The 57,671-nt window shown below is 42.7% G+C and carries 51 protein-coding genes, 3 pseudogenes and 1 riboswitch (2 of these 55 running past the window's edge); of the genes and pseudogenes, 13 read left to right on the forward strand and 41 right to left on the reverse strand.

Annotated elements, in window-relative coordinates:
- On the reverse strand, nucleotides 1–256 hold the 5' portion of the coding sequence (nirB, locus tag AC0YN6_RS03230; protein ID WP_475745073.1) for a nitrite reductase large subunit NirB. The gene continues 1,895 nt to the left of window position 1, outside the view; the window shows 256 of its 2,151 coding nt (coding positions 1–256); the start codon lies at nucleotides 254–256; its stop codon lies off the left edge, out of view.
- Between the two features lie 455 nt (nucleotides 257–711).
- Between nirB and AC0YN6_RS03235 the strand changes: the two genes are divergently transcribed.
- Together AC0YN6_RS03235 and AC0YN6_RS03240 are read left to right on the forward strand one after the other, a co-directional pair.
- A complete protein-coding gene (locus AC0YN6_RS03235; RefSeq protein ID WP_475745075.1) occupies nucleotides 712–1,953 on the forward strand; it encodes a nitrate/nitrite transporter in 1,242 nt (413 codons plus the stop codon).
- 216 nt (nucleotides 1,954–2,169) lie between these two features.
- Nucleotides 2,170–2,460 (forward strand): hypothetical protein, encoded by a 291-nt coding sequence (locus AC0YN6_RS03240; RefSeq protein WP_475745076.1) that lies wholly within the window; start codon nucleotides 2,170–2,172, stop codon nucleotides 2,458–2,460.
- 71 nt (nucleotides 2,461–2,531) lie between these two features.
- Here AC0YN6_RS03240 and AC0YN6_RS03245 read toward each other — a convergent pair whose 3' ends face one another.
- The 4 genes from AC0YN6_RS03245 to AC0YN6_RS03260 all read right to left on the reverse strand — a co-directional run bounded on the left by AC0YN6_RS03245 (nucleotide 2,532) and on the right by AC0YN6_RS03260 (nucleotide 7,850).
- Nucleotides 2,532–4,172 (reverse strand): GGDEF domain-containing response regulator, encoded by a 1,641-nt coding sequence (locus AC0YN6_RS03245; RefSeq protein ID WP_475745079.1) that lies wholly within the window; start codon nucleotides 4,170–4,172, stop codon nucleotides 2,532–2,534.
- 19 nt (nucleotides 4,173–4,191) lie between these two features.
- Nucleotides 4,192–7,029 carry an ATP-binding protein gene (locus AC0YN6_RS03250; protein ID WP_475745080.1) on the reverse strand — a complete coding sequence of 946 codons (2,838 nt, stop codon included), beginning with the start codon at nucleotides 7,027–7,029 and terminating at the stop codon, nucleotides 4,192–4,194.
- A complete protein-coding gene (locus AC0YN6_RS03255; protein ID WP_475745081.1) occupies nucleotides 7,022–7,387 on the reverse strand; it encodes a response regulator in 366 nt (121 codons plus the stop codon). The genes AC0YN6_RS03250 and AC0YN6_RS03255 overlap by 8 nt, the downstream gene beginning before the upstream one ends.
- Before the next feature lie 190 nt (nucleotides 7,388–7,577).
- Nucleotides 7,578–7,850, reverse strand: a complete 273-nt coding sequence (locus AC0YN6_RS03260; RefSeq protein ID WP_475745082.1) for a CD3324 family protein — start codon at nucleotides 7,848–7,850, stop codon at nucleotides 7,578–7,580.
- Nucleotides 7,851–8,461: 611 nt separating this feature from the next.
- Between AC0YN6_RS03260 and AC0YN6_RS03265 the strand changes: the two genes are divergently transcribed.
- Entirely contained in the window at nucleotides 8,462–8,968 is a 507-nt protein-coding gene (locus AC0YN6_RS03265) for a C40 family peptidase (RefSeq protein WP_475745084.1), read from the forward strand.
- A gap of 42 nt (nucleotides 8,969–9,010) precedes the next feature.
- Here AC0YN6_RS03265 and AC0YN6_RS03270 read toward each other — a convergent pair whose 3' ends face one another.
- Both AC0YN6_RS03270 and AC0YN6_RS03275 read right to left on the reverse strand, forming a co-directional pair.
- Nucleotides 9,011–9,784, reverse strand: a complete 774-nt coding sequence (locus tag AC0YN6_RS03270) for a Cof-type HAD-IIB family hydrolase (RefSeq protein ID WP_475745085.1) — start codon at nucleotides 9,782–9,784, stop codon at nucleotides 9,011–9,013.
- A 131-nt stretch (nucleotides 9,785–9,915) separates the two neighbouring features.
- Nucleotides 9,916–10,650, reverse strand: a complete 735-nt coding sequence (locus AC0YN6_RS03275; protein ID WP_475745086.1) for an RNA polymerase sigma factor — start codon at nucleotides 10,648–10,650, stop codon at nucleotides 9,916–9,918.
- Between the two features lie 177 nt (nucleotides 10,651–10,827).
- Between AC0YN6_RS03275 and clpP the strand changes: the two genes are divergently transcribed.
- Complete coding sequence (gene clpP / locus AC0YN6_RS03280; protein WP_475745522.1) at nucleotides 10,828–11,412, forward strand: ATP-dependent Clp endopeptidase proteolytic subunit ClpP; 585 nt, start codon at nucleotides 10,828–10,830, stop codon at nucleotides 11,410–11,412.
- On the opposite strand, the gene AC0YN6_RS03285 is transcribed toward clpP, so the two are convergent.
- On the reverse strand, nucleotides 11,405–12,301 hold the full coding sequence (locus AC0YN6_RS03285; RefSeq protein ID WP_475745088.1) for an NAD(P)/FAD-dependent oxidoreductase: 897 nt from the start codon (nucleotides 12,299–12,301) through the stop codon (nucleotides 11,405–11,407). The genes clpP and AC0YN6_RS03285 overlap by 8 nt on opposite strands.
- A 565-nt stretch (nucleotides 12,302–12,866) precedes the next feature.
- Nucleotides 12,867–13,802, reverse strand: coding sequence for an EamA family transporter (locus AC0YN6_RS03290; RefSeq protein ID WP_475745089.1), 936 nt, complete (start codon nucleotides 13,800–13,802; stop codon nucleotides 12,867–12,869).
- Between the two features lie 81 nt (nucleotides 13,803–13,883).
- A riboswitch (purine riboswitch) is annotated at nucleotides 13,884–13,994 on the reverse strand.
- Nucleotides 13,995–14,172: 178 nt separating this feature from the next.
- Between AC0YN6_RS03290 and AC0YN6_RS03295 the strand changes: the two genes are divergently transcribed.
- On the forward strand, nucleotides 14,173–16,218 hold the full coding sequence (locus tag AC0YN6_RS03295) for a molybdopterin-containing oxidoreductase family protein (protein ID WP_475745091.1): 2,046 nt from the start codon (nucleotides 14,173–14,175) through the stop codon (nucleotides 16,216–16,218).
- Nucleotides 16,219–16,296: 78 nt separating this feature from the next.
- Here AC0YN6_RS03295 and AC0YN6_RS03300 read toward each other — a convergent pair whose 3' ends face one another.
- From AC0YN6_RS03300 to aroC, 3 genes are all read right to left on the reverse strand, one after another.
- Nucleotides 16,297–16,911 (reverse strand): NAD(P)-dependent oxidoreductase, encoded by a 615-nt coding sequence (locus AC0YN6_RS03300; RefSeq protein ID WP_475745093.1) that lies wholly within the window; start codon nucleotides 16,909–16,911, stop codon nucleotides 16,297–16,299.
- A gap of 63 nt (nucleotides 16,912–16,974) precedes the next feature.
- Nucleotides 16,975–17,943 (reverse strand): 2-hydroxyacid dehydrogenase, encoded by a 969-nt coding sequence (locus AC0YN6_RS03305; RefSeq protein WP_475745095.1) that lies wholly within the window; start codon nucleotides 17,941–17,943, stop codon nucleotides 16,975–16,977.
- 110 nt (nucleotides 17,944–18,053) lie between these two features.
- Nucleotides 18,054–19,109: a chorismate synthase gene (gene aroC / locus AC0YN6_RS03310; protein ID WP_475745096.1), complete on the reverse strand. Its 1,056-nt coding sequence runs from the start codon at nucleotides 19,107–19,109 to the stop codon at nucleotides 18,054–18,056.
- 116 nt (nucleotides 19,110–19,225) lie between these two features.
- Between aroC and AC0YN6_RS03315 the strand changes: the two genes are divergently transcribed.
- Nucleotides 19,226–20,104, forward strand: a complete 879-nt coding sequence (locus tag AC0YN6_RS03315; RefSeq protein ID WP_475745098.1) for a LysR family transcriptional regulator — start codon at nucleotides 19,226–19,228, stop codon at nucleotides 20,102–20,104.
- A 58-nt stretch (nucleotides 20,105–20,162) separates the two neighbouring features.
- Here the strand turns inward: AC0YN6_RS03315 and AC0YN6_RS03320 are convergent.
- The 7 genes and pseudogenes from AC0YN6_RS03320 to AC0YN6_RS03350 form a co-directional block, all read right to left on the reverse strand.
- Nucleotides 20,163–21,189: pseudogene (locus tag AC0YN6_RS03320) on the reverse strand (NADH:flavin oxidoreductase/NADH oxidase).
- Nucleotides 21,190–21,428: 239 nt separating this feature from the next.
- The gene (locus AC0YN6_RS03325) at nucleotides 21,429–22,301 is read right to left on the reverse strand and encodes a carbohydrate ABC transporter permease (RefSeq protein WP_475745100.1); all 873 of its coding nucleotides are present in this window, start codon (nucleotides 22,299–22,301) and stop codon (nucleotides 21,429–21,431) included.
- Nucleotides 22,302–22,313: 12 nt separating this feature from the next.
- Nucleotides 22,314–23,207, reverse strand: coding sequence for a carbohydrate ABC transporter permease (locus tag AC0YN6_RS03330; RefSeq protein WP_475745101.1), 894 nt, complete (start codon nucleotides 23,205–23,207; stop codon nucleotides 22,314–22,316).
- A 68-nt stretch (nucleotides 23,208–23,275) separates the two neighbouring features.
- On the reverse strand, nucleotides 23,276–24,625 hold the full coding sequence (locus AC0YN6_RS03335; protein WP_475745103.1) for an ABC transporter substrate-binding protein: 1,350 nt from the start codon (nucleotides 24,623–24,625) through the stop codon (nucleotides 23,276–23,278).
- Between the two features lie 16 nt (nucleotides 24,626–24,641).
- The gene (locus tag AC0YN6_RS03340) at nucleotides 24,642–25,670 is read right to left on the reverse strand and encodes a Gfo/Idh/MocA family protein (protein WP_475745105.1); all 1,029 of its coding nucleotides are present in this window, start codon (nucleotides 25,668–25,670) and stop codon (nucleotides 24,642–24,644) included.
- Nucleotides 25,667–26,311 carry a ThuA domain-containing protein gene (locus AC0YN6_RS03345; RefSeq protein WP_475745106.1) on the reverse strand — a complete coding sequence of 215 codons (645 nt, stop codon included), beginning with the start codon at nucleotides 26,309–26,311 and terminating at the stop codon, nucleotides 25,667–25,669. Before AC0YN6_RS03345 ends, AC0YN6_RS03340 begins: the two co-directional genes overlap by 4 nt.
- Nucleotides 26,312–26,342: 31 nt before the next feature.
- The gene (locus AC0YN6_RS03350) at nucleotides 26,343–27,194 is read right to left on the reverse strand and encodes a sugar phosphate isomerase/epimerase family protein (RefSeq protein WP_475745108.1); all 852 of its coding nucleotides are present in this window, start codon (nucleotides 27,192–27,194) and stop codon (nucleotides 26,343–26,345) included.
- Between the two features lie 153 nt (nucleotides 27,195–27,347).
- Here AC0YN6_RS03350 and AC0YN6_RS03355 point away from each other — a divergent pair, with 153 nt between their 5' ends.
- The 3 genes from AC0YN6_RS03355 (at nucleotide 27,348) to AC0YN6_RS03365 (ending at nucleotide 29,578) form a co-directional block, all read left to right on the forward strand.
- Nucleotides 27,348–28,250, forward strand: a complete 903-nt coding sequence (locus AC0YN6_RS03355) for a helix-turn-helix domain-containing protein (protein ID WP_475745110.1) — start codon at nucleotides 27,348–27,350, stop codon at nucleotides 28,248–28,250.
- A 193-nt stretch (nucleotides 28,251–28,443) separates the two neighbouring features.
- Nucleotides 28,444–29,340, forward strand: coding sequence for an oxygen-dependent tRNA uridine(34) hydroxylase TrhO (gene trhO, locus AC0YN6_RS03360; protein ID WP_475745112.1), 897 nt, complete (start codon nucleotides 28,444–28,446; stop codon nucleotides 29,338–29,340).
- Between the two features lie 91 nt (nucleotides 29,341–29,431).
- Nucleotides 29,432–29,578 carry a hypothetical protein gene (locus AC0YN6_RS03365; RefSeq protein ID WP_475745113.1) on the forward strand — a complete coding sequence of 49 codons (147 nt, stop codon included), beginning with the start codon at nucleotides 29,432–29,434 and terminating at the stop codon, nucleotides 29,576–29,578.
- Between the two features lie 88 nt (nucleotides 29,579–29,666).
- Here the strand turns inward: AC0YN6_RS03365 and AC0YN6_RS03370 are convergent, their stop codons facing one another.
- The 3 genes from AC0YN6_RS03370 to AC0YN6_RS03380 form a co-directional block, all read right to left on the reverse strand.
- The gene (locus AC0YN6_RS03370; RefSeq protein WP_475745115.1) at nucleotides 29,667–30,194 is read right to left on the reverse strand and encodes a hypothetical protein; all 528 of its coding nucleotides are present in this window, start codon (nucleotides 30,192–30,194) and stop codon (nucleotides 29,667–29,669) included.
- Between the two features lie 79 nt (nucleotides 30,195–30,273).
- Nucleotides 30,274–31,368 (reverse strand): SH3 domain-containing protein, encoded by a 1,095-nt coding sequence (locus AC0YN6_RS03375; RefSeq protein ID WP_475745116.1) that lies wholly within the window; start codon nucleotides 31,366–31,368, stop codon nucleotides 30,274–30,276.
- A gap of 302 nt (nucleotides 31,369–31,670) precedes the next feature.
- On the reverse strand, nucleotides 31,671–32,684 hold the full coding sequence (locus AC0YN6_RS03380) for an SDR family oxidoreductase (protein WP_475745118.1): 1,014 nt from the start codon (nucleotides 32,682–32,684) through the stop codon (nucleotides 31,671–31,673).
- Nucleotides 32,685–32,847: 163 nt separating this feature from the next.
- Here AC0YN6_RS03380 and AC0YN6_RS03385 point away from each other — a divergent pair, with 163 nt between their 5' ends.
- Nucleotides 32,848–33,369: a PCYCGC motif-containing (lipo)protein gene (locus AC0YN6_RS03385; RefSeq protein ID WP_475745119.1), complete on the forward strand. Its 522-nt coding sequence runs from the start codon at nucleotides 32,848–32,850 to the stop codon at nucleotides 33,367–33,369.
- A 133-nt stretch (nucleotides 33,370–33,502) separates the two neighbouring features.
- Here AC0YN6_RS03385 and AC0YN6_RS03390 read toward each other — a convergent pair.
- Nucleotides 33,503–33,751 (reverse strand): annotated as a pseudogene (locus AC0YN6_RS03390) (SAM-dependent methyltransferase); the annotation flags it as partial.
- A 308-nt stretch (nucleotides 33,752–34,059) separates the two neighbouring features.
- Between AC0YN6_RS03390 and AC0YN6_RS03395 the strand changes: the two are divergent.
- Nucleotides 34,060–35,247 carry an ROK family protein gene (locus AC0YN6_RS03395; protein WP_475745120.1) on the forward strand — a complete coding sequence of 396 codons (1,188 nt, stop codon included), beginning with the start codon at nucleotides 34,060–34,062 and terminating at the stop codon, nucleotides 35,245–35,247.
- A gap of 72 nt (nucleotides 35,248–35,319) precedes the next feature.
- Here the strand turns inward: AC0YN6_RS03395 and AC0YN6_RS03400 are convergent, their stop codons facing one another.
- The 11 genes from AC0YN6_RS03400 to AC0YN6_RS03450 form a co-directional block, all read right to left on the reverse strand.
- On the reverse strand, nucleotides 35,320–35,697 hold the full coding sequence (locus AC0YN6_RS03400) for a zinc ribbon domain-containing protein (RefSeq protein WP_475745122.1): 378 nt from the start codon (nucleotides 35,695–35,697) through the stop codon (nucleotides 35,320–35,322).
- A gap of 505 nt (nucleotides 35,698–36,202) precedes the next feature.
- Nucleotides 36,203–37,228, reverse strand: coding sequence for an acyltransferase family protein (locus AC0YN6_RS03405; protein ID WP_475745123.1), 1,026 nt, complete (start codon nucleotides 37,226–37,228; stop codon nucleotides 36,203–36,205).
- Nucleotides 37,218–38,069 carry a D-alanyl-D-alanine carboxypeptidase family protein gene (locus AC0YN6_RS03410; RefSeq protein WP_475745124.1) on the reverse strand — a complete coding sequence of 284 codons (852 nt, stop codon included), beginning with the start codon at nucleotides 38,067–38,069 and terminating at the stop codon, nucleotides 37,218–37,220. Before AC0YN6_RS03410 ends, AC0YN6_RS03405 begins: the two co-directional genes overlap by 11 nt.
- Complete coding sequence (gene alr / locus AC0YN6_RS03415; RefSeq protein ID WP_475745125.1) at nucleotides 38,021–39,193, reverse strand: alanine racemase; 1,173 nt, start codon at nucleotides 39,191–39,193, stop codon at nucleotides 38,021–38,023. Before alr ends, AC0YN6_RS03410 begins: the two co-directional genes overlap by 49 nt.
- A 5-nt stretch (nucleotides 39,194–39,198) precedes the next feature.
- Nucleotides 39,199–40,275, reverse strand: a complete 1,077-nt coding sequence (locus AC0YN6_RS03420; protein WP_475745127.1) for a D-alanine--D-alanine ligase family protein — start codon at nucleotides 40,273–40,275, stop codon at nucleotides 39,199–39,201.
- Nucleotides 40,276–40,393: 118 nt separating this feature from the next.
- The gene (locus AC0YN6_RS03425) at nucleotides 40,394–41,599 is read right to left on the reverse strand and encodes a VWA domain-containing protein (RefSeq protein WP_475745128.1); all 1,206 of its coding nucleotides are present in this window, start codon (nucleotides 41,597–41,599) and stop codon (nucleotides 40,394–40,396) included.
- A 1-nt stretch (nucleotide 41,600) separates the two neighbouring features.
- Nucleotides 41,601–43,928 carry a DUF5682 family protein gene (locus AC0YN6_RS03430; RefSeq protein ID WP_475745130.1) on the reverse strand — a complete coding sequence of 776 codons (2,328 nt, stop codon included), beginning with the start codon at nucleotides 43,926–43,928 and terminating at the stop codon, nucleotides 41,601–41,603.
- Nucleotides 43,925–45,016 (reverse strand): ATP-binding protein, encoded by a 1,092-nt coding sequence (locus tag AC0YN6_RS03435; RefSeq protein WP_475745132.1) that lies wholly within the window; start codon nucleotides 45,014–45,016, stop codon nucleotides 43,925–43,927. Before AC0YN6_RS03435 ends, AC0YN6_RS03430 begins: the two co-directional genes overlap by 4 nt.
- The gene (locus tag AC0YN6_RS03440; RefSeq protein ID WP_475745133.1) at nucleotides 44,992–46,800 is read right to left on the reverse strand and encodes a HEAT repeat domain-containing protein; all 1,809 of its coding nucleotides are present in this window, start codon (nucleotides 46,798–46,800) and stop codon (nucleotides 44,992–44,994) included. Before AC0YN6_RS03440 ends, AC0YN6_RS03435 begins: the two co-directional genes overlap by 25 nt.
- A gap of 20 nt (nucleotides 46,801–46,820) precedes the next feature.
- Nucleotides 46,821–48,260, reverse strand: coding sequence for an SWIM zinc finger family protein (locus tag AC0YN6_RS03445; protein WP_475745135.1), 1,440 nt, complete (start codon nucleotides 48,258–48,260; stop codon nucleotides 46,821–46,823).
- Between the two features lie 130 nt (nucleotides 48,261–48,390).
- Nucleotides 48,391–49,395, reverse strand: a complete 1,005-nt coding sequence (locus tag AC0YN6_RS03450; protein ID WP_475745137.1) for an aldo/keto reductase — start codon at nucleotides 49,393–49,395, stop codon at nucleotides 48,391–48,393.
- 184 nt (nucleotides 49,396–49,579) lie between these two features.
- Between AC0YN6_RS03450 and AC0YN6_RS03455 the strand changes: the two genes are divergently transcribed.
- Nucleotides 49,580–50,380, forward strand: coding sequence for an AraC family transcriptional regulator (locus AC0YN6_RS03455; protein ID WP_475745139.1), 801 nt, complete (start codon nucleotides 49,580–49,582; stop codon nucleotides 50,378–50,380).
- A gap of 59 nt (nucleotides 50,381–50,439) precedes the next feature.
- On the opposite strand, the gene AC0YN6_RS03460 is transcribed toward AC0YN6_RS03455, so the two are convergent.
- On the reverse strand, nucleotides 50,440–50,868 hold the full coding sequence (locus AC0YN6_RS03460; RefSeq protein WP_475745141.1) for a GNAT family N-acetyltransferase: 429 nt from the start codon (nucleotides 50,866–50,868) through the stop codon (nucleotides 50,440–50,442).
- Nucleotides 50,869–51,164: 296 nt separating this feature from the next.
- Here AC0YN6_RS03460 and AC0YN6_RS03465 point away from each other — a divergent pair, with 296 nt between their 5' ends.
- Entirely contained in the window at nucleotides 51,165–51,965 is an 801-nt protein-coding gene (locus tag AC0YN6_RS03465; protein WP_475745143.1) for a hypothetical protein, read from the forward strand.
- A gap of 76 nt (nucleotides 51,966–52,041) precedes the next feature.
- On the opposite strand, the gene AC0YN6_RS03470 is transcribed toward AC0YN6_RS03465, so the two are convergent.
- From AC0YN6_RS03470 to AC0YN6_RS03495, 6 genes and pseudogenes are all read right to left on the reverse strand, one after another.
- Nucleotides 52,042–52,971 carry a tyrosine-type recombinase/integrase gene (locus AC0YN6_RS03470; RefSeq protein WP_475745145.1) on the reverse strand — a complete coding sequence of 310 codons (930 nt, stop codon included), beginning with the start codon at nucleotides 52,969–52,971 and terminating at the stop codon, nucleotides 52,042–52,044.
- A gap of 165 nt (nucleotides 52,972–53,136) precedes the next feature.
- Nucleotides 53,137–54,354, reverse strand: a complete 1,218-nt coding sequence (locus AC0YN6_RS03475) for a Ger(x)C family spore germination protein (RefSeq protein ID WP_475745146.1) — start codon at nucleotides 54,352–54,354, stop codon at nucleotides 53,137–53,139.
- A complete protein-coding gene (locus tag AC0YN6_RS03480; protein ID WP_475745147.1) occupies nucleotides 54,335–55,444 on the reverse strand; it encodes a spore germination protein in 1,110 nt (369 codons plus the stop codon). The genes AC0YN6_RS03475 and AC0YN6_RS03480 overlap by 20 nt, the downstream gene beginning before the upstream one ends.
- Before the next feature lie 16 nt (nucleotides 55,445–55,460).
- Nucleotides 55,461–56,894 (reverse strand): annotated as a pseudogene (locus AC0YN6_RS03485) (spore germination protein); the annotation flags it as partial.
- A 22-nt stretch (nucleotides 56,895–56,916) separates the two neighbouring features.
- Nucleotides 56,917–57,042: a hypothetical protein gene (locus tag AC0YN6_RS03490; protein WP_475745149.1), complete on the reverse strand. Its 126-nt coding sequence runs from the start codon at nucleotides 57,040–57,042 to the stop codon at nucleotides 56,917–56,919.
- Nucleotides 57,043–57,193: 151 nt separating this feature from the next.
- A protein-coding gene (locus tag AC0YN6_RS03495) for an ATP-dependent DNA helicase (RefSeq protein WP_475745151.1) crosses the window boundary here: on the reverse strand, nucleotides 57,194–57,671 show its 3' end. The gene runs 1,466 nt beyond the window's last position; 478 of the gene's 1,944 nt are visible here — the last part of the coding sequence; its start codon lies beyond the right edge, outside the window — the gene reads right to left on this strand; it ends in the stop codon at nucleotides 57,194–57,196.

The following is a 57,671-nucleotide window of genomic DNA, read 5'->3' on the forward strand; positions in this document are numbered from 1 at the left end:
CGATTTGTGAAACTGTCTCGCCTGTATATAGTTGGATTCCCCTTTCCTTATACCATGACCAATCATTAATTACGATGCTCTCGATGGAAGAATCGCCCTGCAGCACTTTAGATAATAAAATACGATTATAATTGGGATGAGGCTCATTGCCAAAAACCGTCACATTAAATTTATCTGGTGAAAGCATTGTGATTTCATCCACACATTTGATTCCAGCCATACCATTGCCGATGACTACTATGTTTGCTCTTTTCATCTAGGTTCACATCCACTCGCGCAATTTTACGATATCGTTAACGAAACTCATGCGTACCTCCTGATCAGCTTTAAGCCCCTGCCATAGATTTGAGTATAAATGAACAGAAAAAGCCCTTTCCCTCGATCAGGGAAAAGGCATCGTTGCCGTTGGTGCTCGCACGCCACTGTGCGTAAATCATTCTATAAGGCTAGAGTAGTTCAAAACGAATCCTATGTCAATATACATGACGTCAAATTAATGTTTTATTGGTTTTTATCATTTTATGTAATAATTGTTGACATGTGAATGACGTGAATTTATAATTCGAGTTGTGATTACAAATTCGTGATCCAGTAAATAACAAGATCGCACAATGACGTGCATCCATTGGCAATGAAGCCGCATTTCGTTCCTTTTGAAGGACGGTTTGCGGCTTTTTTAGTTTTAACCATATAGATAAGGGAGAGATAAGGATGGAGAAAAAGGGATTTTGGCAAAGCGGGCATAAGCCTACCTTGTTTAGCGCATTTCTTTATTTTGACATGAGCTTCATGATATGGGTTTTGATTGGCCCTCTAAGCGTAATTATTGCGGCCGACTACCCTATGGACCCCGTGCAAAAAGCCAATCTCGTAGCGCTTCCTATATTAGGGGGCTCGATTCTACGATTAGTGTTAGGCTTTATGACAGATTATATGGGCCCTAAACGAACCGCGCAGCTAGGCATGTTATTTACACTTATTCCATTAGTTATGGGTTGGAAATTTGTCAACTCCTTAGATCAGCTATATATTGTAGCATTGCTGCTAGGTGTTGCTGGCGCTTCCTTTGCAGCAGCCTTGCCGCTTGCAAGTCAGTGGTATTCGAAGGAGCATCAAGGCCTTGCTATGGGAATTGCGGGAGCGGGCAACAGCGGAACTGTTATCTCAACTTTATTTGCTAACCGTCTTGCTCAGCATTATGGAAGCTGGGAGGTTGTATTCGGTCTCGCCGTTATTCCTATTGTACTTGTATTAATTATATTTACGATCTTTGCCAAAAACAGTCCGAATCGTCCTGCACCGAAGAAGCTTTCCCAATATGCAAAAGTATTGAAGCAAGGTGATGCATGGATATTCTGCGCTTTCTATTGCGTCACCTTTGGCGGATTCGTTGGTCTCTCCAACTATTTGACTATTTTCTTCAATACACAGTATGGACTCTCACCTGTAAGAGCAGCTGATTTCACTACCTTCTGTGTAATTGCAGGCAGTTTCTTCCGGCCTGTCGGCGGATATTTATCTGATCGAATTGGCGGCGCGCGAATGTTAACGATCCTGTATGCAGGAGCTGGTTTAATGCTTGCTGCGGTTGCTTCTTTGCCTGCATTACCTATTGTCGTTTCAATGCTATTCATAGGAATGATGTGTCTGGGAGCAGGAAATGGCTCTGTATTCCAGCTTGTCCCGCAGCGCTTTGGCAGCGAGCTTGGCTTAATGACCGGTATCATCGGCGCAGCAGGCGGCTTAGGTGGATATGCTCTTCCTCTAATTTTGGGTAAGATCTATCAGTCCACAGGGTCATACTCATCCGGATTTCTTCTTTTAAGCTTTGTGACACTCGCTTCTCTTACTTTGTTAATGGTTATGCAAGCAAAGTGGAAAAATAAATGGATGGCTAAAGGCGGAAAAGCACAGCTTGATAACAATAGGGATTTGTCGCATATTAATGCTTAATCACAGTTTGTTCTAGATACAAAAAAACCATCCCCATGGATAAAGTGAGAACTTTAGTCTGCGGGTATGGTTTTTCATTATTTTAATTCTTCCTCAAACGAACGCTATTTATGTCGTTAATTATATTATTTCTTATGCAATAACCGACAAACATTACAACGTTAATCTGGTAGACTCTATATTAGGTTGTCCCATCACAGAATAGGAGCGCTGATAATGAATAGAATAGCGAATGAACATTTTGAGAATGAAACGATTGCTTTTGATGGATTCAGCTTTATCGGGTGTACCTTTACGAACTGCGTCATCATTATAACGACACTAGATTTCAATTTTGAACGATGCTCTTTTTATGAATCCTCCTTGCATGTTAATCCGAAGCTCCCCATCTTTGCTGTCTCACACAAACTCTCGCAATCTACCTATGATTCGGACACCAACTGTTTTCGGAACGACTATAAGTATCCGCAAACCGTTGTACAATTACCCGTTAGTATTCAACGTTAATATGAATTTAAGTGTCGACTTATAAAAAAATCGCGCTTCTCAACGAAGCGCGATTTTTGTTATTACTTTAGCTAATTAACGATTCTACTTGCTAATCGTTCGATTCGAAGCACAAGCTCCTGCATATGGAATGGCTTAACCACGTAATCATCCGCACCGATTTGAAGCGCATTAATGATGTCTGACGTATTGTTGCGAGCAGTGAGCATCACGATTAATAACTGCTGCTCAGGATAATTTTGTCGCAGCTGTCTCAATACTTCTAACCCATCCAAATCCGGCATCGAGCCATCGAGCAAAATAATAAACTTTTCACTCTCTTTATACCAATTCGATGATAGAAAGGATTTCCCATCTGAATACCCGGCTGCAGTTACCTTCGTATTGTTGGAAGGTTTCCAATTCGAGAAACGATTTATTATAATTTCTCGGATCAATGGATCATCATCGACTACGATGACGTTTAGATTCGTTTCATTTTTCGTAGTATTCAATTCCTTGGAGTAAACAATAGTTTGATTTCTACCCGCACGCTTTCCGGTGTATAGCGCTTGGTCAGCTTCTTCAACAAGCGTCGCTGCATGACAATTGTGTTCTGTTATTTCGGTTATTCCCGATGAGAATGTTACCTGAAACGTAGTATCATTTGCCACAAACTTAACAGCGTTAAATTTCTTGCGAAGACGTTCTATGAAATAAGCTGCTTGTACAGCATCGGTATCTGGTAGAATGAGAGCAAATTCTTCACCACCGTATCGACATAAAATGTCATTCGGTCGAATGGCTGCTTGCGATACAGCTACAAATGCTTGAAGCACTTCATCGCCTTGAAGATGACCATAAGTATCATTTACATGTTTGAAAAAATCCAAATCAAGCATCACAAGTGAGAAGATTTCGTTAGAGCGCTTAAAATCTTCAATCTGCTGTCGCATGGACTGGTTGAAATGCTTCCGATTGTAAGCACCCGTCAGCTCATCGATTACGATAGAGCGTTCCCAGTCCTTTTTCATCGCAAATCGATTGTCGATCAGAGCCGTTAAGAGCTCCACATCAAATGGTTTGGCAAGAAAGTCCATCGCTCCTGAACGATAAGCGTTCACCTGATTTTCCACAGAAACATTACCGCTAATCATAATTATTGGAATATGCTGCTGCTTCGCTTTATCTACGATATGATTCAGCACATACATGCCGCTGTGGTCTGGCAATACGATATCGAGAAGGATGAGGCTTGGCTTCCATTCGTAAAAAAGCTTTAATCCCCGTTCTGCATTTATTGCAATGCTTACTGGATAATCATTCTTTTCTAAAACCTCTTTCACGTAGGTAACAAAATCAGCATCATCATCGATAACGAGTATACGATTATGAATGCGAGAATTCTCGTCGTGGCCGTTCGTTTCTTCATCGCTCGAACTCTCTAACGATTCCAATCGCTCAAATACCTGAGGAAGCATTGCTGTTAAAGGCAACAGATGCTCCGACCACTCCTCAGGCAAAAACGTTTTTTTACTGCTTTCAGCGAAAATTTGCTCTTTGGACTCAGAAAACTTTTCAATCTCATGCAAACCAATGGTACCGCTTGTTCCTTTGAGGTTATGGAAAAAACGGTGAATTTCTTGCTCCTCTACTTCTTCTTGACTGGACCAAGTATCAATGATTTGGATAATGCGCTGCTGGATCAACTGCTTATATTTTTCTGTTTTCATATGTAAGGGGCTCCCCCAATTATCGCAGCATACGTGAGATTGCTGTACTTAGTCTGCCAGGTAAATAAGGCTTTACAAGAAACTCATTAATTCCCCACTGTGCAGCTTTTTCTTTCTCTTCAAAGGCGCTGGATATAATAATCGGCTTATTAAGCAAGACATCTGATTTTTTTATTTTACTAATAATATCCCATCCTGTAATGCCGGATTCCAGCATGAGATCAATGACTACGATATCTGGATTTAACTGTTCGATCTCTTTAATGGCTAATCCACCCTCTGTAAACAAGTGTACATGATAACCATTAGAACGTAATTCATCTCTAAGCAAGGTAGATAAGTTAAGGTCATTTTCAATCAACATGACTTGAATGGCCGCTCCTGGCAGGACCAATTCCTTCGAATCATCATTTTTCAACTGTACTTGCTTCGTTAACGGCAGCGTTACGATAAATGTGCTGCCATGACCAAAGTCGGATTGAACTTCAATCTTGCCTTCATGTTTAGTGATAATCTCTTTGACGATGGCTAAGCCTAGACCTGTTCCGCCAATCTCTCTGCGGTCTGAATTATCGACACGATAAAATTTGTTGAATAGATGAGGCAATGCATCCTTAGGTATACCCAGCCCCTGATCTTCCAACCTAAATATAATTTCATCATCCTTAATGTCGCTAATTAAATTAATTTGACCACCATGCGGTGAATACTTAATCGCATTGCTAAGCAAATTAATAAAAACCTGCAGCATTTTATCACGATCTGCTAAGACAATATCTTCTTTGACGTTGTTCTGCCAAGTTATTTGATGAACGCTCGAATGTATTTGCTGCATATCGATAGCTTCATTAATTAATGGCGTTAATGGTGTAGGCTTCATATCATACGTTTGTTTGCCCGATTCCATTCTTTGCAAATCTAGGAAATCGTTAATTAACGTCGTTAATCGCTGGGCCTCCTGGTAAATAGTCGAGACATACTTGCGCTGCCGTTCCGGCTTGAGCTCACGGTGAAGAAGCAGTTCAGCAAATCCAAGTACACTAGCTAGAGGTGTACGCAGCTCATGGCTGACTGTGCTGACGAATTCCGACTTCATTCGGTCAACCTCATACTCCTTTGTTATATCCCGATGAACAAGCAGCAATCCGAATTTCTGCCCATTCCGATACAACGGCTCGCAATAAATTTGAATGAATTTACGTTCAGGCTCTATAATTTCATAATTCATACTGCGAATGCCGTTAAAATGTCCGTGCTTGATCAGCTCGTCCATGAATTGAATTAACGGTTCGGACTCAACAACTGACGATTGAACATACCCTTTAAATTGATCAAACGGCAAATTTGTGATCTGATCCTCTTGTTGGAAAAATCCGAATATCTCTGACATTTTACGATTGATTTGAAGCGTTTTACCATCCAAATCAAGCAATTGAATGCCTTCTTGAATTGTGTTAAGCATGTCGCCGGTCATTAAGCGCTGTTTCTCTGATAGCTCATACAAATGCAGCTTGTCAAAGGCTAATGACACTTGCGTCATCATTCCAGCAATTTCTTCTTCCTCTTGTTTTGTAATCGTTCGATTCACCTTTGTAATGACTAAACAAGCAACCATTTCTTCCGCTGCATTAAGTATCGGCAATATGAGGTCAGTCGCTCTCATCGATTGTTCGTGATAGCCCTGCTCCCCAAGTGAACACTCTCGAATCAAACTGTACGCTTGTTTGGTTTGTGCTGCCCGTAAAACAATTCCGTCGTCCACTTGCTCGATGAACTGGTTTGCAGCGATTTGAGATATACCGACAGAAGCGTAATCATGCTCTCTGTTCATCATGACAATTAAACCTTTATCAGAATCAGTTATTGCGACAATATTAGTAATGATGCTTTGCAATAGCTCTTGTTTATCAAGCGTATTAGAGAGAGATTGCACGAGTAGATTGCGCTTCACTAAGTATTTCTCATTTTGCTCCATTAATCCAACAGCAACTTGAAGCTCCTCTTGCTGTGCCTGCAGCTCATCCTGCTGAGCAATCAGTTCTTCGTTCTGTGCTAGGAGCTCTTCCTCTTTGCTCTGAATTTGCAACATCATCGTTCTAAATGTCCGGGCGAGCTCTCCGAGCTCATCTTCTCTTGTAATATCATCAAGCTCCGTGTATTCCCCATTAGCGAACTGACGTGCATGACTAGTCAGTCTCATGAGCGGTACACCTATATCTCTGGCAACCTTTCTCGTAACGAAAGAAGAAATAATTAAGACCAGAATGATATAGCCAATTAATAAAATAGCTTGAATCGATAAGCTTCGAATTAATTCATCATTTTTTTGTTCTGCAAGAAGCTGTACTTGTTTCTCGAAATCACGTGAATAGCTGATTAGTTTGTTTACTGGGTTATCTTCGCCTGCAGATACAAGTATCCGAAGGGCTTCATAATCTTGAGCTTTGGAATACTCGATGGCTTTGGGTAATATCGTTTCGAAATAATTAACGAAAAAAGATTCAATATTATTCATTACTTCTTGTTCCGTCGTATTGATCGGATACGTCTTGATTTCAACTAAAGCCTTGTCCAGCAATTGTTTCTCAGAGAAAATTTGATCATATTCGTAATCTGATAAATAAACGTAGTAACCGCGAGCTCGCAAAATAATATCATTTGAATGGTCAGCAATTTGTGCGACAAGCTCCTGCTTCTCTCTCATCTTTGCCGTTTCTGATTCATAATTTCGTAATATGAAAACCGAGCTCGTTAATACGAATATTGCCCCAAATAGAATGAGTGTTAACGCCAGAATCATCATCACAACAAACTGTCGAGTAATTCTTTTCTTGTAATACTGTCGAAGCTTACCCACGCAGCATCTCCTCAACCTTATCGATCAGATTTAATGGACTAAATGGCTTTGACATGAACCCATCAGCTCCAGCGAGCAGCACCTTTTCTTGTTCAGCCTGCTGGCTCTTCGCCGACAACATAAGAATTTTTGATTGCTGGCGATTGGTAAGCTGCCTTGTTTTTTCTATGACTTCAATTCCGGTCATCTTCGGCATCATGTAATCTAGAATAATCAAATCGAAGTCATTGTCTATTATTTTTTGTAGAGCTTCATCCCCATCAGCTGCTTCCTCAAGGTTGTAACCTTCGTCTTCCAGCGTATCCATAATAAGCATTCGTAAAATAGGTTCATCTTCTGCAATTAATAGTGTTTTCATCAAATTATCCTCCACTGCCTTGTGCTCTATTTCTCGTTCGACAAGTTATGCCAAATATCAACCATTAATTATTCGACGTTCGACAAAAAAATCCTTTTTACAGCCCTATTTATGTATTGTCAATCCTACTTAAATCTCATATAACAACAAAAAAAGCAGATGCTCGAAGCAATCTGCTTTTTGTTCTATATTAACATGATCGTGATTTTACAATTATCTTACGGATACTCTCGCATGATAAATGATATTTCCGCTCTAGATCAGCGACAGTCCATCCATTCGAATAATAAAGGTAAATTTCTTTATTACGTTCAGCAAGCAGCTTCCGCGTTCCGCTTACCTCACCCCAATGCGCGCGTTTCTCCGCAACCTTAGGAACATAAATCAAATCACCTTGAATGTATTTTTGAAGCTCTTGCAATAAGCTAGGGGGAAGCACATCTCTCCCATTTTTGTAGTTCACAATAAACGTCCTCCTCGAACAAGCTAATCTTTTTAAGGTTATTTGTTTTAGCAGTCATCAACATTTTTTGCTTCCTCCTTTCGTTTTTTGGTAAAGCGTGTAATTGTCTGAAATTAAAAAAAGCCATGGATTTCTTGTACCTCCATAGGTGCTTCTTTCGTGTGGGCACTTTCTCATTATATTGTAAGCCTTTTCTTCTGACAAGAAATGTTTAACAATATTTCCATAATATTTTTTGAATGAAATTAAGTATTAAAAAAGGAGACCTTGCGGTCTCCTTCATATAGGTGATCTCCGTTTAAACGGAGATCACCTCCAGGTTGTTAATCAAATCGATCATCTCCTTTCAACAAGATTTGTCGGCCCGACTTCATCAGTATATAGCGTTTATCTAGACTAGCGAAAGTGTCAGAACACTTATAAATGAACTTTACCAATATTACTGCTGTCAAGAGATAAAAATGAGTTTTTTATCATCACTTTTTAATAAAAGTGTTTTTGAGCAGCAGCAGCAAGGGGTTCATTCCTCATAGGTAATTAGTGGTTTTTAAATCTATGTTATGGTATTTCTAGCACATCACGCAGGCTTCATAACTCAAGGAGGTAACAACATGAATAACACAAAGAAACAAAAGTTTACTAGATTAATAGCAGGTATTGGAATCAGCTTATCCATTGCAATTGCGAGCGTTCCTGTCATAGCTCCACAACAAGCATATGCAGCGACATCAAGCACAACTAAAGCAAATAGCGTCATTGCTACAGGTAAAAAATATATTGGTGTTCCATACAAATTCGGTGCGAAATCAGGCATCACGAGCGCATTTGATTGCTCTTCATTCACACAATACGTATTTAAGAAAAATGGAATCACACTTCCGCGCTCATCCAAGCAACAAGCGAAGTCGGGTTCATATGTATCTAGAAAAAATCTTAAACCAGGCGACCTTGTATTCACTGACACTAATCGTGATGGCGTTATAAATCACGTAAGTATATATATCGGTAATGACAAGCTTCTTCATACGTACAGAGTAGGTGTTGGCGTTACAATCTCCAAGTTCAAAGGCAGCACATGGGACAAGACTTATGTAACGGCGAGACGCGTAATTAAATAAACAACAAGGCGGATCTCATCCATTGAGATCCGCCTCATTTTTTTATAACAGTCCTAACATTTTCAGTCCATGCATAATACCATCCTCGGTTACATCCTTTGTTACATAACGAGCGGCTTGCTTTACTTCATCTATCGCATTGCCCATAGCTACACTATGATAAACGTGCTTCATCATCTCGAGATCATTCAGACCATCCCCAAATGCATAAATATCTTCACTTTCAAAACCCGCACGTTCGATCAGCGCCTGAATACCGATTGCTTTCGAGCCGCCAGGAGGAAGAATGTCACTGCCAAAGAGATGCCATCGAATAAATCCAAGATCAGAAAAACCTTCCTTATAGCAGCTCTCATCCTCTTTCTTGCAATAGAGCAGGCATTGGTAAATATCCTTTCCGATGTAATAATCGGGCTCCATTGGCGGAAGTTTCATTCTCAGAGCTTCCTCTTCATGTTCCAAATAAGCGGTTTGATGAGTGCTTGATCGCATACCCTCCGGTGTCATATAAACTAAGGGATGCAAATTATTTAATGTAATCTTTGTAAGCTCTGCTAATCGAGCAGGATCGATCGAGTGACTGTAAACCACTTCACCATTGTAGACCACATAGGAACCGTTAAAACTAACATAGGACGCGATGTCTAATTGTTCACTTACAGGTTTGATCATGAAAGGTCCTCTGCCTGTGGCGATTACCAGCTCATGTCCTGCAGCTTTTAATTCCGCAATCGCTTGCTTCGTGGAGGGTGGTATATTTTTGTCATGATCAACCAAAGTGCCGTCTATATCAAAAAAAATAAGTTTTCGTGTCATTTAATTTGCCTCAATCCTTCATATTCTATTCCTTTAGTATAGCTTATTTCGTAAAAGTCTGCGTCCCTCCACATACACAAAAAAACCGCTGCCGCTGGGCATCGGTTTATTTGGCTAAGTTATAGTATGAATTAAGCTGCCAATTGCATCATTAATGAGTGGTCAACACAATTGTATATCTTGCTGCCAGTAGCTATAGACTTACGATTAAATGCGTTAATCGAAATAACAGCAGCTTCCGTAACTTCCCTCTGCGCCAGCTCGATTAGAAGCGTCAAATCCCCAGACTGATAGGCAAATGCCATTGCTCGTAACAGGCTTCTCATATCCTCATCCTCTGGAAAGCCTATTGTCTCATCACTTAATTCCTCTCTAACGACTTGCAAAGCATCTCGAGCTCGGCGGAGAGCGGCTTTGATCGCACCGATTGTCTTATTAAGCTGAGAAGCAGTCTCCTCTATCGAATAACCGAGCACATCTCGCAGAAGAAATACTGTACGTTGAAGTGGAGATAAATGGAGCATTAGTGAGTACAGCGCTTCTTCGTAATCTAAACTGAATAATTGAACTGTGGATTCAATATGACTCTCCTGCTGAATGAGCAGGTGATAATGATTTTGTCTTCGTAATTGATCGATCCATGTATTTTTGGCAATACGAAGCAATAAAGCTTCCGGGTTATTGTGATTGGAGTGTACGGAGGCTCGCAACCCCTTTAACCACGTGTCCTGCGCTAAATCGTCTGCATCCCAGACCGATCTTGTTAGAGACAGACAATAGCGATGCAAAACAGCTTGAAGCCGCTCGACATTAACTTGTTGGTTGAAGGATTCTTTATCGTTCAGCATATTTGTTTCATTCATCATTCTGCCTCCTCAGCATTTAACCGGATATACAAAAATTTGAAAGTTAACCTTACTGAAGTAAACGAATGAAACATGAATAAAGATACTCCTTTTAAAAAAAGAGATATGCCGTATCTTTTGATCACTTTTAATCGTTTACAGATGGAAAACATCAAATTCCATTGGGAGGTCACAATGATGAGTAATTATGTTCCATATGTAGTCGAACAGTCGAGTCGAGGTGAAAGATCGTATGATATTTATTCCAGGCTGCTAAGAGACCGCATTATATTTTTAGGTTCAGCAATTGATGATCAAGTAGCGAATAGTATCGTCGCACAATTATTATTTCTAACTGCCGAGGATTCGGAGAAAGAAATCTCCATGTACATCAATAGCCCTGGAGGTTCTACATCAGCCGGCTTTGCTATTCTCGATACGATGAATTTCGTGAAGGCGCCTGTACACACGATCTGCACAGGTTTGGCCGCATCTTTCGCAGCGGTACTCCTGCTTGCCGGCGAGAAAGGCCACCGTTCCGCCCTGCCTAACAGTGAGATTATGATTCATCAGCCTCACGGAGGCGCGCAAGGTCAAGCGAGTGACATCGCGATAACCGCCAATCGTATTTTGAATATTCGTTCTAAATTAAATCAGATATGTGCAGAAAGAACTGGTCAGCCTATAGAGAAAATTGAAAAAGATATGGATCGTGATTATTATATGTCATCGGAGGAGGCATTGAAATATGGAATCATTGATAAAGTGATTACGTCTATGTAGACAGTAAACTTTTATGAATCCAAATCGCTGCTTGACTGCCGTCTCCCATCGCAATCGTCAGCATTTCAGAATGTGCCGTCACGTCACCAGCAGCCCATACATGCTTCACACTGGTGAGCTTGGTTCGCGGATCAACGATGATGTGATTGTTATCCATCACTTGAGCTCCAAGCTGCTTGGCAATGGAGGAGCGAACCTCATTGCCTCCGAATGCTACAAAACATCGATCACGATAAATGGATGATCCATCTTCTAGTACAACGCCTTTAAATTGTTCATGTTCCGTTACAACAACACGGATTGCCTGTTCTATACAGGGTATTCCTTTCTCTATGAGGCTGGTTCGCAGTTCTTCGTCAATGGGAGTGAGCTCATGATTCACATAAATGAGCTCTTCCGTCCAGTGTGTTAGAGTTAGCGACATTTGTGCACCCGCATTTCCAGCACCTAGCACAAGTGTGGGCTTACCTGAAGTTTCGTAGCCGTCGCAATCTGGACAAACAAAGACGCTAATACCCATACAAGGAATAAGATTACCAAACTTAGGTAGACGATCTTTAACTCCTGTTGCAAGCAATAGTCTTTTTCCAAGGACACGAGTGCCATCTGAATTTTTTACGCGAAATAACTCATTTCCCCTCTCTGCTTCGATAACTTTAGATTGTATGAATGTGATGCCTAATTTCTCTGCTTGGGTTTTTCCCGCATGACGAAGATCGGCTCCACTAATCCCGTTAGGAAAACCGATTATATTATGGTAGCTTCTGCATATTGTTGATCTACCCTCGTCTGAATCAATAACGGCAACATGGTGACGATATCTTCCTAATTGTATGGCAGCTTGTAGACCAGCAATGCCTCCGCCTACAATCACACAATCATAGATCATCGTAATCCTCCTGCGAGTTAGTTTATGTCGTTTCTATAGGAATGGAGTTTTTATTATTTATGAAATGATAACCTACTATTCAAGGTATCTTATTGGAAATTGAAATAATGCTTCATATGGGACTTCAAATAAGTACTAAATGAAAATTGGGGCTGTCCCAAAAGTCATCAAAGATGGCGATGGGATAGCTCCTTTCTATTCAGAACAAATGTAGATTTATCATGCTGCCTATTTCGCCATTGTGCCTCTGTAGCGCCGGATTATCAGTAATAAGTCTAGAAACTAGACTTATATCTCTAAAAACGACCAATTCAACACAAATAGATCTAGAAACTAGATCTATCATGCTGCCTATTTCGCTTGCCCACAATTTGCTCAAGAAGGCGGCAATCGACCAAAATACAGAAATGGCGGTGCAGGGATAACCACCCCAACACCGCCATTTCTTTTTTCACCAATTTCTTCATCGAGCGAGCTGTCTCGTCAAGTGAGCAGACCTACTTTTGAGACAGCCCTAAACCCCATTTTTCGTTTATATTGTGTGTTGTAGGTTGAGAAGAATCCGCTATTGGACGCTTAATCTTCTTCGCTTGATTAGTTCTGGAAGTGCAATCCCGAGTAATACAACGATGACACCAGCCCATTGCAATATACTGACATGCTCATGCAGAACTATGGAGGAGAGCATTACCGCGACAGGCAGCTCGGATGCGCCGAGAATGCCGGCCATTCCTTCACCAACATGTGGAACGCCAATCGCAAACAATACGGGTGGAATAAATGCGCCAAACAAACCAAGTAAAAATCCGAAGAGCATTAAATCGCCCCATATAAGTCCATTAAATAAAAATGCTGGCGGGAATAATATGAATACGAGCAGCATGCCTCCTGTGATCATCCATACGCTGCGATAGGCTGGATGTACGGACGGGACCGCTTTTCCGCTAAACAAAATAAATAGAGAATAGCTTACAGCTGAAAGAAGTCCCAGCACTACGCCCATCATATTGAATTTCCCTGTACCCTGCTCAATGATGCCGGCAGCAAGCATAGTTCCGCCGAATAATACAATAATCGTTAATATCATAATGGCATTTGGCCGCTTGCGCTGACTGACGGCTTGAATTAAAACACCAATCCACGTGAATTGAAACAGCAATATAATCGCAAGGGATGCTGGAATGTACCGTAGAGATTGATAATATAGCAAACCAGTAATCGCTGTGGGTGCTCCTGCTGCCATAAGCAGAAGACGCTGCTTCCAAGTGATCCCTTTCATGCTTGTTAACGTATTCGACTTGCTCCCCTCGTTCACTGCTTTGCCGCGCATCTCACGCCATTTCATAAATAATGCTAGTGCCCATGCGAGTAAAAATCCAGTTAACAATTGACTCCCGACAACTTCACCCAGCTCGTAACCTCTGCCATACGCAATAACTACAATTGTAGACAAAATGCCATAGCTTGCGGCACCTAGAAATACGGATAATAAATATTTCATTTGTATGATTCCCCCTTCTGACGTTCAATAATCTCTGTAAGTTCGCATAAAAAAAATCCTAACTGCGAATATAAGATCAATATCAATTGATCACATATTCGTAGTTAGGAAGTTAAGGCTTCCCGTAGAAACCCCCACCCTATTCAAGCTTGCTGTTCGTGAGGTTATACGAATTATTAAGTTGTAGGGCACTGCTCAAACACATTGAATGTTACATGACAAGTACAGTACTGTCAATAGATAAATAACTGTAATGTAGGTTGAGCAACAAGTCTAATCGCGATCATTTTGCAAAAAAAAACCTCTATAGCCTGCGATTATGATATGATTGGACGACAAAAATTAGGCTGCCGGATGGAGTGAATGAACCATGAGCACTGCTATTCATAACGGGACAGTGAAATCTGTTTGTCCTTTTGATTGCCCCGATACTTGTGGGCTAAGCGTCACGATCGAGGAAGGAAAAATAACAAAAATTACAGGTGACTCGGAGCATCCTGTAACACGCGGAGCGATTTGCAATAAGGTTAGACAATTGAATGACCGCGTATATCATCCAGAACGGATCCTCTATCCAATGCGGCGTACAGGAGCAAAAGGTACACTTTCATTTGAACGGATTACTTGGGAGGATGCATATGAAGAAATTGCAGCACGCATGAGCAAAATTGTAGCTGAATACGGTGCGAGTGCCATTTTGCCCTACAGTTTTTATGGGAACATGGGCGTTCTTAATGCTGAAGGAATGGATCGACGTTTCTTTCACCGACTTGGAGCTAGTCAACTGGATCGCACGATATGCAACGCAGCTGGTTCAGCAGGATATACCTACACGATGGGTGCGTCCAAAGGCATTGATCCGGAGGATACGGTTCATACAAAGTTATTTCTTATTTGGGGCTGTAATTTAGTATCTACGAATATGCATCAGACGATGCTGGCAACGGAAGCTAGAAAAAACGGTGCAACGATTATTCATATAGATGTTCATCGCAATCGTACCTCAGCATGGGCGGACCGATTCATCCACCTGCGGCCGGGCACGGATGCAGCACTGGCTCTCGGCATGATGCACGTCATCATACGTGACGGATTAACGGATCAAACATTTCTTGTTCAACACACGGTAGGATATAAAGAGCTATCTGAACAAGCAGCCGAATATACTCCTGAACGAGTTGAAGAAATTACAGGTGTCCCTGCTGCTGAGATTGAAGAGCTTGCAAGATTGTATGGTTCTGCCTCTCCTGCACTCATCCGAATTGGCAACGGACTTCAGCATCACGATAATGGAGGCATGATTGTCAGAACCATTTCCTGCTTGCCTGCCCTAACCGGACAGTGGAACGTTCGCGGCGGCGGCGCTATTAAGGGAAACAGCTGGTATTCACGGCTAAATTCTAAGAAGGTTGAGCGTCCGGATTTAATGCCTAATCCCGATGTTCGCACGATCAGCATGAATCAGATAGGAGATGCGCTGCTCGATTTGACTCCTCCTGTGCGGATGCTGTTCGTCTATAATAGCAATCCGGCGGTCGTAGCACCTGATCAGAATCGGGTTCGGCAAGGGCTCTCACGAGAAGATTTATTTACGGTTACGCATGACTTGTTTTTAACAGACACCTGCAAATATTCCGATATCGTGCTGCCAGCTACATCACATTTTGAGAATTTAGATTTGTACACGTCTTATTGGCATCTTTATTTGCAGCTTCATGAGCCGATTATGGCACCGATGGGTGAATGCAAATCCAACTTTACTCTTTTTAAAGAATTAGCACTTATACTTGGGTTTGAACGTGATATATTTGATATTTCCGAAGAGCAAATGATACGCGAGGCGATAGACAGTGAACATAACCCATTGCTCACGGGGATTACATTTGATGAGCTGAAAGCACAGTCGTGGATGAAGGCTGGAGGAAATGAGCTTCCATCCTATACATCGAACATCCCAACTCCATCTGGAAAAATCGAGCTATTCTCGCAAAGTATGCAGCAAGCGGGTATGTCCCCTCTCCCTGCTCATACGCCATTGCGAGAGCCGGAGACGTATCCATTTTGGCTCATGACAGGACCGAACCACAGCTTCATCAACTCTACCTTCGCGAACCAAGAACGGCTGCAAAAGCTTGAGAAGGAACCGTTCCTTCATATGCATGCAGATGATGCTCATAATCTTGACCTCGTTGATGGAGAACGCGTGAAAATACGCAATGATCGGGGCGAGGTCGAGATCATTCTGCGTGTCGGTACTGATGTATTACCAGGCGTTCTCGTAACGCAAGGCCTCTGGTGGGATGATGAACGCAAAGGACACCAAGCGGTTAATATCCTTACACCTCAGCGACTCGCAGATATGGGCGGCGGAGCGACCTTTTTCTCAAATCGTGTAGAAGTGTTGAAAATAACCTAAATGTGAAATTGTATTGTCAAAAAAACCTGAACTCCTATGTTACAAAGGATTTCAGGTTTTTTCATTTATCCTATTCGATTAATAGCTAATACCCACTCGTTCTTGAATATAAGCGCACCTTAAGTATTCCATAACAGCAAATTCTGCTGTATCCGCGAATGAGATGGAAGTACCTCCAGAAGGAAGCACATCCTTTAGAATGCGATAAGCTCTTCGCTCATCCTCTTGAACAAGCCTTGTCGGACATACAATTGTCCATGCCAAATCGGTTTTTGAAAGTTCCAAATAAACTTGTTCATGCTCTTTAGCAGCATCGTGATGAACGCGTTTATTTTCGATGGATTGATATCTAAGAAGCTCTGGCTGAAGCTCACTTTGCAAAATACCAGCTGTCCCGATGGTTACGATTCTTTTTACTTTAAAATGCTTCATTGCAGCAATGATATGTGTCATGCCGCCGATAAGCGTCCCATTTCCTTCTGTATTTAAGGCACAAATAACACCGTCGACGCCTGACATGGCCTCAAACACATCCTGTTGATTGCGTACATCTCCGAGAAAGCTGCCTTGCTCCATCTGCTCAGGTGAACGTACGAAGCGCTTAAACGAAATGCTCTGATTTTCCAAATCACGCTTGATGTATTGACCGGTCTTGCCAGTTGCTCCAATTAACAATAGCTGCTGTTTCATCATATTTACGCTCGCTTCCTCTCCTTATTAAACAACTTCCACAATCAGAAGTGGATCAACAAGGTGTTACTGCAGCTCAGCCACGATGTTGGGCGGGGTTTGTCCAGTTAATGCGCTGACTAAGTTCTGTGCTGCAAGCATAGCCATATCAAATCTGGTTGCATATGTAGCAGAACCAATATGCGGCAAGGTCAACACATTCGCCATCTTTAAAAAAGGATGATTAACGTCAATTGGCTCTCTTTCATATACGTCGAGGCCCGCAGCTGAAATCGTACCTGACTGAAGAGCCTCAATCAAAGCCTGCTCATCGATCGTTTGGCCTCGCGACATATTGATGAAAATCGCTGATGATTTCATTAGTCTGAATTCTTTTGCACCGATTAGCTTGATCGTTTCGGGCGTAAGCGGCGCTAATAATACGACAAAGTCAGAAGCAGCAAGCAGTTCCTGAAAAGCGGTATAGCGGACACCAAGCTGCTCTTCAACATCCGGTTTGCGGCTGCGATTATAGTAGAGCACATCCATATCAAAGCCAAAACGAGCTCGTCGAGCAACGGTTTCACCAATCCGCCCCATTCCAATAATTCCGAGCGTTGCATGATGAACGTCTTTACCGAACAGCTTAGCCCCATCACCGGTTTTCCAATTGCCATCCTTCACATATCGATCCAGCACAGCCACTCGTCTTGCTGTTCCCAGCATAAGAGCAAATACAAGATCCGCAACCGTATCGTTCAATACATGCGGCGTATGAGTTCCGATGATTCCTCGTGCCTTCATAGCAGCGACATCGAAGTGGTCATATCCCACACTAATGCTGCTTACAACTTTTAAATGGGGCGACTGTTCGATTAATTCCTCGTTAATTTTTGCGCCAGCTGTTAAAAAACCATTCGAATTTGAAAGTTTCTCTAAGAGAAGCTGACGCGGAATCGGAGTTTGGCCTTCCCATTTATCAATATTACAGTGCTCAGCAATGTAGGCTTCAACTTCAATTGGGATTGGGCGGTCAATGAATACTATTGGTTTCATAATCAAGCTCCTCTCAAAAATTGTTATTTAATAAGAATAACATAACAATTAGCGAGAGCGTGAAGCATGATTATAATCTGTTATACAGTAAATATGATGCTGACCGATTCTTATGCGTGCATAGCAGCTTGACGCTTGATCAGATCTTCAACCACAATACAAGCCATTGCTTCAACGACAGGAATAATACGCGGACAGATACATGGATCATGTCTTCCGATCGTCTCGATCATCTTTTCTTGACCATGGATATCAATCGTATTTTGCGGCAAAGAAATCGATGAGGTAGGCTTAACCGCTATTCGAAATACGATTTCGGCGCCAGTACTTATGCCGCCAACGATGCCTCCTGCGTTGTTGCTTAAGAACCCTTCCTTGCTCATCTCGTCATTATGCTCACTGCCAAGCATCTCAGCAGCAGCAAAGCCTGCGCCGAATTCGATACCTTTAACTGCCCCAATCGATAGCATCGCTTTCGCAAGCTCTGCATCAAGTTTATCAAATACAGGCTCGCCGATTCCGGGCAGAACACCTCTTATTCTGCATTCCACGATGCCGCCGCAGCTGTCACCAATGGCTGCTAGGTGCTCGATCTTCTCAATCATGCGAAGCGCAGCTTCTGGATCACATGCTCTAACCGCATTTTTTTCGATCTCTTCCTCGACATAAGTCTCACATTTGATGCCGCCAATTTCCTTAGAATAGGCTACAACACTTATCCCGCGATTTTCAAGAAGCTTACGTGCAACTGCTCCGCCTGCTACTCGCCCAGCTGTTTCTCTACCCGAAGCTCTCCCGCTTCCGCGATGATCACGTAAACCATATTTTTTCAAATAAGTGAAATCTGCATGCCCAGGGCGAAAAGAATATTGAATATCCGAATATGCATCCGGCTTCATATCTGTATTGTGGAGCATGATAAACAAAGGAGTTCCCGTTGTCTTTCCTTCAAACATGCCTGATAGTATACGAATAACATCATATTCTTTCCGTGGTGTAGTTACAGAGGATTGTCCAGGCTTCCGACGATCCATTTGTTTTTGAATATATTGTTCATCCAGTTCGACGCCAGGCGTTACCCCATCAACAATAACACCGACCGCTTCTCCATGAGATTCACCGAATGTTGTTATTTTAAAGCTGTTTCCATAAGTACTTCCTGCCATGATGTTATCCTCCCGAGTGAATGCTTTGACGCATTCGTTATATGTCTATTATAATTTTGAATATGAAATAAATGAAATTGAAATATCGGAACCTTGTTATAGAGAGGAATTATATCATGTTATTGAATACGGAGTGGTATCGTATTTTTTTGCATACTGCGAAACTAGGTAATTTAACGAAAGCTGCACAAGAGCTTCACGTTACACAGCCATCGGTCAGCTATGCGATTAAGCAATTGGAAGCGCAGCTTGAAGTGAAGCTGTTTGACCGTCTCTCCAAGGGGGTTAAGCTTACTCCCGAAGGGAAAGAAGTACTTGAATATGTGGAGAAATCTTTTGCGATCCTGCATGCAGGCGAAACCCAATTACAAGCGCTCAGAAATTTGACTGCGGGTGAACTGAGAATTGGAGCAAGCGCTCCCGTTATGAAACATTTGTTGCTGCCGCTGCTCGATACGTTTCATGCGGAGCATCCCTCCGTTCGTATTCGACTATCTCAAGGAAAAACTGCGGATATTCGTGCTCGTCTCAAGTCAGGTCAGATCGATATTGGCCTTGTTCACTTGCCGCTGACGGATCATGATCTTGATGTCTCGCACCTTACTGATATACAAGATTGTTTTGTAGTGGGACAAGCCTATCAGCATTTAGCTGATATTCCCTTTACCGCCCAAGCATTAGCAGAATTGCCGCTCTTGTTGCTCTCCGAAGGAAGCAGTACAAGAGTTTTTATCGAGCAGTGGTTTTCTACACAAGGTGTAACTTCCGATGCTGATATGGAGCTCTCCAGTATGGATATGCTGATTGAGATGGCTGTTCGAGGTTATGGAGCAGCCTTTGTCACGCAATCATTCATTGATCAGGAGTTGAGTGATCAGAAATTGTATCAGTTAAAGACGATTGAACCGATTCCGACACGTTCTGTAGGTTTTGCAACGAGGCGTGGAAGCTCTTTACCCCTCATAGCTAAACGTTTTCTTGAATTACTTAAATAAAAGTAAGAAGAGCCACTCAGCATCTGAGAGGCTCTTCATATTGTTTACCATTTCATGCTTAGTATGCTCTACCATATTGTTTTGGCGGTAACGCCTCGCCATTTAAAGCTTGTATAGCATGCAGCGCCCAGTATGGATCACGGAGCATCCCGCGCCCTACACCGACAAGTTCAGCATCTTCATTGGCAATTGTCGCTTCAGCCAGCTTTGGATCATCCAGCAAACCGACCGCGATAACGGGAATCTGTAACGCTTCTTTAATGGCGCGAGCAAAAGGTACCTGATAGCCAGGATAATTTCCTGGACGACGAACTCCGGCGGGACCTTCGCCTCTGCTGGAAACATGAAACACGTCCACCCCAGCTTCTTTATATCGTTTGCTTATTTTTATAATGTGGTCCAAATCATAGCCGTTATCCATGTATTCAATGGCTGAAATACGCATAATGAGCGGCATGTCTGCTGGTATTACGCTTTTGACAGCCTGCACAACTTCGACGCCGAACCTTGCCAAATCTCGTCCATACTCATCCTCACGAATGTTCATACCAGGAGAATGAAATTGGTGAACCAAGTAGCCATGAGCGCCGTGGATTTCAATCGTATCAACCCGCTTCCACGGCTCTTCTTGCAGCGTCCTTGAATTGGTTCACAATTACTTTAATTTCTTCGATTGAGAGTGGCTTAGGTGTTTTGAAGCTAGGGCCAGCTGGAATTGCTGATGGGCCAACCGGTACTTCCGCATCCTCCGCTTTGCGTCCCGCATGTGCAATCTGAATACCTATTTTCGCATCGTATTTATGAACCTCATCAATGATACGTTTGAAAGCTGGTACTTGCTCATCTGTCCATAATCCTAAATCTTGATTTGAAATGCGACCATCTGGATCAACGTCTGTCATTTCAATAATGATGAGTCCAGTTCCGCCTATTGCGCGTGATACATAATGAACATAATGCCAGTCATTTGGTATGCCATCCATCGCTTCTACAGAATATTGACACATAGGTGCCATTACAATTCTGTTTTTTAGTTTTAGATTCTTAAGAGCAAAGGGTGTATTTAAATGTTTAAAAAACGTCATCTTGTATTCTCCTCTTTGTTATTTATTGGGGATCATGCTAGTTAAATTTTTACCACTATAATAAGATGAACGAAAGTGGTGGTCTTTTTTTTATATCGATTCCTTAAAATCTGAGCTACTGCGATTATGGTTTAATTTATAAATCGAATGTTCACAAGAAAAAGGATTGTCTCCGGCTGCCGCATTCGGAAACAATCCATTCACCTTATAATCCAGCTACCAGCGAAAAAGTTTGGGGGCTATCCCTTGACAGCCCCCAAGGTAAGGCCGCCTATAATACGTTTCGAGGCAAAAATAAATACAGTTATAATGGGAATCACGGAGATCGCGACCCCTAAATACATTGTTCCATAATCAGAATTATAGTATCCTCTGATCATTGCCACCAAAACAGGAAGAGGAAATTTTTCCTGTGAAAACAATAAAACCAGCGGATTAAGGAAGTTATTCCATGATCCAATGAAGGTAAATATCGATAAAGCAGCGATTGCTGGTGTAATTATAGGCAGCACAATACGGTTAAAGATGCGAAACTCACCGCAACCGTCGATCCGGGCGGATTCGATAATCTCGTTGGGTACCGTGCTATCGATAAATTGCCGGATGAAAAATACGGCATAAGCATTTGCCATTGCCGGTAGAATCAGTGGCCAGTAAGTATCAAGCATATTCAACGAGTGAACCAATTTAAAGTATCCGATAAGTCCCAATTGACCCGGCACCATTAGTGTGGCAAGCACAATCAAATACAACTGCTTATGCCATTTGAAATGATATTTCGCAAATCCGTACGCGGTTAAAGCACCCACATACCCTGATAGGAACACCGTCGTGACAGATAGATACAAACTGTTTAGAAAACCTCTGAAAATGTTGATTTGCTCTGTCATACGCGTATAGTTATCGGCTAGTGAACGCCCTGGTAAATAGAGAAACTTGGATGATAAATCGGCGTTGTTGTGCGTGGAATAAATAATCATCAGATAAAAAGGAAATAAGCAAATTAGCGTCAATAATATGAGCATCGCATAGACAACTACCCTGCCGTTAAATATCACAGACTTGCGTCGCTCATGAAGCCTTCTGCCTTTAATCATTAACATTTGCGACATGCCACAATCCCCTTATCCGTGTGATTTTTCTCGATTCAATAATTTAAATAAGATAGCGGAAAATACAATGATAATGATGAATAACGAATAAGCGATAGTCGCACCGTATCCGAAATTATTGTTTTTAAATGCCTGATTATATAAATACATGACGATGGTCAGCGTAGAATTCTCAGGAGCTCCTTGTCCGCCGGTTAATGTATAGGGAACGTCAAAAATTTGCATGCCCCCGATCAGGGATGTAATAACCTGGAACATAATAATGGGTTTTAACATGGGAATTGTGATTTTAAAAAAGGTTTGTGCGCGACTCGCACCGTCTACCTCAGCTGCTTCGTTAATATCGTGTGGTATGCCTTGGAGGCCGGCAATAAAAATGACCATCGCATATCCGAAGTACTGCCAGAAAAGAACGATTGCATTCAACAACCGCGCATAGTCTGGGTTGTTTTTCCAATCAATCGGGGATGCTATCCACCCCATATCTATCAAAAGACGGTTCAGGCTGCCTGTCTGCCAATCGAAAATGAGGCTTACCAGCAGTCCTATCGATGCGGCGGTGACGATATTCGGAAAAAAGAATACGGCACGAAAAAAATGTTTGCCCTTTATATACTTCTCATTTAGGATAAAAGCCAAAATGAGTCCAATCGTAAGCTGCGGTAAAACGGCAATGATCCAGATATAGAAAGTGTTATAGATAGACAGATAAAACACGTCGTCTGTCAGAATACGGATGTAGTTGGATGAGCCTACGAGTTGAGGCTCGTTAAAGCCGTCCCAATTCGTAAAACTTAGATAAAACGAGTAGAGAATTGGATATAAACCAAACAACAGGAAGGTGATGAAGAAGGGTATAATAAACAGGATTCCGTAATGCTCTTTATTGATGCGTTTTGCAAACACAACGATTCCCCCCTGAATTGATGTAATTCCTGGCCCTTGTGGCCAGGAACTACATTACGTTTGCGTGATTACTCCGTGCTGATTTCCGGATACGCTGATTTAACGTCCTTCTTGAATTGCTTTATAGCTTGATCCTTATCCATTTTGTCGTCTACATACAGCTTCACGCTTTTGCTGAAGGCCGCACCGATTTGAGAATCGTATTTTGATAATGGAATGCTTTGGATTTTGATCGCTGTGTCTTTTAGAAATCCGTATATGCTCTGGCCGTTCAAGAACGGTTCTTGCTGGACGGAAGCAATCTCCTCTACTACGGGAACGCTGCTGACAAAATCGCCTTGCTCAGTTCCGTAAGTTTCTAGGAATTGTTTATCTACCGTGTAGAACTTAAGAAACTCCCAAGCCAGATCCTTTTTTTTGCTCTTCGAATACATGGAAATCCATGTTCCACCTCCCCAGAAAGGTGCCGGTCCTGCTGTTATTCCCCATTTTCCGCTGGTATCCGGCGCGTTCGCCTTCAATACATAATGCAAACCCCAGGATGGTAAAGCATAGAACATGACATTTCCTTGCTGCATAGATGATGAGTAGCCTGGACTCCCTGAATCCAGCATGGCATCCACGTTACGATTACGCGCCTGTTTGGCCAGATCGTATACTTCCATCCTGGCAGAATCAATGATTAATTTCTGATCTTTAACCCACGGATCTGTCGCATTTCCGAACTGCACAGTCAAAATATCCGACCAAGAAGCAAGTGCATGCGTCTTACCGTTAGATTCGGCAGCTATCTTCTCACCCAAAGCGAAAAATTTCTCCCAATCCGCAATGTAAGTCTTCACTTGCTCCGGGTCATCCGTTCCTAGGTACTGTTTCGCCAAATCGCGGCGATAGTAGAAACCTCCGGGTGTTGCCTGCCATGAGATGCCTTTTACAAGGCCTTCGGTGTCACGGGAAATATCGGCAACATATTTGAACTGATCATTTAGATAAGATTCCGCATCATAAGGGGATGCCGAGAGATTTTCTAAGGCCGGATGGTCGATCATCTGGCCCAGCATACTCACTTCAAGGAAGAACAAATCCGGTGCACCGGCTCCTGTCTGAAGGACGGATCGTAGCTTGTTCATATATTCTTCCGATGGAATTTGCGTGTATTTCACTTTAATTTCAGGATAATGCTCGTTGAATTTCTTAATGGCATAACCCACGTCGTTTGTGAAAGACCAGACGGTGATTTCTCCCTTGAGTTCAACTGCCGACGCCGATTCCTCTTTATTGGCCGAATTTACTGACTTGCCGCTTTCATTCCCCGTCCTAGATTTCCCAGTTTCGCTGCTGCCTGAGCTCTGGCCGCATGCGGCCAGGGCGCTCACGATAAAAGTCAGGATTACAGTGAGTATCCAAATCTTCTTCATTTACATCCCCCTCTTCTTATCGTTTCAGCAAATTGAAAGTACGATCCTTTAAGGGTAAGTGCAATTTCTGCTGCAGCAACCCGGACTGGTACCCTGCCATGATAATCTCGGTCGACTTTGCCCCGTTAGAAGCATCAATTTCGCCATACTGTTTATGTTCATAGGAAGTAAGGATGTCTTGCAGCGCTGCATCCATTCCATTTACCTGAACGGCGTTGCTGACATAACGGGTCCGCAAGATTTCCGGCTGGGAGACATGCTGAATGGTAAAGTCTCTGCCACCGTCACCAAACGTAACCGTCCCGTCCGTTCCAACGATGCGCAGACCTGCGGAATCCAGATGACTCCCAAGATGAATAGTACTGATCACGCCATTCTTAAATTGGAATTGAAGCAGCATATGATCTTCAACTGGATGGCCATATCGGACCTTGCCACTTTGTGGCGCACCTGAAACGACCCATTCGACGGCTTCGTCATGCATAAGAAACCGGTGCATGTCAACCCAATGGGTGCCCCAAGACATCAAATCCCATCCACTCCCGACCCATCCTTCCAGCCTGTCCACTTTCCCGAGCGCCCCGTCATCAATCATCTGTCTCGAAACCTGGTACGGCCACTCGTATCGACGTTGGTGATTGACGAACAGACGGGCGCCAGCTTTCGCACAACGCTCAACCATTTCATCGACCTCATCGATGCCTACCGCCATCGGCTTCTCGCACCAGATGATTTTGACGCCTGCTTCCGCAGCATAAACAGCCATTTCTTTATGCAGTGTCGGCCAAGTGCAAATGCTTACTATATCGGGTTGTTCCCGGTCAATCATTTCTTTATAGTCGTTATAGATTGCAGGTACTCGAAACTCATTCGCAAAAACCTGTGCATTCTCATTTGATATATCAGCAACCGCAACGATTTTGACCCGTTCATTCAATCTGTAAGCGTTTCCATGTGAATACGCAATCGAGAAGCCCTGCATGTTGGAATCTACATCCGCTGTTGGTCTGCCGCATCCAATTATAACTGATCTGTATATGCTCAATGGTTACCCTCCTGTATCGTCCACTTACATGCATTTTTGAATAACTGAATGTATTGCGGATGAGCAACTGCCCTTTCGTCATGTCCAATCATGATCGCCACTACGCGTGAGTTACTGCTATTCCTGTGCCAGACCATCGGGTGTCCTCCATTCTCTTTATCTGTCACGGCGATTATATGATTACCTTCGCTGAATTCCAGATCATAATACATTTCATCCATAACCTTGAATGATTCAGGAACGTGCTCGAGAAGCGGATGCCCTTCGACCTTCGTGACGGTAAATCTATAGTCCGGTGCCGAATGATTGGAATGCCCCCATTTCCATACAGCACCGACATAGTCTATGTAAGATGGCCAATCATCCCAGTTCCCGATGGAGCTATGCATCACGACAACGCCTTTGCCGTGCTCAAAATGGTTGTTAAATTGCTCTTTTGCATGTTCACTGATCGTGTGTCCCGATCCGGTCCACAGACAGCTGTTCAGCACAAGAAGATCGCACTCGGTGAAAGGCCGGCTTGTGAATTCTTCGACATCCTCCGTTACATAAACCTCAAAGCCGTTATCCTTCAGATAACGTTCGAGTATTGTAGTTGTCGCAGTGACCATCGAGCCGCCGCTAAGGATAAATGCTCGCACTATATCTTCCTCCCTAAGCATGGTGTCTTCTTCATATAGCTCCAAGAGCTTTTAAGTATTCGTAGCTTCTGGTAACCGCTTGATCACCTGCGATTTCCAATGTGGTATGACCGTCATATCCGCATTTAACGAGTTCATTAAATACGCCTTTGATATCAATCGCGCCTGTACCAAGAGCAATTGTACTCATCCCGCAGCCAAACCGTTTACCACGTTGTTCGATCATTTCCTTCGGTAGATCCTTCCAGTGAACATGCTTGATTTTTCTCCCGAACACCTTCACAAACTCAACCGGGTCGGCTCCGCCCAACCAACAGTTGCCCGTGTCCAGGTTAATGCCGAGATGGTCAGGATTACCCAAACCGTGCAGAAGTTTCTCTAGCCCGGAGACCGAATCCGTTAATTCACCGTGCGGTTCAAGAAGCAGCGTTATTCCATGATCCTTTGCAACCCTTAGCGGCTCGTACAGCTTCTCAATCACGGAGAACACTTTCTGATCCTCGGTAAGGCCGTGACCAAATTCAGTCATAGGCTCACCTTCCGTGGTAATTACATATTCCACTCCGATGGCTGCAGCGGAGCGGATGGCTTTGATGATTTGTGAAGTACCGTACCGCCAAGGAGCGCTGGGATCGAGCAAGTTGGCATGGGCACAGAACGTTGTAATCGTAAGCCCTGCCTTCTCGAACATTCGCTTAAGATCATGAGGATTCCCATCGAGACTAGCGGTCGCAGCAAACCCAAATTCTACACCGAGCTGTCCGCCGTCACGGTTATCCGTTACGTCTGCATACCGGAAACCTAATGCCCGAATCCGTTCCAACTGATGCTCCAATACGGTAAAAGGATCAACAAGCGCAAAGCAGCCAACTGTCATTGCCATTAATAACACCCCTTAAATTATTCGCTACAAGAATTATCTTCTCATATAATAATGTGCGGTAATATAGTAAGAACACTCTGATTTTTGACCATTTGCACTTAAATTACTTCGGTGATATAATCCTAGAAAATTGTATGATAAGGAGTGTCTGCAATGATATCGATTGTACTTCCGGATGTGGCAAACACACTGCAGATCAGGGGGTTCAGCGCTTCCGTAGTGGGACCAGGTTGGTCGTTCCCCAATCATTTTCATCCCTCTTTCGAACTTCTTTATTGTTTTGATGGAGAGGTAACCGAGTGGTTGGAGGATAATCCGGTCATGTTCAGACAAGGGGATTGGTTGCTAATTCCTCCCGGCTTCAAGCACAAGACACTGAATCAAACGAACAACAACTTCACTTTTATTACGTTAATGTTTGACATTGATGACCCGCACTGCCGCCAGGAGCTGCAATCTTTGTCCAATATTCTGGTAACCAAAGCAGATACGGCTATGACTGAAATTCCCAATCACTTGACATTCTTGGACTCCATCCTTTTACAGCACACCTTAAATGAACCAACCCAATCACATTCACTCATGGTACGGCTAAGTCTACAGGCATGCATCCTATTGATTTTAAAAGACGTCATGTCCCTTCTTAAACAAAACAAAGATTCGATGGATGGGCAGGATAAAACGGCCAATATTTACGAACTTACAATTGCAAATCAAATCCAAGAAATGTTGTACACTTCATTGGAGGAACCCGATACGACGATTCAAGAAATTGCCCGCAGAATCGGCATCAGCCGTAACCGCTGTACACAGCTTTATTCCAAGGTTTACGGCATATCTCCGCGCAAATATGTAACCATGCAAAAGATTCACCGTTCGAAAGCAAAGTTATCCCAAACAGATCAAAGCATTGAATCCATTGCTTTTGAGCTTGGCTTCTCCTCACTCTCCCATTTTAGCCGGCAATTCAAGCGATGGACTGGTATCTCACCTAAAAACTATAGGCCGCGGCATAAGGTCATAGAATGTCAGATATTCAAAGATGTCGATATCTAGAAATCGACTCTATTCTTTGCCTGATTCCCCGAGCTGTATTCCTCCTGCTTGCTCTTTACTCAAATCCGCACTTTCAATATTGTTGTGATTTATTATTGGAAAAAGTTCAAAAAAGGTTTTTTGTTGATATTATTTGCGCCGTAAATTATAATATAGAATGCTTTTATTTGTTTACGGGAAAGGAACGACAACGATGAGTGATATGAATAATTATCAAGTTTTATTGTATTATAAATTTGTAGCTGTACCCGATGCAGAGCAGTTTGCTGCCGAGCATCTTGCATATTGTAAGAGTTTAAATGTCAAAGGCCGTATTTTAATTGCGGATGAAGGCATCAACGGAACACTCTCAGGCACAGTTGAGCAAACAGAACAATATATAGCACATATGCGTGCGAATCCACTCTTCTCAGACATGGTGTTCAAAATCGATGCTGCCGATCAGCATGCATTCAAGAAAATTTTTGTGCGTTACAAAAAAGAGCTTGTCACTTTGCGTTATGACAAGCCGTTGGATCCGAACACCCTTAGTGGTGCTCGTCTCTCGCCAAAAGAGTTCCACGAATATTTGCAACGCGAGGATGTCATCGTGCTTGACGGAAGAAGCGATTACGAATATGACCTAGGTCATTTCCGTAACGCGATTAGACCTGATCTTGAAACGTTTAAGGAATTCCCTAAATGGCTTCGAGAAAATATGGCTGATTTCAAAGACAAGCCTATCCTTACCTATTGCACAGGCGGCATTCGCTGCGAGAAGCTCACAGGCGTGATGTTAAGTGAGGGCTTTAGCGATGTGTATCAGCTTGAGGGCGGTATCGTAACCTACGGCAAGGATGAAGAAGTACAAGGCAAACTGTTTGATGGCAAATGTTATGTTTTTGATGAAAGAACCTCCGTTGTCATCAACCAAACCGACGAAGCTGTTGTTGTTGGCAAATGCCACCATTGTGCTCAGCCGGCTGACACTTACATCAACTGTGCGGATGACTTGTGCCATCGACAACATATCGTGTGCAAAGAATGTGAAGAAACGAAGCACGGCTACTGCTCCACAGCATGCGAAGAGCACGTCGTTAGCGCAAAATAATTAGCTTGTAATTGAAGGTTAATTTGCAGGAACATGGATAACCTAAACTAGCCTCGGTCTTGAAGGCAATTAAGCTAGTGGAGGTTATTTGATGGCTAACAACAAACACAAGTCGATTCCAAGTAAGAATCAGGCGTTTGAAGACAGCTCCAAAGAAGCTGAAAACAATTCGGCGTCGGCTAGAGCAGAGAATAGCAATCAAAAAGGCCATGTTCCTAATAGTCCATCGACGGGCTAGCCTGCTGAATTTTGTTTGAAAAAACGCAAAAGAGCTGTCCATGAGGTTTTACTCTCGGACAGCTCTTTTTGTATGTGTTTAATTAGCACTAGGTTTGAATGATCGCTTCCCAGCGATGCTGATATTGTGTAAGACGCGGATGAAGCCTAGCAGGCTCCTCCGTCAGTAAAAGCCTGACTTTCACGATCCATTCCTCAAACGACGAGAAGGATGCAAATAGATTCGCCATATCTCCTGTCATTAGAATAAAAAGAGGCCTCGGGTAGGTTTCCGCCAAATGCCTTAAGGCAGAATCGATAGGAGTATACTTTTTACGTTTAATCTCAAATCGTTCAACAACAACATTTTCCACTTCACGGTCTCGTTTCCACTCATGCAGCCGATCTTCACGCTTAAAGAATGGGCTTACTTCCTCTTTAGACATACGTTTTAAGCTTTGTTCATGCAATGGATAAAGAACAAGCTTACGAAAAGAACGCTTCTTCATCCAATCTACAGCTAAATCAAGCTCTCGTTCTGTCGTATGCTCGAATGAATCATAATAAACAATTGTACCTTTCAGCTCATCTGCTGGCGGCTCATAGCCGAATGGCATCTTTTGAACGTTATTACTCATGCAGCTGCAGCCCCCTACCCTTCTATGTCGTCAGATGCTTAGGATTTGAAAATAACATATTTGGTAGGAAAATGCCATGTCAGAGCTTCCTATAATCGCTTTTCATAATGTTTTTCACTAAACCTGACCATTTGGAGTTGGCGGGACAATACTTCCTCGCCACTTTCTCTATGGTGGTGAGCCCCTTGCCGACGTAATTTTTGGAGAGGAGCTGTCCAAATTTCCGAACACTGTCTCCTTTCGTCTTAAAGCTGAACGCTTTGTTATACTTATCTCCATCAATGGCATTCAAGCCGAATAAGTTATTTTTACTTTTGGCCAAGCGGCTTTTGCCATTTCCGCTCTCAAGCTTCATAACAGCGATTGTAAAATAAGCATTAATTCCGTACTCATCCTCGACCTCAAGGATAGCTTGTTCCAAATCATGCCCAGAAAGCGCTGTGCCTTCAAATATTTTTTCAATATGCTCTATAGTTAAACCAGAATCTGACTCTACGGTTGATGTCGGCTTGGTTAACTTTTCCTCCTCAGATTCGTCTAACATCTTCAATTGCTCTACTCGTACTGCTCTCATTTCATTACGTCCGATTGTACGCTTGGGTTGACTCTCTTCGGTGTAAGAAAGGATAGATACTTCTTTTTTTGCTTTTTTGGCATAACCGCCATGGATAAAGCCCCGGCCTTGCAGCTCAAGCCAGCCATTATCTGTTTCTCCAGTAACCTCTAACGATGTCCCTTGTTTCACAACTTTTATGATATCCGATTTAGAACTCGGTTTTGTTCGTATATTAAGATAATACGCAGTAACCTCATATGTAATGGATTGCTCTTCGGCAATGGCCGGCGGCTCTATTACTTCGGGATTTGATTCAGAAAGGATACTTGGAGGCGATTCAATTGGGATGACCTCTTCTGCATTTAACGCAGATATGGAGTCAGTGCTTGGCGCAGCTATTTGAGGGGATGTGGGTATAGCGGTGGATAGAGAAATTGGTTCTTGGGCGGGAACAGTAATCGATATAGGGCTGAATATGGAATCATTCTCGCTTTGTGCCTTCTCCAACGATTGAGTCTCTAAATCGTTATTTAAAGGATGGACGTACATGCCTAATGTAATGACTAAAGATAATATAAGCAGGTAAAAAAATAAATGCCGATTCAACTTTTTTCGCATTATTATACCTCTCCCTTAAGTTAATTAAGTATACCTGTTACGATATAGGTTTGATGGCGAGAATAAACAGATACCAAGAAAAAGTGGACGGTCTGTGAAGATTATATGTCGCTGTTTCCATCAAAAGACGAGTTTTTATGCTGTTTGAACATTATGAGAAAAAATTTAATTTTTGCAAGGTGAGGCTATAAACGCAAAAAAAGCCCATATTCCCTGAGGAATACGAACTTTTTCTGAACGCAAATTTGATCAAAAAAAAACTTATTTTGAGATATCTAAACTGCTCATCTGCATTCATTTGTTTACAATTTTTTCTTAAAACCAGCCGTATGAGCAGCAATTATCGAATCCATCTGCTCATTCCACGCCGCATCTTCTGTGCAGCGCTCATGATGAGCTTCAAACCAAGCCACTGTGCGTTTAATTCCTTCTGCAAACGATAGTGTGGCTTCAAATTCCGGAACTATGTTTTTAATTTTTCGGTTATCAAAAACACTAGTAACAGCCTTGTCGCCGAGCAAGCCTCCCTCAAGGTCTGGATCATGCGAGATGAGAAACTCGGATGAAATATGAACAAGTATAGGTTCCACACCTGCAGCTGCGCCAATGGCCTCATAAACCTGATTCCACGTCAGCACCTCGTCTGAAGTAATATGATAAGCCTGCCCAATTGCTTCTGCTTGCCCAAGCAAGCCAACAAAACCTTTAGCAAAGTCAGTGTTATGCGTCATTGTCCACAGAGATGAACCATCACCATGTACAATAATGGGCAGTCCAGCACGCATTCGAGCAACGAGCGACCAAGGATGCTCCCAACTATTTAATGCAGCAGGAATCATTGTATCTCCGTAGGTAAATGAAGGTCTTACTATCGTAACTGGAAAACCAGTTGACGCTTGCTCAGCTAACAATAGCTGTTCACAAGCAATTTTATCGCGAGAATACTGCCAATACTGATTTTCAAGCGGTGTCTGTTCCTCTGTTATGATGTAATGCTTTGGCGGCTTCTGGTAAGCTGAGGCCGAGCTTATGAATATGTACTGGTCTGTACGTCCACGGAACAACGTGATGTCCGTGCTCACATGTTCCGGTGTGAACGCAATCCAATCAACAACAACATCAAACTGATGGCCCTCAAGAGCCGCAGCCGCCTGGATAGGGTCGCGAATGTCACCTTTAATGACCTTTGCGCCATCTGGAACAAATTCGTCCCGCTTCCCTCTGTTAAATAGATAAAGCTCAATCCCTTTTTCTAATGCTAGTTTGGACACAGCTTCACTAATTAGGCCAGTTCCACCAATAAACAATACCTTCATCGTCAATCGCTCCTCTTTTATACTGGCTTTTGATACGATTAAATGGGAAAGCTTACGGTTATAACCATTGATATCGTCAATTAATAGTACCATATTGACTAATCTATTAATATTTGAAAATGCTATAATAAATGCAACCATATGAAATTAGGAGTGTATACACTTGAATCGATTTGCAAGAACGACAATCTATTCTGTCCTTCTATCCTCCATACTGCTTAGTGCGTGCAGCAATCAGCCTATCTCGACAAATTCAGCAGTAAACACGCATAGCAACAATCATGGGGATCATCAAACAGCATCAGGAGATTTGCAAGAAACGACAGCCTCGCTGGAAGTTCTGCCTTCTTTCTTAGATGGCTCCTCGGATATGCTTCGGACGGCTTATCAGACTGCGGCAACGGTAACGGATGTTCTACCCTTTATTCCTTGCTACTGCGGTTGTGGCGAAAGTGCTGGTCATGAGAGTAATCTCAACTGCTTTATCGCTGAAATTAAGGACGACGGTTCTGTTGTCTGGGATGATCACGGCACTCGCTGCGGTGTATGTATTGAAATTGCTGTAACTACAGCAGCCATGAAGTCCTCTGGAATCGAAGTAGAGCGCATTCGCCAAATCATTGACGAGACGTACAAAGAAGGTTATGCCAAGCCAACGCAGACGAAGCTCCCTCCTGCTTCTTAATGAGTAGGATTTTAAATATCCCTGTTAAACAAAATGACAGCCTAGAACCACAATTTGTTTTGTGTTCTAGGCTGTTTTTTATGACCTCTTATTTAATAACGTTAATTGTGCCTCACTTATATTCTGTCTGCGTTTATTTTTTTGCAATAATCATGAATCGTTTGGAATTTGTCACTATTCCTTTACTGCTCCGATTGTCAGCTATAAATTTGTCTAGTATCGCGAAATCGTAGTCATCTTTCCCGAAGTTAGGAATGATTGGCGTATGTTTCAATACGAATACAAAGTCCTCATAGGTTTCGAAATAATCAGTTGAATCATATTCAAAACACTGAATATCGGTAAACCCCGCTTGATTCAGTTCATTTATATATTTGTCACGCTATGTCCCATCCGGATTAACACTGTACGTTTGATCGATTCGACTTAGTTAGATTAGCATTTGCTCTTGAATCATGCCTTCAGATAAATCTATCCCTACGAGAAGTAAAGTTTGATCAGCTATTAAAATTATCCTTCACCGCCGCCGGTGCCGATATCCAGTAAATGCGCTCGATAGTACATTCACCTTTTTATTAACGTTTCTTTTGAAATATTTATAGCGTTTGTCTAGTCTTCTATCCCCCTAGAGCATATAATAGAGGTTGGTTAATATCCGATATAATTACTTGGACAACTGGAGATTTAATAATGAATATAAAGAATCCGACAATAAAAAAACAAGTTTTTGATTTCATTATTCGTGAAGGACTCGTGTCCAAAGCTGCATTAATGGAAAGACTTACGGTTACGAGTACTAGCTTATCTAGGCTGTTAGAGGAATTGCTGACAGACGGTCTTATTCTCGCATCAGAATTCGGAAGATCTACAGGTGGCAGAAAACCCATTCTCTATCGTGTGAATCCTGAGCACCGTGCTTTATTTGGTTTAGAAATATCCCGTTTCTCCTCTTCGATTGGTTTATACGACTTAAATTTACAACCGCTGGCATTCGAGAGATGGAAGATGGATGAACGAATGACACCGGAGGTATTACTCGCCAAGATCGTTCAGATCGCTGAACGAATGATGAGCGACTTTCACATTCAGCGCCAGCAGGTTATCGGGATTGGGATCGGTGCTGTTGGTCCTTTAAGCCGGGAAGAAGGCGTGATGTTGAAGCCTCGGTATTTTCCAGCAGAAGGCTGGATCAATGTTCCCATATGTGATTGGCTGGAACAAAAACTAGGTATGCCAGCCCTCCTCGATAATGGCGCCAACACTGCAATTATTGGTGAGCACTGGGCACTTCGCAACGAAGAAGTAGAACATATGCTATATGTGCATGCGGGTGTCGGGCTTCGTACCTCCATGATCTCAGGAGGACAAATTGTAAGAGGGGCCGTAGATATGGAAGGCTCCTTCGGGCAGATGATCATTCAAACGAATGGCCCTAGACTTGGTGATGAAGGTAATTACGGAGCACTTGAAGCGCTTGTATCCATTCCTGCATTAGAGAAGAACATTCGAACACAATTAAAGCTGGGTCGAGCGAGCTCGCTGACAGGCTTACCGCCAGAGAAGATTCAATTTGATGTTTTGAAGAAAGCTTTTTTACAGAAGGATGCGTTCATAACCGAGCAGTTTCTGCAAACGGCTGAATATCTCGGAATAGGCATAGCCAATCTCATTAATATTTTGCATCCAGAGGCTGTCATATTAGGCGGTCCACTCGTCAATGTGCATAAGTCGATCTATGAAACGGTCATTCAGGTCGCTCGCAGCAATATCTATTACTCCCCGCAATACGAACCAAAATTTACGCAAGGTCAGCTGACCGAGGACGCTGTAACCGCAGGAGCAGCCATAATGCTGCTTCAGGATTGGGAGCTAGGATAAGTAAAAAAAGAACGATGCTTGGCGCGCGCCGACATCGTTCTTTTTCTTCAATTGAGGTGTTGATAATCCTCTTCAGGTCTCATTGAAATGTGATGAGTTGGATATGAAATTCGGATCATATATCTCAACAAATCCGCATTGCATACAGGAGACAAACAAATAATGCTGATATTGAATGTTTAAGAGCTTGCTAATTCCCGCTCCCGTCATTGCTAATTCATTGATATCACATTCATTATGATTACATTTTGAACATATAAAGCGATTAGCGATTTGTGCTTCTCTGTCCAGATCAGTCAGATCCTCAAGTTCAGACTCAGATTCATTCTGACAGTGATCCTGTTCGCTCACCAGTGGAATGAGATGCTCCTCCAAAACCTCATGCCTGCATACAGGACAATTATTATGTTCGAGAATGACTTGATTGTTGCACCATGGACATTCTATCACGGCAATAACCCCCTTAACTTTTTCGAAACGAAAGAGCCAGATTGCAGTTTGTACAATGTAAATCGCATTAGCATTTCAGTTCTTGTGCTACGCTGTAGTTTTTACATTAGAATTCCTGAATCTACTCTACATTGGCTCTTTATTCGCTAATTCTAATGTATTTCTGCAATGTAGCTTCTTTTTTCGGCAGTGATGTCAGGTTTCTACTGCACTTTGTGCATTAGATTTCGCTATAGCTATTAAATTCGTTGCTGGACTCCCCCATCCTTTTATTCCCATTGTTTTTCCATAAAAATAAAGACAAAACACCCTTCGGATGTTTTGTCTTTATGGATTAAGAATCTTTAGATCTGTTAGCCATCTCGATGATCATTACGATAAGCACGAGTAGTTGAATGAGCAATTCATTACTCATTGCAATCCCTCCCAGCTGCATGTAATGCTCCTTCGCTGTGGCTTCTCCTCCCGATTCATTACAACTAACTTACGTCTCCCATTACCATACTTATGGTCGAATTCTGAATTTTATGACGGATATTCTAACAGCGACAGCTGCCATAATTATTGACACGAAACATACCGATACAAAATGAATCATACTGTTTGATATGAATAAGTCTTCCTGCTTCACAACCTCCGCTGCACCTCGAACAAGCACAATTGCTATGGGATGCAATATATATATCCAAACCCGCCACTCTCTGAAGCCTTTGCCTGATCTGCCTTTCCACGAGAAAGCCCATTGGAACAAATAATAAGAAGCTGGCCACGCAAACACGTACATGCTGTCATGTCGCGGATATTCGATAGCATTCAAGATTATTCCTTCAGCAATCATCAGCGCTAAAAATACGAAAAATAAGCTAGCAGTAGTGATCGGCTTTCTAGATGGCTGTGGGCGCTTCGCTGCCCATGCTCCTAAAATAAGATAGATCGGAGCATAAAACAGACCATTTCGCGTGTAATCAAATAACTGAAACAAATGATCATATAGAGAATGAAGTACAGGGATGTTTTGCGTAATCCCATAATAGCTGTCGCCAATTAGTCCAATGATATAGAGTAAACTTCCTATTGCCAGCATAAGCGGTAACGATGTACTTTTATAAAGAAAATAGGCTATAAACAACCCTATAATCAACGCGGGCAAATACCACAAATGATAAAATGTCCCGTCAAAAATAATATCTCTCAAGAAGGAATATACGGTGAAATCCTCGGAAAAATCACCTTTATACACATTTAATGGAATGTATAACAAAATAGCAATAACATATAGAAGTCCGATTTTTCCCATATAACCGAACAATTTTTTGCGATCCTCAGCCTGTTCTCCCGTTAGTTTTCGAAAGAAAAAGAAACCCGATGTTATAAAAAATATAGGGACTGCAAGCCGAGAAATGATCCCGCTGAAAATAAAGTTTGTATACTCGTCGTATGATAGCAACGGGCCCGTATGATTGGCAATAACGAATAGGGCCGCTACAAATTTAAGCCAGTCCAGCCCGCTGTAATTCTGTTTAGTAACCATGAACTTTCGGCTCTTTGCCTATAAACGCAGTTACAAAAAAACCTTCCCTATTATTTCCGGATAAGCGATAAAGGTCGCAATTCACAATAGGTACACTTGTAATAGGTCCCTCTTCCGCTGGCACATAGTACACCTGTGCCCGCATGACTGCTGTTTCAGTGACTAGATGTTCTCCTGTATATGTGAATTTCTGAATAAAATCGATATATTCCTCTAAGCACAAATCATACTTTTCCATCATCTTGGCATGAGGATACCCCACATAACGGAAATGCCAAGGCTCACAAGAGATGTTCGTCAATGGCTCTTTGCCTGCTTTGTACCTTTGGATGAAGCCATGCTCCGCAGCCAGAGACTTGAATGTCATATAGACACCGCTATCCGGAAACGACGGCGCAATGAAGTCTACATGATTGTCGATTTTCCCGACATCTATAGCAAGTCCTGTTTGATGCTCGCTGTGTCCGGGTAAAGCCACGTAACATGTTGTATATTCAACACCGTTCTCGATCAATGAGTTTGCATAAATGTGCTCCTGTTCTTCTTTCGTACGAAATCCGCTCACCGTGACAATATCATTCCATCCTTCGCATTCACTCAGCAGCGCAATTAGATTCTGTAAACATGTTTTTTCCAAAAGCATGCCCTTTACCAGCTCTCTTATGGCAGGATTTGAATCTATTGGCTTGAGCTTATCCAACGGTATAGATTGCCTAATTGGGTTCGCTTGGTTAACCAACACCAAATGTCCCTCGTACATCTCTGACCGATTAACTTGGACAGTAGTATGTTTCACATAATCGCTTTCTTGATTTTGTGCTGCAATGTTCGTTTGTCCCATCGTGTCCAAGCCTCCTCTGCCGTCTTATATTTTCTTATTACCCTTGCAGTTAGCGATGTAGATACTTCTTGTGATACGCTGCCTATATGAGCTGCAAGCTCTGAGAATGTAATTTCTTCATTGTCTTGACTTCCGATTAAAGTGACCAAGGTTCCTTCAGGATACGGTCCTGGCAGCTTTACCATTAGCTGATCCATGCAAATTTTCCCGATCACTTTTGTCCGCTGACCATCGATTAACAACTCGGAGTTTTGCATGCTTTGTGACCAGCCATCCGCATACCCAATAGGAACCGTTCCTATCCACTCTTCTTCCTCCGCCTGATAGGAATTGTCGTAACCGAGGTATTCCCCTTTGCTAAGCTTCTTCACCTGCATGAGCTTGCTGTGTAAGCTTAAAGCAGGTTCAAGCCTTACAGATTGTACAAGCTGTTCCGGGTAAAAGCCGTACATTGCTGCTCCTATGCGTACCATATCCATGGCCAGATTTGGAAAGCGCAGCGCAGCCGCACTCCCCGCACAATGATAGTGGCGAATTTGGAGGCCTGATTTTTTGCTCCAATCGATCATGTCAATAAATCGGCTAGTTTGCAGCTCCAGAAACGTCGTATCTGCTTTGCCCGCTGTTGCGAAATGGGTATAAAATCCATCCACATCAATATCTTCGGCTTTCAGCCAAGGCAAGAGCTCGTCCCATTCCTCTTCAGATTGCAGGCCAATTCTACCAAGACCGGTATCCATTTTCACATGTACTTGAAGTTTTTTGCCCGTTTTATACGATTTAAATTGTCTCATTTCTCTAAACCAAACGGCGCCCGTAACGGTTAACATCAAGTCATTCTCTACAGCTAGAAGCACATCCTCAGGATGAATCGGTGTCAAAATAAGAATAGGAAGCTGTAACCCAAATGCACGAAGTCTCAGCGCTTCTTCCAAATAAGCTACCGCTAATACATCTGCACCGGCTTGCAATGCCATTTGAGCAGACTCGATATCGCCATGCCCATAGCCGTTGGCTTTAATAACAGCCATTAGCTTGACGGTCCGCGGCAATGTACCCCGAATTTTCAGCAGATTGTTGCGTATTTGGTTTAAATCTATTTCAGCCCAAGTATCTCTATGCATAACGGTCACCTCGCATACTGAATCGATTGTTTTTCGGCATGTCGAGTGATTGCATAATCAATTAGCTTCTCGACAAGCTCTGAATATTTTGTTCCATCCGTGCGTTCCCACATTACTGGATACATACTGAAATTTGTAAAACCAGGCAGTGCATTTATCTCATTCAAAAACAGCTGATTTTCTCCATCGAGGAAAAAATCCACGCGAGCAAGGCCCGAGCAGCCATGAACTTTATAAGCTTGAATGGCTAGCTGTCGGATTTGCAAAGTGATTTCTTCAGAAATCTGTGCCGGGATAGACATCGTCAACCGCTTGTCCATATATTTGGATTCAAAGTCGAAGAATACATGGTCGTGTATGAATTCACCAGGCAATGAAGCGAGCGGATTTTCATTTCCCATAACCGCGACTTGAATTTCTCTGCCTTTTACTTCGCTTTCGATTACAATCTTACTGTCATATTTAAAAGCTTCTTTAATCCCCGCAATTAACTGCTGCTTGTCCTGACACCTGCTAATACCAATGCTAGAACCAAGCGAAGCGGGTTTAACATAACAAGGGTATCCCAGCTTCTCCTCTGTCATTAGCACCATCTTCGAGTGATCCTCAAGCCACTGATCGTATCGATAGACAGAGTATTCGGTCTGGTGAATGTCAGCCTCAGCTAGCAGCTGCTTCGATATCGCTTTATCTAGTGTGAGTGATGAAGATAGCACCCCATTCCCAACGTAAGGAACATTAAGTAATTCCAGCAGTCCCTGCACCGTTCCATCCTCGCCGTAGGAGCCATGCAGAAGCGGCATAACGACCTTTTTTCCGGGTAAGGATAATTGATGAATGAGCACCTGTCCGATGGAATTAGCCTCACCTTCATGTATTGGCAAAGTTATCAGATCACTTATATGAAGTGCGTCAAGGTTCAGCTTGTCTGGTGTGGACCATAGCCCATCACGTGTAATGTAAATAGGATAAACTTCGAATTTTGACTCATCTATAGACTGAATAACGGTATATGCTGTTTTTAAAGAAACCTCATGTTCGACTGATTTACCCCCATAAAGAACATAGAGCTTTGTTTTCATACAAAAAAACCTCCTAAAATCGACTGGTTATCTATTACTAAAGATAACCGTCAATCGTTAAGAGGCTTGTAAATAAAGTTTAATAAAAGCTTAAGATTGTATAAAAGGTTATTATGATTTAGTGCTTGGAAGGGTCGAGCGCACCAGCAAGCTCTTGCAAATCTCGTCCTTGCAGCGCGCCTGCAATAAGCTCTGGCAGTCGATCCGGCGTACAGCCGAAGCAAGGAATGCCGAAACTAGACAACCGCTTTGCAAGCGTGACATCGTAAGATGGGACTCCGCTATCCGATAAAGCTAACAGACAAATGACACTAACGCCAGATTGACGCATATTTTCCATACGCCTGATGAGAGAGGCTTGATTACCGCCTTCATATAAATCGGAAATAAGAATAAAGAGCGATTTCTTAGGGTCAGTAATGAACTGCTCACAATATTGAACCGATTTATTAATATCTGTTCCGCCGCCAAGCTGGATGCCGAATAACATATCTACAGGATCATTCGCACATTGCTCGCTTAAATCTACCACCTCAGTATCAAAGGCGACAACATGTGTATCAAGAGCGGGCAAACTGGCGAAGATAGAGCCGATGATCGACGCATAGATGACCGAGTCTGCCATCGATCCGCTTTGATCAATATCCAGAATAACGGTCCATTCTTTACTGCGCCGTGCTCTCTCATAGAAATAAAATCGTTCCGGTATAAGCATTTGACTATCCATGTCATAGTGCTTCAGGTTTCTGCGGATGGTCGTTTTCCAGTCTAAGCCGGTAATGGATGGCAGCGGCGAATGCTTTCTACGATTCAATGCTCCCGTTACTGCACGACGAATTTCATGCGCTAATCGTGCCAAAATCTCGTCCACTACCTCACGAACCAGTATTCTTGCCGTTTCCTTTGCCTTCTCAGGTATACGACCTTTTAATGCAATTAGTGTTGCAACCATGCGGATATCCGGTTTTACCTGACTAAGAGTCTCCGGCTCAAACAATAGCTGTGTTAACCCTTTGCGTTCAATGGCATCTGCTTGAATAACCGACACGATATCGGAAGGAAAGAAGCTGCGCACGTCGCCTAGCCATTTTGTTAGTTTGGGTGAGGAAGCGCCTAGACTTGCCGACCGACTTCCGGGCTTATTCTGATTATCGGAGACGTCCGTCGTATCATCATATATAGCAGCAAGCGCTTGATCCATCAAGCTAAGCTCATCATCAAGAAGACCCTGCCCATTCGCCATATCCGTCAGCTTTTCATTTGCAGCTTGACCTAGTATAAGCCGCCAGCGCTTAAGTTGTTCAAAGTGTTCATTATCGCTCATATTATAAGTCTCCAAAATCGAACTCATTGAGCTCGTCCAATTTTTGTTGCTCTTCAGTGCTAAGCGGACGCTGCAGGACATCAGCTGCCTCCATCATTCCGAATCCCCATACGTCACTTAATAATTCGGCAATTGTACTTTTCTCTCTAGGCTCGAATGAAGAGAATGCTCTGCGAAGAAAGACAAGTGAACGTCTAAACTGCTCTTCATCAAGTGATTGTGTATAAAGATCCAGCTGTTCCCAAAGCTGTCGGCGTGATAATAGCACATACCGATTTCGAAGTGACATCCCTTCAAACCACCCTGCTCCGATATCGGCTGGAATGCCCGGAGACAATCGTCTCGACACTTCCCGTGCTAAACGTTCATTGTCAATGAGGTTACGCTCAAGCAGCAGCGCAAATGCAAGCCCGGAAAGCTTGGCATTACGATCATCGCGATAAGCAAGCTGCTCCAACTGCTGCACCCATCGCTCGTCATCCACCATTTCAAAATGCTGCTGTGATACCGCATGCATATCAATAATTGCAGCAGCCATACTTGCAGCTGCTTCATCACTGCAAATAGCAGAGTCAACAAGGAGCAGTGTTCCCCTAAGAAATAGCTGTTGGAGAAGCGGAACGAGTACTGCTGTATCTATCTTGCGGACATCGCCATAGAGCACCAATACAGAAAGATCACGCAGCGTACCTGCAATTTGAGCAAAATCACCAGCATCGACGGCAAGCTGCTGCAGCGTACGCCGAGCATCCTCCATCGAAGCGGGCAGACCACACTGCCAAGCCGCCTTCACAAGTGCCGCTGCTTCCATAATATTTGTGCTTTGTGCTAGCGATTCCTTGATGGCGAAAGACGCAGCGAGCTCAATCGTCTCTCCTTTCATGATCGATTCAACGACCTCAATTTCTGCTTCAGGCGTCCAGCGCAGCACCCAGTTCTCAGCCCAGGTTGCGCCGTTCTGCTGAACTGCACGTTTCTTCGCAAAGCTGATTTCCAGCAGCTGAAGGCGCTCAAGGAAAAAGGATCTTCTTAAATCAAGAAATGCTGCCTCCTCCGATTTCACCCTCCTGTTTTCTCGAAGATCAAGCTCTAGCTCGGTCGCAACCGTCGTTTTGTATTTTTCCAGCTTTAACGTCTTTAGGTTTCGCACCAAGTCCTCTTGAATTGGCGTTTGGCTAATGCCGTCCGGCAAGGAACCAATTGCGGTTCCAATATCCGTTCTTGCGAGAGCATCAGCTACAATAGAAAGTTCTCCATATCCAAGGCAAGTAATTGCTGCATCGCGAAGATCACGCAGCGTAGGCAATCTTCCTCCTTGCAAAGATGCCAGCGATTCCGCCAGCCTTACTGCTTCGATAACCGATGCCGCAGAACGAAACGTCCCGCTCTCCCGCATATGACCCGCAATTCTCGCTAAATAGAGGGAAGATAATTTACCTAGATCGCCGCCGACTAAACATTGCCATGCAAGATCAAAATATGACGGAGCTAAATTACCTGCTCCATACCCGGAATGACTTGAGAGCTTATAGTATGAGTATGGCATAAGCGTCAGCTTGGTTGGGATTGCCGGCAGTGAAGCTGCCTCCTTCTCCGTCATACTTTCAAGTCCTGCTTCCAGCGCTGATACATGGTATGCTCCGGTGACGACTACGATTTTATTCGCTGGTACGCCTCCAGCAATAGCTTCAGCAATTTTCGCGCGCATATAAGCCTCGCGAATATCATTGTGAGCAGTATCCAGCGGCGAGTGAATTCGTTCCTCGGCTTCTGACAGCTTGCGCATCTCACTAGAAAAAGCATGTATTGCACGTCGGTATGTGCTCGGCTCGCTGCTATGTTCAAATGATCGTTCCCAATAGGTTTCATAATCTGCATCACCGGATTTTTGTGCGACTTGTTCATATCGATCATTGATTTGTTGACGATGCAAGCGAACACCTTCGTAATAATCTTCTTTTTCATTAGCAGCTCTCATGCCCGCATGCAGACTAACCGATACATCGGATGGCAGGTCGATAAACCGTGCTTCTGCTCCATGGTTAGCTGCCCAAAGAAAAGCTTGATACTCTGGAGAATATTCCGCTAACGGAAAAACAACCGTACGAATAGGCAGCTGTTCCGTATACGCCAATATAGCGATTGGCGGCTTCACACCACTTAACGTAATTTGACCGATTAACTCCGTCGCATCCGATGGTCCTTCTACAAGCACAAGCTGCGGTTTTACTTCATTTAGAAAAGCTTGCAAATGATATGCTCCAGTTGGTGAGAGATGGCGAACACCGAATAAATGGACGCCGTAATTGGATACGGCAGCCGTGCTCACGAACTTAGCTCACGGCAAGCACGATATAGCCCTCTCCACTCGGCTCCCCGTTTCTTCATCACATTTTCCAAATATTCCTTCCATACTGTATCGTCTTTCGCTTCATCCTTTACTACAGCTCCGAGCAATCCCGCAGCAAGATCCTCCTCGGCAACTTGACCATCGCCAAAGCTGCTAGCAAGCGCCATGCTGTTAATCAGTAATGATATCGCTTCGGCAGTTGAGATGGCACCGCTTGGCTGCTTCAGCTTCTCCTTGCCGTCAACAGTCATCCCGCTTCGCAGCTCACGGAAAATCGTAACTACCTTACGTACCGCCTCTTCTTCTGGTACTGCTTCTCCTAGACGATAGTTTACTGCGATCTCACTCACACGTTTGCGTACAATAGCCACTTCTGTTTCTAAGTCCGAAGGAGCGGGTAGCACAACGATGTTGAAACGACGCTTCAAAGCAGCGGACATATCATTGACGCCGCGATCACGTGTATTCGCTGTCGCAATAATCGAGAAACCTCTAGTAGCTGGAATGTCTCTGCCTAGCTCTGGGACTGAGATCGTCTTCTCTGACAAAATCGAGATTAACGCATCCTGAACCTCTGATGCACAGCGCGATATTTCTTCAAAACGTGAGATGCCACCTGTTTCCATCGCTCGATAGATCGGGCTTTTGACAAGTGCCTCCTCCGTGGGACCGTTAGCAAGTAGCATCGCATAATTCCAAGAATAGCGGACCTGTTCTTCACTTGTACCCGCCGTCCCTTGGATAACCTTAGAGGAATCACCGTGTATAGCCGCTGTCAAATTTTCCGAAAGCCATGATTTTGCTGTTCCCGGCTCGCCAATGAGCAGCAAAGCACGGTCTGTTAGAAGCGTTGCAATTGCAATTTCTACCAGCCTGGTGTGTCCGATATACTTCGGTGTAATATCAACATCACCTGCTCGGCCGCCTGTAATGAAAGTGAGTACCGCGCGTGGCGATAGCTGCCAGCCGGCAGGTTTCTCTCCTTTATCATGTGCTTTAAGCGCTTCAAGTTCATGTGCATACAACAGCTCCGCTGGCTGCCTTAAGATAGTCTGTTTATGATCCATTCTAATAATCCCGCTCCTTCTGGTTTCAACTCAAGTTCCGCCGGCTTGGCGGCGATGTGTTCAGCTATCTGCTTTAATTGTTCACGTGTACGTTCAAATGACGCTTTTTCAGCAATGTGCCCTAGTCTCTCAGCATAGCTGCTTGGAAGGATAGCGATAATAAGGTGTACATCCCGTTCCTTATAAACAAAGGATTTCTCCGCAGCGAGCTCCAGCGTTGATATAAGCATTTCAGGGGTTTCTGGATGACCAAGACGAAATAAGCTGTATTGAAGATGGATCGTTCGTTCCTTATTGATCTGTCGAGCTATTTTGGATTTTGCGACCAGATAATCAATAACTTCTTTAGTTGGCTCTTTAACCAAACGACATACTAGTTCTTCCTCATCTAAGGCAATAAAACGTTCTATCCATCTCGAATCCCATCCCCATAGATTTTCATTATGTCCGTAAAAAATTTGAGCAATGGAATGAGGCGTTATATCATTAATAATACTAAGCAAAAGACGCGCTGTTTTACTCTTTTTCACAAGTAAATAACCTTCATACTTATCAAAAACCTCACTGGCACTAAGTGCTTCTCTTGCAGCTAGGAATGAAATGGAGAACAAATAGGGGCGCTTTTCGCGCAGCTCATGGAGTAAGACTAATGCCTCTTCATTCTTTGATTCCAATAAAATGTGCGCTGCTTGACCGATAATAGGTTCCATTTCATTAAAATTAAGCTGATCATTGTTTAACATATCCATTAGAAATTGTCTTACGGATATAAGGTTTGATTTCGGGTTAAGACAAGTGTTGACGGTTCTGAGCTTCTCCCTCCAACCCGCTTCTTGCGGATTAGAAACGATCTGTTCAATAAGCTCTAAGCCAAAAGTTAACAATTGCTCGGTTAATGCCGGTATTTCACATGCTTGAATCGGATCGATTGCGATATCTGTATCTTTTTTCTTCAATGCGTCCAGCAAACGGTCAACGACTTGTCCAGATTGGAAGCTGGATAATGCCATTAAAGCTGCGGCTCGAACTTCCTTTTTCCCATCATGCGACAGATCGAGCAATTCTTCCTCGAAGCTTGGCAACCCAGCTGTTAATGAAATAGCTGCTACTCGAACTGGAAGCGAGCCTTCTTTTTGAGCTGTCAGCAAAGTCGGCCATAACTCTTCTTTATTTTGTGTCTGCTTATAAAGTGAAGCTAGTATTCTCGCATCACCGCTGCTGCCCTGCATATTGAATTCCGCTTGTAGAATAGGCAAAGCAGCAGGACCTATCATTGGAATGACGAAGTCCGCGACATAATCTGCGATTTCTGAATAGCTGTCCTTTAAGGCGTACACTGCTGGGCTGAATGTTCTAACATCGCTAAATAGACTATTTTCTACACCTTGCCTGATTACATCCAGCCGACCAGATCCACGTTGCGTTAGTGAATCATGAAGCGGCTTAAGCTTTCGATAAGGAATACTCGTAATAGCCTGCGCCGCATTCGTATTCGTTCCTACTGGCAGCAGTTCACCCGGCACTTCGATTGAGCTTTGCGTATGCAAAACTGCTTGCAGCAAAACCGTTAAATCCAATAACCTATGTGCCACATTTTCTGGTTGAGCTTTTGTAACTCCTTCTACTTCTTCCGCAACACGCTTGAAAATCGGTGCTCTCTCACCGAACTGCTGCAGCTGTGGGAGCAAACGTTTCAAACGTACATCATCAACCGCCATGCCCGCACCCGCTATAACTAAGCGGCGGACGTCTTCATGCAATTCACGCAATAATGGAATACTCATTCTAGGCTCCTTCATTAACCTTAATAGAATAAACGGATCATTTCTTGTTCAGTAATAAGTGCAAGCGGCTGAGCGACTAAGTTTCCATCAGATAGACGATCCTCAAACATGACAAGAACAGAAGTTTGAGTGAATAGCTCTTGATTTAAATTAGGGATAAGCTGCAAAGTAGGATGACCGATTCTTGAAATAGTATCAAGCGGCAGTCTTACGCCATGCTCATCAACCAGAACATATCCCTCTTCCGTGGTTGCCACCTGAGCAGCATGCAGAAGCATCAACGGATTTTTGTCAGCTAATGGATTTTTAAGTTGGTTTTTCACCGTTTTTACTGCAGCTGTAAAGGACTGCTCTGCAAAAGAACGAATAGCGATTCGATCACTAGAATCGAGTTCTCGCATGATCATCTCTTCCCAGCGTACTCTTTTGTTCAAATCACCAGGGTAAGCAAATAACTCCTTTGCTTGGACGACCATGAAACAGGAATCTTCTTCTCTCATAAGTTTGGCAGCTCGGAAAGGTCTGTAGTTCCGCGTAACAACGACTTCACCATTCACAAGCGTCATCCAATGCCCTTCATCTACATATTCGCCTCGAGCTTCGTCCGTATAGGAGCGAAAGGACAACTGCACAAGCTCTGTATCTTGACTAACGAGTCCATGCTCCCTCAGCTCGGACAACTGCCAAGCATGTCCGATCTTCTCTTCTAAGACACTTGTTATGTCCATTGGTGTATTAGGATCTTCTATACGTGCTTTCAGATGTTCTCGGCTGCGTTTAATTAGGGCGTGCAGAGCAGCCAACTGTTCATATATTTCCGAATAGATTGCTTCTGGATTTTCACTAGAACCCGCTAGTACCAATATCTCACGAACAGCAGCCTGAAGGCCGGGAACATAGTGATTGCCAAGCTGCTTTGCTTGATCCTCATACATTCGAATCGACCGATTATCCAAGGCAGCTAGTCCAGTATGAACGATCTGCTGAACGAGCTTATGGGCGAGCTCTACACCTTCTAATTGTGAAGCAAGCTTCTTAGCAAGCGCATTTTTATTCACTTTTCGTTTGCTCTCAGTCCCTGCTGGAATCGCTGCTATTTCCTTCTTCTTCTCTTCACGCTTATCCGCTTTCTCCCGCTTATCTGCAATATCAGCAGGCGTTTCCTCAATCGTAAAAGCCTTTCCACCAGCATATGCGTACATCAGTCCTAATATATGCTTGCAAGGAAACTGTCTGCTGGGACAAGAACAACGAAATACAGGCTGTTCTACTTTTACAAAATCTACAGAACAGCTATAAGGCTCTTTTCCACTTCCTTTGCATTCTCCAAATAGGAGCTTATCATCTTCCGTGCGGCATAACCTCTGAAAGCTATTTTTGCGAACGAGGTCATTTCCATTTTTGATCGCCCCCGCATTCGGGGCCAAAGAATCGATATAAGCTTCAGTAAGATGGGTCATAGTTTCCCTCACTCGTTTGATTGGATTTAATCGATAATTTCCACGAAACAAGCAGTTTTTCCTGCTTTTAATGTCGGAATGTTGCAATGTAGCCATAGAAAAACCCAGGCATATGAGCCTGGGTTAGTAATTACCACGGAATATCTCCGATATTGTGCATGATTGCATCTATTTCTGTTAATTCTTGAGCAGATAATGGAGCGCTCTCCAGCGCCTTTACATTTTCTTCGATCTGACTGACTCGGCTAACACCGATCAGAGCAGAGGTTACTCCGCCTTCGCGTAAAATCCATGTTAGTGCCAATTGTGACAACGTTTGACCTCTTCTCGCGGCAAGAGCCTCAAGACTGCGGAATTTTTGAACCCGCTCTGCAGTAATCGCCTGCGGCTTCATCGAACTGGAAGAAGCTCTCGACTCTGCTTCAATTTTATCGACATATTTATTAGTCAGTTGTCCTCTGCCAAGCGGGCAATAGGCAATCGAGCCAACGCCATTATCATCTAATACCGTTTGCAAGCCATCCTCAATCCAGCGGTTCAGCATCGAATAATTAGGCTGATGAACTAAGCATGGTGTACCCAGCTGCTTCAATATTTTGACCGCTTCGCTCGTCTGCTCGGCATTGTAATTGGATAAGCCAACGTATAGTGCTTTTCCTTGTCTTACTGCATGATCAAGCGCGCCCATTGTTTCTTCCATCGGCGTTTCTGGGTCTGGACGATGCGAATAAAATATATCGACATAATCAAGTCCCATTCGCGTTAAGCTGCGATCCAAGCTGGACAGCAGATTTTTACGGGAGCCCCATTCACCATAAGGTCCTTCCCACATGTAATAGCCTGCTTTTGTTGATATGAGCAGCTCATCCCGGTAAGGAGCCAAGTCTTTCTTGTATACTGCACCAAACGTCTCTTCAGCTGAACCGGCAGGCGGGCCGTAATTGTTCGCTAGGTCAAAATGATTGATCCCTAAATCAAATGCTTTTAGAAGCATAGCACGTGAATTTTCCAGCGGTTGATTGCCGCCAAAGTTTTGCCATAGTCCTAGTGATATCGCAGGCAGTTTAATTCCACTTTTGCCAGCGCGTTTATACAACATATTCGAATAACGTGATTGGTCAGCAGCATAAGGCATGTATCATATTCCCCTTTATTTTTAGAATGATTTCTTCACAAAAAACATGCTATAATGATCACTTACTTCCTTTGATTCCATCAAAGTATATCTTATAACTACTGTAACAAGGAATGTCCGCAAGCAAGTTGTATATGTCATAATGTAATATGTTTCTGCTATAAATTCAGGGATGTGATATCGAATGTGCGAACGCTATGATCTGATCTATTATTATCACGGAAAGCAATTTTGTGAACCTGGCTATAGCTGGGGGCCGGGAGTAAAGGATCATTATAAAATCTTATTTATTCACGAAGGCAAAGGCAGCTACCAGATTGAAGGCCAAACGTATGCGCTCAAAAAAGGACAAGGCTTTATGGTATATCCAAACACCATCTGCCATATGAAGGCTGATATGCAGGACCCTTGGGTCTACTCGTGGATCGCATTTCAGGGCACTAGCGTAGATGATTTGCTTGCACAAGTGCAATTAAGCAAAACAAATCCTCATTTCACCTTCGCTCCCTCCAATTGGTTTGATCCTTGGCTGGATCAGCTATCTGAAGCGGGATTACTTGAGAAAAACAGCGGTCTAGTCGTTCATAGCCACCTTTTCCGTCTAATATCGGATTGGATCAATATGTTGACCGCGCCCAATCAGATTGGATATGTGCCGAAGGCAAAAGATGTTTATGTTCGCAAAGCGCTCGATTATATAGAAATGAACTATTATAACAAAGTAAGTATAACTGAGCTGGCGAAGCGAATTGGCATAGACCGCATTTACTTATCTTCTTTATTTAAAGAGGTTGTACAGCAATCGCCTCAATCCTATTTGCTGCAATATCGAATGGATAAAGCATGTGATTTGATGAACAATCAGCAGCTTTCGATGTCAGATATTTCCCACTCCGTCGGTTATACTGATCCGCTTCTTTTCTCGAAAATGTTCAAAAAAGTCAAAGGGATCTCCCCTTCTCACTACCGAAAAAACATAGTCTAAACAAAAAAAAGGCTGTCTCAGAAGGCATTAAGCCTAAAAGTGACAGCCATTATTAATAATTAATGTGATAAATCTTTAACCATCTTAACATGCGGAATATTTTCTTCCATAAATACGGTAGATGCTATTTCGTAGCCTTGTTTCTCATAAAAAGGAGCCGCTTGTACTTGCCCGTGCAGCTTCGCTTTGGCAATCCCCTTTTCTCGCGCAATCGCCTCAAGCTCATCCATAATCGCCTTGCCTAGTTTATGTTTGCGGTGTGAGGATAATACGCAAATACGCTCCATCTTCGCCATATCATCGACGACCCGCACTCTGCCTGTCCCGACAGGTTCATTATCATAATACACAAGAACATGATCAGCAATCGCATCGAAATCATCAAGCTCTACTTCCTCTGCAACCCCTTGCTCTCTCACGAAGACTGCTTTACGAATTTCATATGCCTCTTCTAATTGTTCAGTTGTCGTTATACGCTTCGTTTCCATATATCTCTTCCTTTCGCTTACCTTATTACTAATTTGCTATGTTTCAATATACCGTATTCTTTATTATAATACGATTTTAATAAATTGCACGAATTTAGAGACAACAAATGGCTAACCAAAGGACCAGGGTGATATGTGGGACGGCCTTGAACGAGTAAAAACCATCGTGGGGCCATTTCTATTGACAGTACGTTAGTGCCCTCCTATACTTATAGAATACTCATAATGATAATCATTATCGATAACATGTACATTCTATATGTATTTTACTGATGACGAACAAGAGGAGCAGTTAAATGACGACTGAAATGGATTTCACACTTGTCGAAACTTATTTTCACATATCACCAAATGGTGCCGCTCATCCTGTGCACGAGCTGCCTGCAGTTTACTTTTATAGTAAAGAAATATCACATGAGACGTTACGAAAAGCCGGTGAAATGGTTCAAGCAACAGGCATGCAATTAGCAGCTTCTTTTGTCGGAATGTCTTTTTTCAATTTGTGCATAACGAATCTTTTTTTTGCTGCTCAATACAATCGTTTTTTGGATTTATCGGTACATAATTTGACCTATCAGCTAGAAAACCATGATGATCATGCTCATTTAGGCTTCAAAATCAATGAGCTCCGCTGGACGGATGTTCCTCAGGACCAAATAGAACGCAAACGGTTTCTTGAGCATTCTTTCAGTATATTTTTCAAGGATGAGATCAATGAAATTATCGAGACTGTAGCTGAAAGCGCAGATGTAAAGTCTGCTATGATATGGAATCAAGTTGGCGGCCATATTCATGCCGTCCGTGACTTTATGTTCCAAAATATGACGGATCAGAATTTGCTTACAAGCTTCCAGCAAGATCTAGATGTCATTCTTGGTCTTTCGGCTGAAGTATTTAACCGTAAACGTAATCCTTTTATCCATAAACCACGATATATCGATAATCCATGGTCACCAGATGGTCATAAGCTGCTTATGCGCTCGTCTTGCTGTATGTATGATTGCCGTGTTGATGGTGAGAAATGCTATACTTGTCCACGCATGCTGCCTGAAGAACGTGAAGAAAGACGAAAACTAGTTGAAGCTGGCTCCAACTAAAAAAGCTGATGACAGATACCATTTGTATCCGTCATCAGCTCTAATAATAATATTAGTTAACATAATTATAATTACGTTACTTCTTTTTGAGATTAACCGGAATTTTACTGGAAATATTGTTCATCGCATTTCGAAGCTGTTTATTGTCAATATGTGTGTAAATCTGAGTAGTCTCGATACTTGCATGTCCGAGCAGCTCCTGCAGCGTCCGGATATCTGTTCCACTGCGAATTTGCATCGTTGCAAATGAATGACGGAGCTTATGGCTGGATAGACGTTTATCCACAAGTGATGGCATCGTTTCCTTAAGCAGCTTGATCGTTTCATCGGCGACAGTCTGGATCATTCGAATCGACAGTCTTCTACCAAATTGGGATACAAAAAACGGCTGCTCCTTCCCCTGTCTGGATTCCTTCCGCTCAGCGAGCGCTTCATTCAAAATATGCTGAAGCGCATCAGGCAATGGAATGACACGCCATTTACGCCCTTTTCCGAGAATATGTATAGAACCATCCTGCTGAAAATCTTGAACGTTCATCCGATGAACCTCACCTACACGCAAACCAGCATAGGCCATTAATAATACGATAGCGACGTTTCGTATATAATATTTCCCTTGAATCGTTTGGAGCAGTGCTTCCAGTTCATTTTCTTCCAAATATACAGGAATTCGATTCTTCTCCTGTTTAGACTTCGCAATGAGTGCTGCAGGATTACTTTCCAAATGCTCCATCTCGATCATCGCTTTAAAAAAAGAACGTAAAGAAGAAAGCTTCCGATTGCGAGCTTCGTCCCCTGCCCCCTTCTCACGACATACAGCCATGTAACGCATAATATCCAACTTCGTTATTTTTTTCGTTTCCGTTGGATAAACTGTCCCTAGAAAAAAACGAACATCATTTATGTAAGCTTGGTGCGTTGACTTTGTCATCCCTTTATTTTTCATCCATATCGAAAATAGTTCCATCTCAATGCCGTAACTATCCGTCAGTTCATGTTGTCCCATTCGCAAGGAAATCCTCCATATAATTCTAGTTTTTCGGCTCTATTTAAGTGACTATTACTCTATTATGATAGCTTAAAAGTTGATATAAAAGCAAACTGCGTGAAATATGTATTTCACGCAGTTTTTTTATCCGATTATTACTTACTTATTCCACGATATTCGTGCTTAATGTCCCTTCATTGCACCTGTATCGGTAATGATCAACTTAATGCTATAAGTAATTGGAATCCGGCTAAATTGTTCGTCCCAATCATCTTTGACCGATTGCCACTGTTTCGGATGCTCAATGCTCAGTCGTGTACCAAAACCGAGCACATCTGTTTTGTAATTCTTTTGGATCTTATGTAATCCGAGCTTTATAAGACGATTCACTTCTTCCTCGGATGTTTGAACTGCCCTGCTAAAAAAATCATCATCCATAGGTTCGTCTGCATTTAACCATTCTTCTATTAAACGTCCTTCCGATTCGATATCTACATGAAAACTAATCTGTCCTTCTTTGATTTGCGATTTCATTTTACTTTTCATTGTTTTGATCTCATAAGCAATAACTTGCTTTGTTTTTTGATCGTAACTTTTTACTAAACCACCTTTTCCTTTGCCTGACAGCCATATTAAGCCTAATAGTTCATCTTCTGATACAAGCCCTCTAAACTTTTGTGTTTTTCCTTTTATGACAGCGGCACCAGAAAATTTAACTTCACCATCAGCAGAAACAATATTTTGCAATAAATAGCTTGATTTTGCATTCATTTCCCCTTCGATTTTCATGAGTGACATCGGAGGCAATATTTTCAATGTTCGATAACGATTCTCGACCATTTCGATCACTCGGAAAGACGGAATGATCGTATTATCTTTCGACTCCAATACTTTTCTAGCTAAACCGCTGCTCATGACGATGAGACAATTAGGACGAATATCATTATCTCTTAACATAAAACTAAGGAGGTTATTCATGCTGTAGCGACGTGATAACTTTTCATTAATAACGATCACCTTCAGATGATGACCGATAACAGGACGTTCCATTCGAGCCGAAAATTCTCTAACCATTTCAAAGAGCGAGTCTCCTGTCTCTGAAACGTTTAAATATGACTTTCCTGAACTGCCGCTGGAGGTGTCCGAAGCTTTTCCCTCCGATTGTTTATTAATAATTTGCAGTGTATACGTAATCAAATCCTTCTTGCGATAGGAAGAAACAAGTTTATCCATCTTCTTCTCTATCTCTGTTTCATTGGCTACGTCAAGCGCCATACCTAGATAAAGACCGAGATCCTCAATCTCATCCGTACTCCAACAGCCTGTTTGGACAAGCAGTAATAGAAAACAAACGCAAACTAATAATAAGCGTCCGCTTTTGTTACTTCTGATAAGCATCATTTTTCACACCTTTTTTCCATTTTGTCAACAGCAGCAGTAGTATTGTAATGGAAAAGAACAAGTAGAGAGCCGTATTACCGAGCAAAGCGCCATACACAAAAAGCAAGTCCGTATTTTTTGGAAGCGTCGAAATGAGGAATACAATGGGTAACAAAGCATATAAACATTTCATTATTTTAACGTTAAACACCTGCGAAAGCCCTAAAGCAGCTGCATAGTACGTAATGGTGAAGGAGGAATAAATTTGCATAATCCATATCACTAGGAAAAATGATTCAAACCGTTCAAAGATTAAACCAGAAAGCTCAAAGCTTCGAACTAGGTCAAGCGTTGGCCATGTCCTTGTAACAACACCATGGATAGATAATCCACCGATTACTAGGATTACAGTCAGCAAATAAATGAACACTGGAATCGCAGTGCCATAAACGACCGCCTTAACTGCCCCTTTTGGATTGTCCATAAATGCAGTTATAACTAATATGATTTCTACACCTAGAAAGGATAGAGCTGTGGCTCGGACTCCCCCTAAAACAGGCATGATACCTTGTCCCAATATGGGGCGTAAATTATCTAATTCAAATATTCTTAAAGACATTAACATGACTAATAAATAGATGACGATCGTAACTGGTAAAATCATCTGAAATAGTCTTGCGATCGGATTAATACCGCTTGTCATTAAGTACAAGCTAACCCACATAAATAACATAACAATAATCCACGACGGTGTCCCCTCTAGCAAAAATAATTCCGTTACTTCTGCTAGTGCACGCACCTGGTATGCAGCAGTCAGAAAGAAATAAATGACAATCACGATGCCAACTACGCTTCCGACCCATTTTCCCAAAAGCTTCTGATTAAACTGGAAAATAGTTTGAGCAGCATGCGATTTGGATAATATAGCCATCATAACGCCCAACGCGATCGCAACTGCGCCGCCAATAATAACGGAAATCCATACATCAGGTGTTCCTACTTCATCTACGGAAGCTCTAGGCAAGGTGAGAATTCCTGAACCCAGCATAAAGTTCGATATGATTACAGCGGTTTGTACAGTTGTAATTCGATCCTTGACACCGTTTTCCATAAAATTCCTTCTCCCTTTATTTCTTAATACGCTGTTTATCTTTTGGATGAAGCATTTCAGGACGATTTTTCATCATGAAAATTGGCATCCGAACAAATAGATCCTTCCAGTCACCCAAGCGAAATGGAACCGATAGGCTCGCATAAGGCACACCGAAGCTCTTTAGCTTGACAACATGCGCTGCTAATAACAAAGAAAATAAAACTACACCATACATACCAAAGGCAGCTGCGCAGAACATTGCTGCAAAACGCAGCATTCTAAGCGAAATCCCTGCATTATATTGAGGAATTGCAAAGGATGATATTGCCGTCACAGCAACGACAATAACTAAAATAGGACTTACGATTCCCGCTTGCACTGCTGCTTCACCGATAATTAGACCTCCGACAATTCCCATTGCAGGCCCAATAGGTTTAGGCAATCGAAGACCTGCTTCTCTCAATATTTCAATAGCTACCTCCATAATAAGAGCCTCAATGAGTGAAGAAAAAGGTACGCCAGCCCTTGCTGCTACGATTGAAATTGCCAGTTTCGTTGGAATTAAGCCTTGATGAAAGGAGATGAAAGAAATATACATCGCTGGTGTCAATAAGGCGATCAAAGCGGCTAGATAACGCAGCATTCTAAGCAACGAGCCGACCATCCAGCGCTCATAATAGTCCTCAGGCGATTGTAACAGCATGCTAAAAGTAACAGGTGCAATTAATGCAAACGGTGTTCCATCCAGCAGAATGGCGACCCTTCCCTCCATCAAAGCGCCAATCACACGATCTGGCCTTTCCGTGCTTTGCACCTGCGGGAATGGACTCCAAAAATTATCTTCAATGAGTTGTTCCACATATCCTGATTCAAGTAGGTTGTCGATATTTATTTTTCCAACTCTTCGCTTTACCTCTTCAACTAATTCAGGATCAGCAATGTCTTTTATGTAAGCAACAACTAGCTGTTTCTTAGCACGTGTACCTACTTGCATGCTTATGAAAGCTAAGCTGTCATTCTCGCCATGTCGTCGTAATATCGCTGTATTATCAGATAAGTTCTCATTAAAGCCTGATCGCGGACCTCTAACTAATGCTTCAGAGATCGGCTCTTCAATATTTCGAGATTTACTCTTTTCCGTCCCTAATATTATAATTTCCTGAAATCCATCGACGATCAAAGCCGTTGCGCCCATCAATACCTTTGGCATCATTTCTTCTAAAGTCTGCACTTCTGATAATTGACTGACAGTTAATATTTGATTAATCAAAAACGATTTCGTTATTGATTTTTTCTCACCTTGATAAGACATCAGCGCTTTCAAAATATGTTGGTCAATCAGATCACGATCTGCTAATCCACTTACAAATGCGATAGCTGCGCGAATACCTGTGTTACCTATTGAGAACTCACGTACGATAACATCTGAATGGAACTTCAATTGTTCATAGATATCCGCTAAATGAGTGTGAGTTTGATCTTCCATTTGATTATTCATCCTCTTTTGGACGAGATCTTTTGAAAATAGTGGCGATAAGCATCGGAATCACCAGGGTGACTATTGCTTCTACGTAAACCGTCCACTCTGGAATGTTTAATTGATTAATTATCCCCATTGTAAATACACTCCTTGTAGTTTTGTGTCGAATTATACCTATTTTTGCCGTAATGAATTGGATATAAACTTGTAAACGATCAAAGCGCTGGAAATAAAAAAACAAGGAGAAGGGTTTCCCCTACTCCTTGTTGAATAATTTATTCTGTTGCTTATGAATAGCTAAGCGTTACTCCTTTAGGCAGTACGCCTTCAACCTGTTCGCGCACATAGCTGTCATTCATTTTTTCGCCGAAAATTATAACTTTACCGCTATCCTCACGTGTTCTGATCAATCGCCCAATACCTTGTCTAAGACGAAGCAGCATATATGGCATATCTACTTGCTCAAACGGTGACTCAGCATCCTGTCTCCTAGCTGCAAACAAAGGATCGTTTGGAGGAAAAGGCAATTCCCATACAATTACCTGTGAAAGCGATGGACCTGGAATATCTAAGCCTTCCCATAACGTCACTGCACATAAGATACTCGCTTCATCCTGTTGAAACTGCTCAATCAGATAGCTAATTTCACTTGAGCCCTCATATAAAAACGTATAGTCTGATGAATCAGCATGCTTATTCGATTCTGCTCTAAACTGCTCTAATTGCTCCAATGATGGGAATAAAATAAGCGTTCGTCCGCCTGTC

The organism is Paenibacillus sp. J22P15, assembly GCF_056269345.1.

Coding starts and splice junctions, on each gene's coding strand:
- AC0YN6_RS03335 (WP_475745103.1), bottom strand. CDS start 24,625: ATGAAGAAGATTTGGATACTCACTGTAATCCTGACTTTTATCGTGAGC.
- AC0YN6_RS03350 (WP_475745108.1), bottom strand. CDS start 27,194: ATGGCAATGACAGTTGGCTGCTTTGCGCTTGTTGATCCTTTTACCGTA.
- AC0YN6_RS03450 (WP_475745137.1), bottom strand. CDS start 49,395: ATGCCTTATGCTGCTGACCAATCACGTTATTCGAATATGTTGTATAAA.
- AC0YN6_RS03405 (WP_475745123.1), bottom strand. CDS start 37,228: ATGGTTACTAAACAGAATTACAGCGGGCTGGACTGGCTTAAATTTGTA.
- AC0YN6_RS03445 (WP_475745135.1), bottom strand. CDS start 48,260: ATGACCCATCTTACTGAAGCTTATATCGATTCTTTGGCCCCGAATGCG.
- AC0YN6_RS03395 (WP_475745120.1), top strand. CDS start 34,060: ATGAATATAAAGAATCCGACAATAAAAAAACAAGTTTTTGATTTCATT.
- AC0YN6_RS03315 (WP_475745098.1), top strand. CDS start 19,226: ATGTTATTGAATACGGAGTGGTATCGTATTTTTTTGCATACTGCGAAA.
- aroC (WP_475745096.1), bottom strand. CDS start 19,109: ATGGCAGGAAGTACTTATGGAAACAGCTTTAAAATAACAACATTCGGT.
- AC0YN6_RS03325 (WP_475745100.1), bottom strand. CDS start 22,301: ATGTCGCAAATGTTAATGATTAAAGGCAGAAGGCTTCATGAGCGACGC.
- clpP (WP_475745522.1), top strand. CDS start 10,828: ATGAGTAATTATGTTCCATATGTAGTCGAACAGTCGAGTCGAGGTGAA.
- AC0YN6_RS03425 (WP_475745128.1), bottom strand. CDS start 41,599: ATGAGCGATAATGAACACTTTGAACAACTTAAGCGCTGGCGGCTTATA.
- AC0YN6_RS03440 (WP_475745133.1), bottom strand. CDS start 46,800: ATGAGTATTCCATTATTGCGTGAATTGCATGAAGACGTCCGCCGCTTA.
- AC0YN6_RS03465 (WP_475745143.1), top strand. CDS start 51,165: ATGACGACTGAAATGGATTTCACACTTGTCGAAACTTATTTTCACATA.
- AC0YN6_RS03265 (WP_475745084.1), top strand. CDS start 8,462: ATGAATAACACAAAGAAACAAAAGTTTACTAGATTAATAGCAGGTATT.
- AC0YN6_RS03490 (WP_475745149.1), bottom strand. CDS start 57,042: ATGGGGATAATTAATCAATTAAACATTCCAGAGTGGACGGTTTACGTA.
- alr (WP_475745125.1), bottom strand. CDS start 39,193: ATGCATAGAGATACTTGGGCTGAAATAGATTTAAACCAAATACGCAAC.
- AC0YN6_RS03255 (WP_475745081.1), bottom strand. CDS start 7,387: ATGAAAACACTATTAATTGCAGAAGATGAACCTATTTTACGAATGCTT.
- AC0YN6_RS03295 (WP_475745091.1), top strand. CDS start 14,173: ATGAGCACTGCTATTCATAACGGGACAGTGAAATCTGTTTGTCCTTTT.
- AC0YN6_RS03370 (WP_475745115.1), bottom strand. CDS start 30,194: ATGAGTAATAACGTTCAAAAGATGCCATTCGGCTATGAGCCGCCAGCA.
- AC0YN6_RS03420 (WP_475745127.1), bottom strand. CDS start 40,275: ATGAAAACAAAGCTCTATGTTCTTTATGGGGGTAAATCAGTCGAACAT.
- AC0YN6_RS03245 (WP_475745079.1), bottom strand. CDS start 4,172: ATGAAAACAGAAAAATATAAGCAGTTGATCCAGCAGCGCATTATCCAA.
- AC0YN6_RS03475 (WP_475745146.1), bottom strand. CDS start 54,354: ATGATGCTTATCAGAAGTAACAAAAGCGGACGCTTATTATTAGTTTGC.
- AC0YN6_RS03275 (WP_475745086.1), bottom strand. CDS start 10,650: ATGATGAATGAAACAAATATGCTGAACGATAAAGAATCCTTCAACCAA.
- AC0YN6_RS03470 (WP_475745145.1), bottom strand. CDS start 52,971: ATGGGACAACATGAACTGACGGATAGTTACGGCATTGAGATGGAACTA.
- AC0YN6_RS03270 (WP_475745085.1), bottom strand. CDS start 9,784: ATGACACGAAAACTTATTTTTTTTGATATAGACGGCACTTTGGTTGAT.
- AC0YN6_RS03285 (WP_475745088.1), bottom strand. CDS start 12,301: ATGATCTATGATTGTGTGATTGTAGGCGGAGGCATTGCTGGTCTACAA.
- AC0YN6_RS03235 (WP_475745075.1), top strand. CDS start 712: ATGGAGAAAAAGGGATTTTGGCAAAGCGGGCATAAGCCTACCTTGTTT.
- AC0YN6_RS03410 (WP_475745124.1), bottom strand. CDS start 38,069: ATGGGACAAACGAACATTGCAGCACAAAATCAAGAAAGCGATTATGTG.
- AC0YN6_RS03355 (WP_475745110.1), top strand. CDS start 27,348: ATGATATCGATTGTACTTCCGGATGTGGCAAACACACTGCAGATCAGG.
- AC0YN6_RS03305 (WP_475745095.1), bottom strand. CDS start 17,943: ATGAAACCAATAGTATTCATTGACCGCCCAATCCCAATTGAAGTTGAA.
- trhO (WP_475745112.1), top strand. CDS start 28,444: ATGAGTGATATGAATAATTATCAAGTTTTATTGTATTATAAATTTGTA.
- AC0YN6_RS03435 (WP_475745132.1), bottom strand. CDS start 45,016: ATGGATCATAAACAGACTATCTTAAGGCAGCCAGCGGAGCTGTTGTAT.
- AC0YN6_RS03480 (WP_475745147.1), bottom strand. CDS start 55,444: ATGGAAAACGGTGTCAAGGATCGAATTACAACTGTACAAACCGCTGTA.
- AC0YN6_RS03290 (WP_475745089.1), bottom strand. CDS start 13,802: ATGAAATATTTATTATCCGTATTTCTAGGTGCCGCAAGCTATGGCATT.
- AC0YN6_RS03365 (WP_475745113.1), top strand. CDS start 29,432: ATGGCTAACAACAAACACAAGTCGATTCCAAGTAAGAATCAGGCGTTT.
- AC0YN6_RS03455 (WP_475745139.1), top strand. CDS start 49,580: ATGTGCGAACGCTATGATCTGATCTATTATTATCACGGAAAGCAATTT.
- AC0YN6_RS03240 (WP_475745076.1), top strand. CDS start 2,170: ATGAATAGAATAGCGAATGAACATTTTGAGAATGAAACGATTGCTTTT.
- AC0YN6_RS03375 (WP_475745116.1), bottom strand. CDS start 31,368: ATGCGAAAAAAGTTGAATCGGCATTTATTTTTTTACCTGCTTATATTA.
- AC0YN6_RS03460 (WP_475745141.1), bottom strand. CDS start 50,868: ATGGAAACGAAGCGTATAACGACAACTGAACAATTAGAAGAGGCATAT.
- AC0YN6_RS03380 (WP_475745118.1), bottom strand. CDS start 32,684: ATGAAGGTATTGTTTATTGGTGGAACTGGCCTAATTAGTGAAGCTGTG.
- AC0YN6_RS03300 (WP_475745093.1), bottom strand. CDS start 16,911: ATGATGAAACAGCAGCTATTGTTAATTGGAGCAACTGGCAAGACCGGT.